Origin of the sequence: Brevibacterium sp. Mu109 (assembly GCF_900169375.1) — a bacterium.
Lineage (GTDB): Bacteria > Actinomycetota > Actinomycetes > Actinomycetales > Brevibacteriaceae > Brevibacterium > Brevibacterium yomogidense_A.
Map to the genome: position 1 here is coordinate 229,542 of NZ_FXZF01000001.1, position 57,671 is coordinate 287,212.

General features: G+C 68.9%; 47 protein-coding genes, 1 tRNA gene and 1 pseudogene (1 of these 49 only partly in view). 23 read left to right on the plus strand and 26 right to left on the minus strand.

The features are described from left to right. Positions 1-103: 103 nt before the first annotated feature. The 11 genes from BSP109_RS00975 to BSP109_RS01025 all read right to left on the minus strand — a co-directional run bounded on the left by BSP109_RS00975 (position 104) and on the right by BSP109_RS01025 (position 10,771). Entirely contained in the window at positions 104-1,924 is a 1,821-nt protein-coding gene (locus BSP109_RS00975) for a carboxyltransferase domain-containing protein (RefSeq protein WP_101599081.1), read from the minus strand. Beyond that, a complete protein-coding gene (locus tag BSP109_RS00980) occupies positions 1,921-2,673 on the minus strand; it encodes a LamB/YcsF family protein (protein ID WP_087002873.1) in 753 nt (250 codons plus the stop codon). Before BSP109_RS00980 ends, BSP109_RS00975 begins: the two co-directional genes overlap by 4 nt. A 43-nt stretch (positions 2,674-2,716) precedes the next feature. Next, the gene (locus BSP109_RS00985; RefSeq protein WP_101599082.1) at positions 2,717-3,046 is read right to left on the minus strand and encodes a transcriptional regulator; all 330 of its coding nucleotides are present in this window, start codon (positions 3,044-3,046) and stop codon (positions 2,717-2,719) included. A 169-nt stretch (positions 3,047-3,215) separates the two neighbouring features. After that, positions 3,216-3,938, minus strand: coding sequence for a glycerophosphodiester phosphodiesterase family protein (locus BSP109_RS00990; RefSeq protein WP_101599083.1), 723 nt, complete (start codon positions 3,936-3,938; stop codon positions 3,216-3,218). A gap of 996 nt (positions 3,939-4,934) precedes the next feature. Then, a complete protein-coding gene (locus BSP109_RS00995) occupies positions 4,935-5,204 on the minus strand; it encodes a hypothetical protein (protein WP_101599084.1) in 270 nt (89 codons plus the stop codon). Then, positions 5,204-5,533: a terminase gene (locus BSP109_RS01000; RefSeq protein ID WP_219618485.1), complete on the minus strand. Its 330-nt coding sequence runs from the start codon at positions 5,531-5,533 to the stop codon at positions 5,204-5,206. The genes BSP109_RS00995 and BSP109_RS01000 overlap by 1 nt, the downstream gene beginning before the upstream one ends. Positions 5,534-6,017: 484 nt before the next feature. Next, complete coding sequence (locus tag BSP109_RS01005) at positions 6,018-6,404, minus strand: hypothetical protein (RefSeq protein ID WP_146001067.1); 387 nt, start codon at positions 6,402-6,404, stop codon at positions 6,018-6,020. Between the two features lie 85 nt (positions 6,405-6,489). Further along, on the minus strand, positions 6,490-8,928 hold the full coding sequence (locus tag BSP109_RS01010) for a DUF3987 domain-containing protein (protein ID WP_101599086.1): 2,439 nt from the start codon (positions 8,926-8,928) through the stop codon (positions 6,490-6,492). Continuing rightward, positions 8,925-9,794, minus strand: a complete 870-nt coding sequence (locus tag BSP109_RS01015; RefSeq protein WP_101599087.1) for a hypothetical protein — start codon at positions 9,792-9,794, stop codon at positions 8,925-8,927. The genes BSP109_RS01010 and BSP109_RS01015 overlap by 4 nt, the downstream gene beginning before the upstream one ends. After that, positions 9,791-10,303 carry a hypothetical protein gene (locus tag BSP109_RS01020; protein ID WP_101599088.1) on the minus strand — a complete coding sequence of 171 codons (513 nt, stop codon included), beginning with the start codon at positions 10,301-10,303 and terminating at the stop codon, positions 9,791-9,793. The genes BSP109_RS01015 and BSP109_RS01020 overlap by 4 nt, the downstream gene beginning before the upstream one ends. 264 nt (positions 10,304-10,567) lie before the next feature. After that, positions 10,568-10,771, minus strand: a complete 204-nt coding sequence (locus tag BSP109_RS01025; protein ID WP_101599089.1) for a DNA-binding protein — start codon at positions 10,769-10,771, stop codon at positions 10,568-10,570. A 99-nt stretch (positions 10,772-10,870) separates the two neighbouring features. On the opposite strand from BSP109_RS01025, the gene BSP109_RS01030 reads away from it, so the two are divergent. From BSP109_RS01030 to BSP109_RS17870, 3 genes and pseudogenes are all read left to right on the plus strand, one after another. Beyond that, complete coding sequence (locus tag BSP109_RS01030) at positions 10,871-11,533, plus strand: helix-turn-helix domain-containing protein (protein ID WP_180959578.1); 663 nt, start codon at positions 10,871-10,873, stop codon at positions 11,531-11,533. Then, positions 11,520-11,663: pseudogene (locus tag BSP109_RS17865) on the plus strand (Arm DNA-binding domain-containing protein); the annotation flags it as partial. The gene BSP109_RS01030 and the pseudogene BSP109_RS17865, both read left to right, overlap by 14 nt. A gap of 246 nt (positions 11,664-11,909) precedes the next feature. After that, a complete protein-coding gene (locus tag BSP109_RS17870) occupies positions 11,910-12,599 on the plus strand; it encodes a site-specific integrase (protein WP_308297896.1) in 690 nt (229 codons plus the stop codon). Positions 12,600-12,700: 101 nt separating this feature from the next. Here the strand turns inward: BSP109_RS17870 and BSP109_RS01040 are convergent. Continuing rightward, positions 12,701-12,789, minus strand: a tRNA-Ser gene (locus tag BSP109_RS01040). A gap of 313 nt (positions 12,790-13,102) precedes the next feature. Here BSP109_RS01040 and BSP109_RS01045 point away from each other — a divergent pair. The 3 genes from BSP109_RS01045 (at position 13,103) to BSP109_RS01055 (ending at position 17,834) form a co-directional block, all read left to right on the plus strand. Further along, positions 13,103-15,112, plus strand: coding sequence for an LCP family protein (locus BSP109_RS01045; RefSeq protein WP_146001068.1), 2,010 nt, complete (start codon positions 13,103-13,105; stop codon positions 15,110-15,112). Positions 15,113-15,115: 3 nt separating this feature from the next. Continuing rightward, positions 15,116-17,023, plus strand: coding sequence for an FAD/NAD(P)-binding domain-containing protein (locus tag BSP109_RS01050; protein ID WP_101599093.1), 1,908 nt, complete (start codon positions 15,116-15,118; stop codon positions 17,021-17,023). Between the two features lie 97 nt (positions 17,024-17,120). Continuing rightward, on the plus strand, positions 17,121-17,834 hold the full coding sequence (locus BSP109_RS01055; RefSeq protein WP_219618486.1) for a nitroreductase: 714 nt from the start codon (positions 17,121-17,123) through the stop codon (positions 17,832-17,834). Positions 17,835-17,842: 8 nt separating this feature from the next. Here BSP109_RS01055 and BSP109_RS01060 read toward each other — a convergent pair whose 3' ends face one another. Together BSP109_RS01060 and BSP109_RS01065 are read right to left on the minus strand one after the other, a co-directional pair. Beyond that, positions 17,843-20,416 carry a YhgE/Pip domain-containing protein gene (locus BSP109_RS01060; protein ID WP_256970111.1) on the minus strand — a complete coding sequence of 858 codons (2,574 nt, stop codon included), beginning with the start codon at positions 20,414-20,416 and terminating at the stop codon, positions 17,843-17,845. Further along, positions 20,416-23,253: an MMPL family transporter gene (locus tag BSP109_RS01065; protein WP_101599094.1), complete on the minus strand. Its 2,838-nt coding sequence runs from the start codon at positions 23,251-23,253 to the stop codon at positions 20,416-20,418. Before BSP109_RS01065 ends, BSP109_RS01060 begins: the two co-directional genes overlap by 1 nt. 146 nt (positions 23,254-23,399) lie before the next feature. On the opposite strand from BSP109_RS01065, the gene BSP109_RS01070 reads away from it, so the two are divergent. From BSP109_RS01070 to BSP109_RS01080, 3 genes are all read left to right on the plus strand, one after another. Further along, positions 23,400-24,128: a TetR/AcrR family transcriptional regulator gene (locus BSP109_RS01070; protein WP_180959579.1), complete on the plus strand. Its 729-nt coding sequence runs from the start codon at positions 23,400-23,402 to the stop codon at positions 24,126-24,128. Positions 24,129-24,163: 35 nt separating this feature from the next. Next, complete coding sequence (locus tag BSP109_RS01075; RefSeq protein ID WP_101599096.1) at positions 24,164-24,736, plus strand: hypothetical protein; 573 nt, start codon at positions 24,164-24,166, stop codon at positions 24,734-24,736. An 84-nt stretch (positions 24,737-24,820) separates the two neighbouring features. Further along, positions 24,821-25,216, plus strand: coding sequence for a VanZ family protein (locus tag BSP109_RS01080; RefSeq protein WP_087002894.1), 396 nt, complete (start codon positions 24,821-24,823; stop codon positions 25,214-25,216). Between the two features lie 29 nt (positions 25,217-25,245). Here the strand turns inward: BSP109_RS01080 and BSP109_RS01085 are convergent, their stop codons facing one another. From BSP109_RS01085 to BSP109_RS17205, 3 genes are all read right to left on the minus strand, one after another. After that, entirely contained in the window at positions 25,246-26,424 is a 1,179-nt protein-coding gene (locus tag BSP109_RS01085) for a C45 family peptidase (protein ID WP_101599097.1), read from the minus strand. After that, a complete protein-coding gene (locus tag BSP109_RS01090) occupies positions 26,421-27,497 on the minus strand; it encodes an MBL fold metallo-hydrolase (RefSeq protein WP_101599098.1) in 1,077 nt (358 codons plus the stop codon). The genes BSP109_RS01085 and BSP109_RS01090 overlap by 4 nt, the downstream gene beginning before the upstream one ends. An 84-nt stretch (positions 27,498-27,581) precedes the next feature. Beyond that, the gene (locus BSP109_RS17205; protein WP_180959580.1) at positions 27,582-29,795 is read right to left on the minus strand and encodes a hypothetical protein; all 2,214 of its coding nucleotides are present in this window, start codon (positions 29,793-29,795) and stop codon (positions 27,582-27,584) included. A 158-nt stretch (positions 29,796-29,953) separates the two neighbouring features. Here BSP109_RS17205 and ilvA point away from each other — a divergent pair, with 158 nt between their 5' ends. Genes ilvA through BSP109_RS01110 form a run of 3 tightly spaced genes read left to right on the plus strand, consistent with a single transcriptional unit; the run spans position 29,954 to position 32,805 of the window. Then, positions 29,954-31,237: a threonine ammonia-lyase IlvA gene (ilvA, locus tag BSP109_RS01100; RefSeq protein WP_101599151.1), complete on the plus strand. Its 1,284-nt coding sequence runs from the start codon at positions 29,954-29,956 to the stop codon at positions 31,235-31,237. Positions 31,238-31,256: 19 nt separating this feature from the next. Continuing rightward, positions 31,257-32,270, plus strand: a complete 1,014-nt coding sequence (locus BSP109_RS01105; RefSeq protein WP_101599099.1) for an NAD(P)H-quinone oxidoreductase — start codon at positions 31,257-31,259, stop codon at positions 32,268-32,270. A 10-nt stretch (positions 32,271-32,280) separates the two neighbouring features. Further along, positions 32,281-32,805 (plus strand): hypothetical protein, encoded by a 525-nt coding sequence (locus tag BSP109_RS01110; RefSeq protein WP_087002909.1) that lies wholly within the window; start codon positions 32,281-32,283, stop codon positions 32,803-32,805. Between the two features lie 49 nt (positions 32,806-32,854). Here BSP109_RS01110 and BSP109_RS01115 read toward each other — a convergent pair whose 3' ends face one another. Then, the gene (locus BSP109_RS01115; protein WP_179207025.1) at positions 32,855-33,685 is read right to left on the minus strand and encodes an HAD family hydrolase; all 831 of its coding nucleotides are present in this window, start codon (positions 33,683-33,685) and stop codon (positions 32,855-32,857) included. 59 nt (positions 33,686-33,744) lie between these two features. Continuing rightward, positions 33,745-35,028 (minus strand): serine--tRNA ligase, encoded by a 1,284-nt coding sequence (gene serS / locus BSP109_RS01120; protein ID WP_087002915.1) that lies wholly within the window; start codon positions 35,026-35,028, stop codon positions 33,745-33,747. A gap of 167 nt (positions 35,029-35,195) precedes the next feature. On the opposite strand from serS, the gene BSP109_RS01125 reads away from it, so the two are divergent. The 4 genes from BSP109_RS01125 to BSP109_RS01140 all read left to right on the plus strand — a co-directional run bounded on the left by BSP109_RS01125 (position 35,196) and on the right by BSP109_RS01140 (position 41,407). Then, on the plus strand, positions 35,196-36,380 hold the full coding sequence (locus tag BSP109_RS01125) for a diacylglycerol kinase family protein (protein ID WP_087002918.1): 1,185 nt from the start codon (positions 35,196-35,198) through the stop codon (positions 36,378-36,380). Positions 36,381-36,718: 338 nt separating this feature from the next. Next, a complete protein-coding gene (locus BSP109_RS17435; RefSeq protein WP_101599100.1) occupies positions 36,719-39,232 on the plus strand; it encodes a PT domain-containing protein in 2,514 nt (837 codons plus the stop codon). 222 nt (positions 39,233-39,454) lie between these two features. Beyond that, complete coding sequence (locus BSP109_RS01135; protein ID WP_101599101.1) at positions 39,455-40,528, plus strand: hypothetical protein; 1,074 nt, start codon at positions 39,455-39,457, stop codon at positions 40,526-40,528. A gap of 114 nt (positions 40,529-40,642) precedes the next feature. Continuing rightward, on the plus strand, positions 40,643-41,407 hold the full coding sequence (locus tag BSP109_RS01140) for a maleylpyruvate isomerase N-terminal domain-containing protein (protein ID WP_087002928.1): 765 nt from the start codon (positions 40,643-40,645) through the stop codon (positions 41,405-41,407). 82 nt (positions 41,408-41,489) lie between these two features. Here the strand turns inward: BSP109_RS01140 and BSP109_RS01145 are convergent, their stop codons facing one another. The 5 genes from BSP109_RS01145 to BSP109_RS01165 all read right to left on the minus strand — a co-directional run bounded on the left by BSP109_RS01145 (position 41,490) and on the right by BSP109_RS01165 (position 47,237). Beyond that, positions 41,490-41,939, minus strand: a complete 450-nt coding sequence (locus BSP109_RS01145) for a heat shock protein transcriptional repressor HspR (RefSeq protein ID WP_087002931.1) — start codon at positions 41,937-41,939, stop codon at positions 41,490-41,492. Positions 41,940-41,945: 6 nt separating this feature from the next. Then, a complete protein-coding gene (locus tag BSP109_RS01150) occupies positions 41,946-42,980 on the minus strand; it encodes a DnaJ C-terminal domain-containing protein (protein WP_087002934.1) in 1,035 nt (344 codons plus the stop codon). A gap of 125 nt (positions 42,981-43,105) precedes the next feature. Beyond that, on the minus strand, positions 43,106-43,879 hold the full coding sequence (locus tag BSP109_RS01155) for a nucleotide exchange factor GrpE (RefSeq protein WP_101599102.1): 774 nt from the start codon (positions 43,877-43,879) through the stop codon (positions 43,106-43,108). Beyond that, on the minus strand, positions 43,876-45,732 hold the full coding sequence (gene dnaK, locus BSP109_RS01160; protein ID WP_101599103.1) for a molecular chaperone DnaK: 1,857 nt from the start codon (positions 45,730-45,732) through the stop codon (positions 43,876-43,878). Before dnaK ends, BSP109_RS01155 begins: the two co-directional genes overlap by 4 nt. A 278-nt stretch (positions 45,733-46,010) precedes the next feature. Further along, positions 46,011-47,237, minus strand: coding sequence for an MFS transporter (locus BSP109_RS01165; protein ID WP_101599104.1), 1,227 nt, complete (start codon positions 47,235-47,237; stop codon positions 46,011-46,013). A 266-nt stretch (positions 47,238-47,503) separates the two neighbouring features. On the opposite strand from BSP109_RS01165, the gene BSP109_RS01170 reads away from it, so the two are divergent. The 3 genes from BSP109_RS01170 (at position 47,504) to BSP109_RS01180 (ending at position 51,218) form a co-directional block, all read left to right on the plus strand. Continuing rightward, positions 47,504-47,845, plus strand: coding sequence for a cupin (locus tag BSP109_RS01170; protein ID WP_087002946.1), 342 nt, complete (start codon positions 47,504-47,506; stop codon positions 47,843-47,845). Between the two features lie 100 nt (positions 47,846-47,945). Then, the gene (locus tag BSP109_RS01175; RefSeq protein WP_180959581.1) at positions 47,946-50,459 is read left to right on the plus strand and encodes an alkaline phosphatase; all 2,514 of its coding nucleotides are present in this window, start codon (positions 47,946-47,948) and stop codon (positions 50,457-50,459) included. 93 nt (positions 50,460-50,552) lie between these two features. After that, entirely contained in the window at positions 50,553-51,218 is a 666-nt protein-coding gene (locus BSP109_RS01180; RefSeq protein ID WP_101599106.1) for a hypothetical protein, read from the plus strand. A gap of 12 nt (positions 51,219-51,230) precedes the next feature. Here BSP109_RS01180 and BSP109_RS01185 read toward each other — a convergent pair whose 3' ends face one another. Beyond that, positions 51,231-51,683 carry a hypothetical protein gene (locus tag BSP109_RS01185; RefSeq protein ID WP_101599107.1) on the minus strand — a complete coding sequence of 151 codons (453 nt, stop codon included), beginning with the start codon at positions 51,681-51,683 and terminating at the stop codon, positions 51,231-51,233. A 117-nt stretch (positions 51,684-51,800) separates the two neighbouring features. On the opposite strand from BSP109_RS01185, the gene BSP109_RS01190 reads away from it, so the two are divergent. Next, entirely contained in the window at positions 51,801-52,718 is a 918-nt protein-coding gene (locus BSP109_RS01190; protein WP_101599108.1) for a LysR family transcriptional regulator, read from the plus strand. A 105-nt stretch (positions 52,719-52,823) separates the two neighbouring features. Here the strand turns inward: BSP109_RS01190 and BSP109_RS01195 are convergent, their stop codons facing one another. Next, positions 52,824-53,510 (minus strand): GntR family transcriptional regulator, encoded by a 687-nt coding sequence (locus BSP109_RS01195; RefSeq protein ID WP_257944507.1) that lies wholly within the window; start codon positions 53,508-53,510, stop codon positions 52,824-52,826. Positions 53,511-53,680: 170 nt separating this feature from the next. Between BSP109_RS01195 and BSP109_RS01200 the strand changes: the two genes are divergently transcribed. The 3 genes from BSP109_RS01200 to BSP109_RS01210 form a co-directional block, all read left to right on the plus strand. Then, entirely contained in the window at positions 53,681-54,898 is a 1,218-nt protein-coding gene (locus BSP109_RS01200; RefSeq protein WP_101599110.1) for a sarcosine oxidase subunit beta family protein, read from the plus strand. Positions 54,899-54,979: 81 nt separating this feature from the next. Beyond that, entirely contained in the window at positions 54,980-55,270 is a 291-nt protein-coding gene (locus tag BSP109_RS01205; protein ID WP_101599152.1) for a sarcosine oxidase subunit delta, read from the plus strand. Further along, on the plus strand, positions 55,267-57,671 hold the 5' portion of the coding sequence (locus tag BSP109_RS01210; RefSeq protein WP_101599111.1) for a 2Fe-2S iron-sulfur cluster-binding protein. 676 nt of this gene lie beyond the right edge of the window; only the first 2,405 of its 3,081 coding nucleotides appear in the window; it begins with the start codon at positions 55,267-55,269; its stop codon lies off the right edge, out of view. The genes BSP109_RS01205 and BSP109_RS01210 overlap by 4 nt, the downstream gene beginning before the upstream one ends.

The window sequence follows — 57,671 nt, forward strand, 5'->3', positions numbered from 1 at the left end:
CACGAACCAGAGGGCCCTTCGCATCCACGAGCCGGGATGCGAAGGGCCCTCTTTCGTACCCGCTCAAAGCTGTTCAGATCCGATCAGACCCGTTCAGTTCCGGTCAGACCCGCGCGGGCCCCTCCACCACGTCGAAGCGCACGGACGAGCCGGGAGTCAGCTGCGCGAGGACGTCGAGGTCGTCCGCGAGGACCGTGGCGATGACGGGGTATCCGCCGGTCACCGGACGGTCCGGGCCGAAGACGACGGGGGTCCCGCTGGGTGGCACCTGGACCGCGCCGGTGACCGTCCCCTCGCTGGCCAGTTCGCCGTCGCGACGGCGAGTCAGCGCGGCTGCGCCGTCAGCGGGCTCCAGTCGCGTGCCCACCCGGTTGGACTGCTCCCCCACCACCCAGCGCATCGCTGCGAACCGCGCGAACTCCTCGTCGGCGAACCAGTCATCGCGCGGACCCGCGACTGCGCGGAGGACCACGGCATCCGGCCCTGCTGCATCCGACCCTGCCGCATCCAGCCCTGCCGACCCCTCTTCCTGCGTCGCGCGCTCACCAGCAGACGGCTGCGCGGCCGAGGCGGCGGCCCGCTGCTCGTCGCGCCGCACCCGCGCGGGGTTCCGCGTCCCGTACCCCGCGGAGGCGGCGGGACCGCGGACGGGGACTGCGACCTCGGCTCCGGCGAAGAGAGGGTCCGGGCCCAGCCCCGCCAGGACGTCCGCCGAGGCCGACCCCACCTCGTGCGCCGCGGACACGCCGCCGCGCACGGCCAGGTACGACCGCGCAAGGTCGGGGGCCGGGTCGAGGCCGAGGGTGTCCCCCGCTCGCAGCAGCTGCGGTGCCACGGTCGTGCCGCAGGCCGCACCGGCCACGGCGACGACCACATCGGCGACGCACGTGAGGCGCGCGGTGCCTGCGACCTCCAGGACGGGTGCTCCGGGCGGGTTGCCCACGGCCGTGTTGGCGGCCTCGGCTGACGCGAGATCCGCAGCTCCCGACGGAGACACTCCCAGAGCTCCGTGGCCAGGGCGGCCCGCGTCCTCGATGAGGGTGAGGAGACCCGGATCGTCGACGCGCAGCACCGTGCGAGTGCGCGGAGCGGAGTCGGTGTCGCCTGGGCTTGTGTCGCCATGGCCGGTGTCGCCTGGGCCGATCTCGTCCTGGCCGGTGTCGCCTGTGCCGGTGTCGCTGTCTCCGTCCGCCGCGTGGACCTCGTCAGGGGACTCGCCGGACTCCGGTCGGGGTCGATCCGGGTCGACGGTGCGGGCGAATGCACGGACTGCCCGATAGCGGACGCGGTCGCCGGGGGTCAGGAGTGCGGGGCGCTCCGACTCCCCGGCCCACAGCACCGCATCCGTGCGTCCGATGAGCCGCCAGCCTCCCGGGCTGCGGCGGGGATAGGCGGCGGAGAAGGCGCCTGCGAGTCCGACGGCGCCGGGAGGGACTGCGGTGCGCGGCTCGGCGAGCCGGGGCACATCCCACAGTGGCTCGTCGGCCGCTGGTCCGGAGATCGCGGTGCAGTAGGCGAAGCCCGGTGCGAAGCCGCCGAACGCGGCCTGCCACACCGTCGCGGTGTGCGCGTCGACGAGCGCGTCGGGACTCATGTCGAGCAGGCGGGAGGTCTCTGCGAGATCGTCTCCGTCGTAGAGGACGTCGAGCGTGTGCTCGCGGGGCGCGGCGATCCCGGCCTGCGCGGGGGTGAGGGCGAGCAGGGAGGCGACTGCGGCCTCGGCGGCGGCAGCGGAGTCGAAGCGGACGAGCACGGTCCGTGCGGCGCCGACGACCTCGAGCTGACCGTCCAGCGGGTCGCTCTGGAGTGCCGACTGCCACGCCATTGCGGTCGTAAGCGTTCCGACATCGACGAGCAGGGCCCGGTCGCCGGCAGGTCGGATGTCGGGGGCCGACGGTCGGGTGTCCGGACCCGCGGGTCTCATGCGAACCCCTCGATCCGGGCCCCCGCACCCAGGAGAGCGCTGCGGATCGATCGGGCGAGGGCGACGGCATCCGGCGAATCGCCGTGGACGCAGAGTGATTCCGCGGCGACCCGGATCTCCGATCCGTCGACCGCGATGAGGGTGCCGCGGTCGGCGAGGCGGACGACGCGCTCTGCGACCGCTGCCGGGTCAGCGACGACGGCCCCGGGTTCTGTGCGGGGGACCAGCGTTCCGTCCGGCGCGTAGCCGCGATCCGCGAACGCTTCGCGCACGGGTCGCAGTCCGGCCGTTCGTGCGCGCTGCTCGACGACGGAGTCTGGGAGCACAAGAAGCGGCAGGTCGCCGAAAGCGCGGACTCCGTCTACGACGGCGCGCGCCTGCACGTCGTCGTGGACGATCCGGTTGTAGAGGGCTCCGTGGGGCTTCACGTACGCGACGCGCGTGCCGGCTGCGCGGGCGAGGGCGTCGAGTGCCCCGATCTGATAGAGCACCTCGTCCGCCAGGACGCCGGGGTCGTACTCCATCGGGACGCGGCCGAAGCCGGGCTTGTCGTCGTAGGCGACGTGCGCGCCGACCGTCACTCCGCGCGCGGCCGCGGCCGCCAGCGTCCGTGCGATGTGCGAAGGAGTGCCCGCGTGGAACCCGCACGCGACGTTCGCGCTGGACACGACGGTGAGCACGGCGTCGTCGTCGCTCACGGCGATACCGTCGATCGTCTCGCCCAGGTCGGCGTTCACGTCGATGTGCATGCTGGCCACTCCTCGGGGCCGGGGATCCGTGCGGAGCGCCGGATCAGACGTCGTCTTCGTAGGCGGGACCGCCCTCGCCCTCCCACGTGTCGATGCGACGCGCCTTCTCCGCGCTGAACTTGAGGCGCACGCCCACGCCGGTGCCCGCACCGGCGGCCTCATCGTCTGCGATGAACACGGCACCCAGCTCCTCGAGAGCGTGCTGGAGGGCCAGACGCTGCTCCTCGGTGAGGTGGATGCGACCCCGCTCGAAGTCCCGCACCTGTCCGCGGGTGAGTCCCGCTCCCTGGCCGGTGGTCGTGGCCGAGGTCTCGACGAGTGCGCGAGCCGCCCGTGCGAGGTACGAGGTGAGGGTGAAGGACTGCTCCGTCATGATCGACTCCGATCTCCGCGATGAGTGTGCGAACTGCTCCCCACCAGTATGCGACACGGGGAGGAACGCCGCGTCAGGGGCCGCAGTGCGGACCGGAATGTCCGGCGAAGGTCAGAGAGCGGGGTCGTCGATGAGGAATCCCTCGACACCGAGCTGCGTGTACTCAGGATCATGGGCCACGAGGCCGGCCCCCCCATGTCCACAGGTGCGCGCCCGTGGCAGTGATCCTGGAAGCAGTCTCGTGGCTGATGCGGTCCAGGTGCATGCCGACCGCATAGACGCCGTCGACGACGTCAGGGTGGCTGGTGCCGGACACGAGCTGCAGAGCACTGAGACCGGCGCGGGTGAAGCTTCTCGTCACCTCATCGTCGAACGATTGGACGATGATCTGTCCTCTGAGTGGGCGCACGGCGTCGATGAACTGTTCCATGGCTTGCGGTGCCTTCAGCTCGACGAGCAGGATCTGGCCCGTTTCCTCATATTCGGCGAACAGCTCATCCACGAACAATGCCGGTTCGGACGCGCCGCCGTCGGGGTGCTCGATGCGGAGCGCCCGCCACTGGTCCGCAGTCATGTCCTGGACGCGGCCGCTCTCGCCATTGCTCGCCACTCGGTCGATCGTCTCATCGTGGTTGACGACGAGCGTTCCGTCGCTCAGGGCGTGCACGTCGCATTCGAGGATCACACCAGGTCGCTCGCGGAGTGACGTCCGGGCGGCAGCGAGTGTGTTCTCCGGCGTGCGGACCTTCCCGAGCCGATGCACTGCTGCAGCCGGGTATTCGAGTTCCGCGACCGGAGTGCGTGTCCGATCGCGGACGACCAGGGCAGTCAGCGCACCGATCGCTGCGACGCCGGCGCCGGAGAGGATGAGGCGTCGTCGAGTGATGCCCACGTTCCGTCCGCCTCTACGTCAGCCGCCCCTCGACCCGTCCGCAACGATTGTTCCGGGTTCGAGCCGAGTCGTTCTCGCCATTCGTCGCTGAATGCAGCGGAAGGCTCCTCGGTCCGCTTGTTCGTGCGGATCGAGGAGCCTTCCGAAAAACGCGGAGCCGGTGGGATTTGAAACCTCGGACGGCCCCTGATCGGGGATGTGAACCGCGAGAATCAACCACACGCGACTACCTCGAGTGACGCGGACTCATCGGCTTTCACGAACGTATGTGCTCAGAATGTGCTCACGGGCTTCGTGGACACCACGACGGGCGAGATCCACGACGAGAAGGTCTCGAGCTCCGCGACGAGACCCAGCGACGACACGGCTGAGGGCGGATGCTCTCCGACGAGGGCACGAGCACGACGCGCTTCACACCTAACCGTCACAGAACGAAAGACTTGTGACGGTTAGGCGATCCAGGCTACTATCTGTCACATGGAACTCACTTGTGACAGATGTGGGCGCGCATTCACGGCCAAACGCTCCGACGCCCGATTCTGCTCAGGCCGATGCCGGACGGATGCCTACAGGGACCGGAACGCTCCGGATCGCCCCAAGCGCCGGCGGCGCCCCCTCACGGACGACATGCGCGCAGCGGGACTCGACCTAGACCGCAGCGTCGCGCGCTGGAGTCGGATCGTCAACGATGACCGGATGCCGCGAGTCCGGAAGACGATGGGGGCAGGGCACCGCAATCGCATAATGTCGCTGATCCGCGAACTCGAGGAAGTCGCGGACCAACTAAACGTCACGGATGACTAGCATGTGACAGATGCGAGACGCAGCCACTGCGGGGCTGGCATCGGGACCGTTCATCGAGACCGCGAGGCAGCAGGTGTTCCAAATGGAACACGTGAGGAAAATTCCTCACCTGGCCCCACGCCGAGTCGGCGTCGCTAATGGACTCTTGTCCATTAGCGACGCCGGAGTTCGTGGACACCACGACAGTCAGCACTACTTCCGAACCTGCTGGCGGGCCTCCCTCGCACGGTTCATCAACCACACGAAATGCGACGGCGCATACTCCCGAACACCCCGCGACCGGCCCTCCACCGGGCGAGGCGCCGCCGGATACGACGTGGCGAACTCCGACCAGTATTCCCGGAACTCATCAACCCACAGCACATACGCCTCCGCAGGCTCCCCAGGCCACTCAGACGGCTTGAACCGCATGAACCTGCCCGGATGCTCCACCTGCTCATCGACGCGCTTCCTGCGAACCATCAGGCACCCCTCCGATACACGCCCCGCGCCTTCCGCGCCGGCGGCAAATCATCATCCTCAAGCGGCGGAATCGACAACGTCGCCAACAGCCGCGCCAACAGCAACCGCTGCTGCCGAACCTCCGCCAAAGCCGGATGCACCCGAATCCCCTGAGACGACGACGCCATCACACCATCCCGCGCGACGACCGCGTCCAGCTGAGCAATCCAATCCCTCGCCCGACACGCCTCCTCCAGCACAGCAGCCTCCGTGTCCGACAACTCATACTGCTCAAATGTCGACTTCCACAACTTCTGACCCGGAGCCTGCAAGCCCCTCGGCATCCTCATCACAATCACTCCTTTGTCTGAACTTGAAGGGCCGCATTATTCGGACCCTGTGTAGGAAAAACCCGCCTATGACGGGTGTGTCGGGGCGACGGGTGTGGGAGGGGTTGGTCCCCTCCCGCTAGCGATGGTGAACACTTGTGAACACTTGTGCCCACATAGTCTGAGAGTTTCCTGAACGTCAGTACCAGTCGGTCACTGTTCTCGGTTTCACGGCTGGAGCGGATGCTGGTCGCGCTCCACGTTTGGAGTTACAACTGCGGAGCTAATGTGCTGGGCGGAGTTCGCCCAGCATCGATCCTCCGTTCGCTATGGCATCGACGTGGTCGGCGGTGAAGGACAGTGGGTGTTTCCAGTCCGCGTCGAAGTGGATTGGTTCGCCGCATAACCAGCATGGCGTGTTGCGGCGTCGTGCGATGCGCCTGAGTCCTTCGCGTCGCTTCACGTACTCGTGGTCGTTGCGGTACGTGCGCACTGGTCGCCTCCGTCAGGTGTTGTCGGGGTCGTTCGCGGAGGCGGTGAGTGCTTGGACGAAGGCGTGTGCTTCGCGGTGTTTCTTTGCGTGCGCTTCGAGGGTGCCGATGATCTGGTCGTCTTGTTCGATGATGACGTAGACCTGGTTGCCGTTCTTGCGGGCTGCCCCTCCGATAAGTGCGCCGAGGGGCCCGAAGAGTATGCCGCCGGCGAGGACTCGTTTGGCGCTGATGTAGTTGCCGACGTGCATGCCGTCTTGGACTGTGGCGGTGAGTCCTTTGGTGGGGATGCTCTTGCGTTCGTGGTGGAGGCTGTACCCACGGATGAACCCTCCGCCGAACATTGCGTTGTGGCGCTGGCCGGGAAGGTCTTGCTTCAGCCACTGCGAGAACTTACTCATGACGCGAGCCTAGTGTTCTGATCGCGGGCGCACCAGTCGCCTGTGAGTGGCCATGCGTGGCCGTCGTCGTCCTCCCACCGGGCGGTCATGCAGAGCGCCTCCCCTCGACTTCGCATCGGACGCAGCGGCCCTTGTGGAGGGGGTTGCCGCAGTCCTGGCACTTACCGTCAGCGCGTGGGGTCGGCGGCAGCGGGTCCCCGAAAAGGTCGACGTCCTCGTCCGGATCGGAGTCGGCAACCTCGACCGCTGGGGTGATGTTTGAAACGACTGGGGTCGTCACGGAATCCACAGAATCCACAAAATGTGGCATGGGGTGCGTTTCTGTGTATTGCGTGGATTGTGTGACGGTGTCCCCGTCCTGAAACACGCGGGGGTGAACAGTGAACCGCGGCGACGGAGGCCGACCCGGCCCGCGCTTCCGCTGGATCTCCTGAGGAATGATCCACCCGTAGTCGACGAGGACATTGAGGGTCTCGGTGAGATCGTCGGCAGAGGGGAATCGACTGCGGCTGATCCTGACCATGAGGTCGCGGGTGGAGAACTCCGTGAGTCCATGACTGCGGATGAACGTCAGTAGCTCTTCGGCCTTCGCGTTCGGTGCGGTCCGGTCCATGAGGTCGAATGCAGCCACAGCGTGCCCGGCGTAGTACTCGCCTATCTGCGTCGCCGCGTCCACGCTCTCCGCCCCGATCGGATCACTGTCTGCGTGACCGTTCGCGAGATGGATGATGCCTGCAATTCTGGCGATAGCGCCGGCGAGCTTCGACCCCCACCCGATGAGTCGTGGAGACCCAAGATTCCCGTCGGGGCGCAGCGATGCCTCCACACGCTCCTGGACCACCGCGAAACGCTGTGTCGCAGCCTGATCGAGGGTGAGCGTGGCTGTGGTGTCCTCGTCAGCGTAGCGACGTGCCAGTGCGCTCACGTTCGTCTCGTACGCTCCCGCGACTGTCGGCGGTACTGGGGGTGGGTTGATCGTGCGGTAGCCGACGGACGAAGAAGGGACGGAGTACAGGAAGCGTTCGAGTTCCCCGCGAGACTTCTCCACCGGTGTTTCACCGATCTGTCTGAGCACGGACGGCTGCACGGTGAGGATGAACGTCAACGTGAGGCTCTCGATGTGTTCCGGCTCGCGTCCCTTCCGGTCGACCCGGTATGCGTCGCCGGCGTGTCCGCGCAGCAGCACGTCGAGGTTCGGGACACCACTGTTGTAGCGGCCGGCGAAGATGTCGAAGATGCCTCCCTCTGCCGCCGCGATCGCCAGTCGTCCACCCTGTGTAGCCGCCAGTGACGCGATAGCCTCCGGTGTCGCATCATCAGCCAGCAGGCGAGGCACCGCAGGCACCTCGAGAGCTTGGGCTTCGGTTGTCGCCGTGAGGTATTCGGACTCGACAGCGGAGTCACCCTTCACGGCTTGCTTGCGCAGGGCGTTGGCCTGGTCCTCTCGCAACGATTTCAGCGCGGCCTGCTGTTCGATGAGCGGGCGGGCCGATTCTGCCAGCTCCTTCTCCACTTCCCTGAGCGGACGGGTTGCTGCGGAGAACACACTCGATTTCCTGGTGCCGGGCGGCATGGCGACCGTGGTGTAGAGGTTGGTGGGCTCACTCCACTGCGGTCCCGGCTGCACTGTGACCCGCCCTGACATGCAGGTCGACAGCACTCCCAGCGTCACTGACGCAACCATGTCGGCTGGTGTCTGTGTCGCGGTCGACAGTGCGCTCACGTAGTCGGCCCACCAGTCGGGAAGCGCGTCGACGGGGAATCCGGGCACTGTCGGTGTCGGGTTCAGCGGCGTCGGCTCCGGTGCGCCCTCATCCTGGGATACCTCCGGAATGTCGACGGCGACGGGGGTGAGGGTGTCGAGGGTGCCACCTGCCATGACGTGATCGGTGACGTCTTTGCCGTGAGCAGCCTCGAGGAACTCGAGATCAGCGATCGGTCCCACCGTCGCCGCGACGAGGTCAGCCCACTTCTTGCCGGCCTCGTCCCGGTCCACCACGGCACGGACCGTCGCACCCTTGAGTGGGGACACGTCGACCTTCTTGAACGACGCCGATCCCTGGGGTGCTGTCGTCGCGACCTCCCCCAGCGCCTCGAGGGTGTGGACGTCTTTCTCACCCTCGCAAATCCACAGCCGACGTCCGTCCTGGACGGCCTGCATGACCTCTGGGAGGCGGTAGAGGACGACGCGGGTCTTGTCGTGCACCTGCTGCGTGAAACGCTTGTCAGGCGACCGCTGGACGGTCCGCAGCAGCTCCCCCGTTGTGTCGACGTACTGATACGCGGCACCGGCCGGTTCGTCGAACAGATCACGCGGCGTCATCCCCAGCTCTGCGAGGACGTCGTCTGTGTGGCACTGCGCGTGGCAGTAGATGAGCGCCTGCCCTTCGATGCCGGTCACATGCAGGCTGGGACGTCCGTCGTCGTGCGCAGGGCACTGCGCGTGCGCGTCACGGCCATGATGCTCGTCGATCCTCGAGCCGTGATCTCTGAGTGCGTCGAGCACGCGATCATACGCGGTCACAGTGCACCTCCCATGATGCTGCGCAGACGAACCTGCTCATCGGCTTCGAGGCGACGAGTCTCTTCCAATCGGTCTTGGTCGATATAGCTGACGATCGCTTCCTCGAGCAGACTGCGGAGCTGGCTGGACTCGATCGCGTCGACCTCGACGGAGCCACCGACGAATCCGGATGCGCGGGTGTCCGTCATCTTCGTGGGCCGGGTCAGCAGACCCCATTCCTGGATCTGCTCTTCGAGGACGGCAAGGCGGGTGAAGTCGGCATCGGCGTCGGGGACGAAGCCTCGGATCTTCGCCTCGAAGTCTCGCCACGCATCCGCACCGGACGGGTCGTGGTCTCCCAGGTTGAACAGCACCGTCCTCTTCCCGCGATGGGTATTGCGGCGCACGACGCCGGCGACGGTGTGCTTGAACGTCTCCGAGCTGTAGCCGCGGGTGCTGCCGAGCTGGACCTGCCACTTGTCGGTGACGGGTTCCACGACGCCGTCGATCGCGTCCTTCTCGATCAGGACGAGGATCTCGTGGTTCTGGTTGTCCCAGATGCTGCGCCGGTAGTTGTGGACGACGCTGCGCAGGCGCTCTTCGATGCTGGACCACGCGAGGATGCCCTGCAGGGATCGGGACCCGTCGACGACGTACTCGTACGGCACCCGGCCGGCGCGACGCAGCTTCAACAGCTGACGCTGGACCACGTTGTAAGCGGCGTCGGTCTTCTCGATCGCGCCGCGCGACACGACCCGGTAGTACACACCGCGGAGGCTGATGGGATGCTCGGCTTCCGCGACTTCGATGATCGCCTGGTCGATCGTCTCGAGCTCAGCATTCGTCCGACGCCTGCGCTTTGCGGGTCGTGCCACGTACGCGGTCATCGGGCCTCACCTCCGTCCTTCCCCGCTGCCTGGAACAGCCTCGTCCGCGTCGTCTCGAGGAAGCCGATCAGCTGGGTGAGGTCGTGCTCGTACAGGTTCACGTCCTCCTCGTCGTTGAACCGGACCACGACGTAGACCTGACGGGGTTCATCGTCGCCCCATTCGAGGAGGTTGAGCTGCGCTTCGGCCTTCCATTCGCCGGTCGTCCTGTCCCAGCTTCGACCCGTCGACGTGGTCGTCGATGCGTGCGAAACGTCAGTCGGGTGCTGGGGGTCAGCGTGACAGGAGCTCGGGTCGCACCAGAGGGGGTGCTGCACGTCCTGATCGTCGGGGTCGACGGCTTCCTCGGCGCGGATGCGGGCGAGCTCGTCGCCGTCGACCTCGACGTCCGCGTCCCACTGGTCGTGACCGTACTGGATCTGGGCGACCGGCATGGGCGCGTAGTCGCGGGTCTGCTCTTCGCGCCCATTGCGGACGCGGGTATCCTGGGAGCCACTACTGTTCTTCATGACGTTCCTACTTCCTTCAACGGGTGGGAATGGTCCGGGCGGCCTCGGTGCGTGACTTCTTGGCGGGAGTCGCACCGGGGTCGCTTTCTTCGTGACGACGACGGCAGACGGGGCCGGCATGAGCTGCGACGCTCTGCGAGTCCCACAGGGGCGCTCGGCAGTACTGGCAGCGAGTGGCGAGCACCCAACCTTGCTCTGCAGCCCTGGCGCGAAGTTCAGCGGCGAGTTTCTCCGTGAACTTCGGAGGCATGTTCTCTGGCAGTGTCATGCGCTTGCTCTCTCCCCGGTTCGTTCCTGGCTGATCGCGGCTTCGTGCGCGTAGATATCGGCCCAGCGGTAGAAGACCGACCGTCCGCGCTTGAAGAACTTCGGACCGTTCCCTCGGTAGCGCTCCTGCGCGGCGGCTTCGCGGGTGATTCCGTAGCGGGCGCAGTAGTCCTCCACCGTGGCGATCGCATTGGTATCCATCTGCCTCCCCCTTTCACGTGTACTCGATTACTGACACTTCAAGAGAACCACGGTGGTTTCTCGTTGTCAAGTGTGATCGAGTGAGTTAACCTGATGAGCATGAAGCAACCCCGACCACTCGCAGACGTCCTCGGTGAGAACTTGAAGACCGTGCGGAAGCAACACGCGCTCACCCTCGACGAAGTAGCGAAAGAAACCCGTTCATACGGGGCGAAGTGGACAGCCCAGCGAATCGCAGGGATGGAAGCCGGCAAAGTCTCAGTCACCGTCCCCACCGTGTGCACACTCGCGTGGGCACTGTCCGCGATCACTGACAACGATGTGCACCCTGCGGACCTACTGCGCTCCGATTCCCCCGTCGAAGTGAACGGAGACTTCGCAGTCGGCGGCAACACCATCGCGGAGACGCTCGAGGGCAACGTCGGAGAGCTGCGCATTAAGGACGCTGCGGACCCCGACCGGACGATTCGCGACGTCGTCGATGCTGCAGGAGAGACAGCATCCGCGTGGGGGCCGGGAGTGACGGTGGGGGACATCCGCTCACTGCAGTCACGGATCGGCCTCGCGGACCGGCGCGCAGCCGATCGTCTCGGCATCGACGTCCACACCCTCAGCGGCGAAGCGTTCCGACGATGGGCGATGCTGCTCAGCGAAGCTGTCGACGAGCAGGCCGGCCCCGGCGCATCGCCGCAGCGCAAGGGGCACATCACACGGAAGCTCGAGGCGGAACTCAGAGAGGCGCTCGACCGTGGCGACGATTGAGCGATACGAGACGAAGGCTGGCCCCCGGTACGCCGTCCGCTATCGCAAACCGGATCGCAAACAATCCACGAAGCGCGGCTTCACAACGAAGCGGGACGCACGACTATGGGCAGCAGACAACGAAGTCTCCCAGGCCGCCGGCACCTTCTTGGACCCGGCCCTCGCCCGCGCGACTATCGGCACCCTCGGAGCGGAGTGGCTGCAGCGTCAATCTCACTTGAAGCCGTCCTCTCTCCGACCGCTGCGATCCGCGTGGACCGTTCACGTGAAGCCCCGCTGGGGCGACTACCGAATCGGTGCCGTCAGGACAAGCGAAGTTGCCGATTGGGTATCAGGGTTTGATTCCTCCCCCACCACAGTCATTCGCGCATACGGAGTGCTCGCCGGGATCATCGACGACGCGGTGAAGGACCGCCGCATTCCCTCGAATCCGGCCCGGCTGATCGACAACCTTCCTCGCAAGCAGCGCTCCGAGCACATCTACCTCGATCACAAGCAGGTCGAGGCGCTGGCGGAAGCAGCCGACCCCCACGCGCTCATCATCCGCGTGCTCGCATACTGCGGACTCCGCTGGGGCGAGATCTCCGGCCTACGGGTCAAGGACGTTAACCCGCTGCGTCGACGGTTCACGATCGCACAGAATGCCGTCGAGGTCGGCTCCAAGGTCATCGTCGGCACCCCGAAGAATCACGAGAGGCGGCAGGTGCCCTATCCCGCGTTCCTCGCCTCCGCGATCGAGCAGCAGTGCAAGGGCAAGACTCCCGAAGCAATCCTGTTCCCCGGTCGGGACGGCGGCCACATGAAGCGACCGAACACAGGGGAGACGAAACGGTCGTGGCTCAAGACCGCGATCGCTGACTCCGGCGTCCCTCCACTGACGGTTCACGCGTTCCGTCACACAGCCGCGTCCCTCTCGGTACAGGCCGGGGCGAACGTGAAGGCACTGCAGCGGATGCTCGGGCACGCGTCCGCAGCGATGACTCTGGACGTGTACTCGGACCTCTTCGACGACGACCTCGACGTCGTGGCTGAAGCCCTCGACCGGGCACGCTCGGCGGCTGTCTGAAACAGGATGTGCTCAAAAAGTGCTCACGAGCACTGTCAGACTGAATTGACGAAGCCCCTCGATCCGCTTGTACATGCGGATCGCGGGGCTTCGATCTTCTGCGGAGCCGGTGGGATTTGAACCCACGGTCCCCCTAACGGAGGACTCCACCTTAGCAGGGTGGTGCTTTAGGCCGCTCAGCCACGACTCCACTGCTGCGCACTGAGGCACAGCGTCTTAAGAGTACACAACGGGCAAGCCGCGCGGCAAAAGACGGGTGGTGTCACCAAAAGCTCAAGTTCAGTCCCTACTATTATCCGCGAGACACCTGACTGACACAGACGCGCTCCATCCGGCCGGACGATCACCTCGACCGTGTTCCGGGATGCGTGCCGCCCCGAGGAGACCCACTAGTGGCCGATGCCGACGACCGCCGCGGAGACGAGCGCCCAGGAAGTGACCCTTCCGCCCAGAGGCGCCCGCTGCGCGCGTCAGACCGTGCCCGACTCCGAGGCGAGGACGGTGTGCGTCGCGACGACTACTACGGTCCGCGCGCCACGGAGCCGGAGGCGCCCGCCGAGGAGGAGGCGCCTCCGGCTCCTCGTACCGGCACCGCTCCGTCGCATGCCCCCGCGGGTGACCCCGCGCCCCGCCACGCAGCGCACTCTCCTGAAGCGCAGTCTCCTGCCGCTCGCTCGACCGATTCCGCGTCAGATTCCGCATCAGATTCCGACGCGCAGGGCTTCATGTCCCGGCGTGCTCGCCGTGAGGCGCTCGCTCGCGACAAGAAGACGCCGCGCGGGCAGCGGAGCACGGGCACGGGTGCCTCCGCCCCGACGGCCGCCCCCACGTTCGAAGAGGAGCCCCGCCGCACGACCGACCGCACGAAGGCTCCCGCAGCAGCCGGTGCCGCAGCCGGTGCCGGCGCAGCAGCAGTGCCCGGCGCTGCAGCCGCTGCTGCGCCGAGGAAGGGGACAGCTCCCGGCCGAGCAGCCGCCACCGCAGACACCCACGACGACGACTTCCCCCGCCACTCCCGCAGGGAGGGCGACGCGTTCCCCTCCATCGTGAAGTGGACGACCCTCGGCACCCTGCTCCCGGGGCTGGGGATGATCCGCGGACGCTCCCGCGCCGGATGGATCCTGCTGCTGGGGTTCCTCGCGATGATCGTCGTCGGGCTCGCCTGGGTCGCCTGGCGGTCCCCCATCAAGGCCATCGCCCGCGTCGCCGGCTCCCCGACGATCCTCTATGCGCTCGCTGTGATCCTCGCGGTCGGCATCATCATCTGGGGATTCACCATCCTGAGGTCCTACGCCGTGCTGCGGAAGGGCCACCGGATGACGGACGTCCAGAAGTGGCTGGGATGGGGCCTCGTGGCCTCCCTCATCCTGTGCGTCGGCATCCCCCTGGGAGTCGGGTCGGCGTACTCGAAGGTCCATGCCGACGCCGTCGTCGAAGTGTTCGGTCGCGACGGGAAGCAGGGCGTCGACATCGAGACCCTGTGGGGGGACAAGGAGCGCATCAACGTCTTCCTGATCGGTCGGGACAACGGAGACGGTCGCGAGGGCACCCGCCCGGACACGATGCTGGTCGCCTCGATCAAGCCCCACACCGGCGACGCGACCCTCATCAGCGTGCCCCGCAACTTGAACAGCGCCATGTTCCCGGAGGGCTCCCCGCTCGCAGAACGCTTCCCCGAGGGCTTCGACGCGTTCGGCCCCCAGGAGAGCATGATCAACGCCGTGTGGACCTGGGCGGAGGAGTACCCCGAAGACGTCGGCGAGGTGCCCGAAGCGCTCAACCCCGGCATGGAGGCCACGATGCAGGCGGTCGAGGGATCGCTGGACCTGGGCCTCGACTACTACGCGAGCGTCGACATGCAGGGCTTCGAGGACGTCGTCGACGCGATCGGAGGCATTAAGATCGATGTCGAGCGTCCCGTCCCGATGGGCGGAGGCACGAACCTCAACACCGGTATGAAGAATCAGATCTACGGCTGGATCGATCCGGGAGAGCAGAAGCTGACCGGACAGAAGGCCCTCTGGTACGTCAGGTCCCGCGATGGCTCGGACAACTACGACCGCATGTGCCGGCAGCAGCGGATGCTCAAGCTCACGCTCGACCAGGTGAATCCGCAGGAGCTGGCGATCGCCTACCCGAAGCTCGCGGGATCCGCCGGCCGGAACATCCTCACGGACATCCCGCAGAGCCAGGTGAGCGCCTTCGTCGAGCTGGCCGCCGCGATGCAGGGCGGAGAGATCAAGTCCGCGCAGATCAACAACGACGTCACCTCGACGTCCAGCCCCGACTATGAGGAACTCCACGAGTGGGTGGAGGAGCAGATCAACCCGGCCGAGCCCAGCCAGGCGGAGGAGCAGGCGGCCCCTGAGACCGAGGAGCCGGAGGAGACTGAGGAGCCGGAGCCTACGGAAGAGCCGAAGTCCGGCATCGAGGACGACCAGGGCAAGTGCTACCCGAAGGGCTACGAGCCGGGATCCGGCTGGCCCGGCTGGCCCGGCCCCGAGGAGGCCTGAGCGGTGACCGCCCCTCTGCGGGTCGGCATCATCGGTGCGGGCCCGCGCGGCCTCACCGTGCTCGAACGGCTCGTCGCACACACCGTCGATGCCGGCGCTCCCGTCCACATCCGCGTCGTCGATCCCTTCCCGCCCGGAGCGGGCCGCGTGTGGCGGACGGACCAGTCACCGCATCTGCTCATGAATACGGTCCTGGAGGAGCAGACGGTGTTCCCCGACGCCACCTGCGACGTCGCCCACAGCGGAACGGGCCCCACGATGGCCGAGTGGGCGGACTCCGCGCCTCCCGCGGGCCGCTTCCCGCAGCGACGCGACTACGGGCGCTACCTCGCATGGAGCTGGGAGCAGATCACGGCCTCGGCCCCGGACCACGTGGAGATCGTCCACGAGCCGGTCGAGGTGACGACGATCCTCGACGCCCCGTCCGACGCGCAGACGCTGTGGCTGTCCGACGGACGCTCCGTCGACGTCGACGCCGTCGTCCTCTGCGTGGGGCACATCCCGGCCGCCCTGAGCGATGAGCGCGGCCAGTGGCAGCGGTTCGCCCGCGACGCCGGGCTCTCGTACCTCCCTCCGGGGCTGCCCGCAGAGACGCCCGTCGACGCGCTGCCGCCGGGCGAGCCCGTCCTCATCCGCGGATTCGGACTCAACTTCTTCGACCTCCAGTCACTGCTGACCCACGGTCGCGGCGGGACGTTCCGCTCCGATCCGGAGCGCGGCCCCCTCGCACTCACGTACACGCCCAGCGGTGACGAACCGATCCTGATCCCGGGCTCGCGTCGCGGCGTCCCCTACCGCTCCAAGCCGATCAGCCCGGACCACCCGCTGCCGGCGGATCCTCACGACCCCACGCAGCGGCTGCGGTTCTTCACCCCCCAGACGATCGCGCGGCTGCCGGTCCACGGCGACGGGCTGCGCTTCGACGCGCAGCTGTGGCCGCTCATCCTCGCGGACCTGCGCTCCGCCTGGTACTCCACTCTGGCCCGCACGCGCCCCGATGCGTTCGCGGAGGACCCGTCGAAGCTGCTGGGCGCCCTCTCCACCGGTGTCGAACGGCTCGTGCAGGCAGGCGCGGCGCACGAGTCGGAGCGGTGGCACATCCGCGAGGAGCGCGTGCTGCGAGGCGAGATCATCGCCGCCGAACCCCACTTCGTCTTCGATATGCGGCGGCTCCTCCGCCCGCTGGGCGATGAGTCGTTCCCCGACCGGGAATCGCTGCGTGCCGCGCTCATGGAGTTCCTCCGCACGGATCTGGAGGAGTCACTGATCGGCCCGGCGCACTCACCGCTGAAGGCGCTGTTCCCCGTCCTGTGGCAGGCGCGGGCACTGCTCAAGGACCTCGTCGTCGACGACCGGCTCTCCCCCGCGAGCTTCACGCGGGAGGTGCGCGGCTGGTTCGAGGACTTCGTCTCCGGACTGTGCGACGGTCCCCCGCCGCAGCGCTACGCAGAGCTCATCGCGCTCGCAGACGCAGGACTCGTCGACTTCGCGGGCCCACAGGTCCGCGTCACGACGTCTGGCGCCGGGGAGCCCGCGACATTCATCGCGACGAGCCCCGCCGTGCCGGTCTCGCTCCGCGCACCCGCACTCATCGACGCGAGCTCGCCCGCGAACCGCGTCCAGCAGGCCGACGACTCGCTGATCCGGAGCATGCTCGACCGCGGCCAGCTGTGCGCCGCGACGCATGATCTGGACGACGGCACACGCGTCCCGTCCTCGGGACTCGCGGTGACGGGCACCCCGTACCGCACTGTCGACGCCCGGTCGCGCGTGCACCCCCATCGCTACTGCCTCTCGCTCCAGCTGTCGTCCGTCCAGCTGGGCCTGGCCATCGCGGCCAACCCGCGCACCGACGCACAAACGCTGCGCGACGCGGACGCCGTCGCCCGCGCCGTCCTCGGCCTCGGCTGATGCCGGAGGGGCCGGCCCCTCACCCGCAGTCCACCGCGCCCGAGGTGCCGGTCGCCCCGCGCTTGTGCCGGCACTGAACGATCGATAGATTGCCAGAATGACTGCTGACGATGATGTCGCGCTCGCTGCGCCGCCGACCATGGCCTATGACGACGCGGTGCTGGGACGCCGCTCGATCCGCGGGTTCTCCGACAGGGACGTCAGTCGCGAGGTGGTCGAGCAGATCATCGACCTGGCCAGGAGAGCACCGTCCTCCCTCAACAGCCAGCCGTGGAACTTCTATGTGGTGACCGGCGAACCGCTGGAGCGGATCCGGGCGGGCAACGTCGAGCGGAATCTGGCAGGCGTGCCGGACACCCGGGAGTTCCGGCCCAACCCCGCCTACGAGGGGCACCATCGGGAACGGCAGATCGGTGTGGCCAAGCAGCTGTTCGCCGCGATGGGGATCGAGCGCCACGACAAGCCGGCCCGCCAGGACTGGGTGCTGCGCGGCTTCCGCCAGTTCGACGCGCCGGTGTCCGTGGTCATCACCTACGACCGCGAACTGCACGGTGCGGACATCCCGGTCTTCGACTGCGGAGCGGTGACGAACGCGCTGGTGAATGCCGCATGGTCGCGCGGCCTGGGCTGCTGCATCAATTCTCAGGGCATCATGCAGTCCCCCGTGGTCCGCGAGCACGCCGGCATCGCCGACGACCAGGTCATCATGATCTGCGTGGCCATGGGCTATCCCGACGATTCATTCCCGGCCAACAGCGTGGTCTCCCAGCGCAAGGACGTGGCCGAGGCGGCTGTGTTCGTCGGCTTCTGAGAGGACCCTCAGGCGCCGCTGCGCGACAGCCGCGCCAGCCCGCTGCTGCCGGCCATGCGACCGCGCACCACCGCGATGAACGCGCCCAGGAGACCCAGCACCAGCCAGCCCAGCAGTCCGCCGTACGCAGCGCCGACCCCGGGGGCTCCCGCAGCCAGAGCGGCCACACCGTTCATCGCCGGCGTGAGCGGGAGGAACGGGGCCACTGCATCGAACCAGCCGGGCACTGCGCCCACCAGCCGTCCGGCGACCGCGAGCACGACCATCGCCACGGAGATGATCCGTCCGACGCCGCCCAGCAGCGCGGTCAGCGCGAAGGTGACGACCGCGAAGGTGACCGCCGCGAAGAGCAGCAGGACCAGCAGCGGGGCGAAGTCGAAGATCGGAAGCCCCAGGACGGCATGCGCGAGGATCGCGAGCACCACCGACTGGATGAGGCCCACGAACAGGCCCGGGCCCAGACCGGTCAGGAGCACCTTCCACGACGGGGCACGTGAGGTCAGTGCCCGGGCGGGAACTGCACGCACGATCGTGTACGTGATGAGCGCACCGATCCACATCGCCATGATGACGAGCAGCGCGATCGTCGATCCCTGCGTGAGGCCGGAGAAGCCGTCCTCGTCGCCTCCGATCGCCTGCGACACGGCTGTCGAGAGGTTGTCGCGCTCCGCGTCGGAGTAGCTGGGCACCTCCTCAGCGCCCTCCTCGATGCCGTCGGCGAACTCACCGGTCCCCTCCGACAGCTGCTCCGTCCCGTCCTGCAGCTGAGTCGTGCCGTCGGCCAGCTGCACCACGCCGTCGGTGTACTGTCCGAGGCCCACGGTGAACTCGTCCATGCCGGTGCCGAGTTCCCCGGCCCCGCTCGCAAGCTCGCCCGCGCCGTCGGCCAGCTGGCCCGCACCGTCGCCGAGCTCGCCCACGCCGTCTGCGAACGCGCCGGCTCCATCGGCCAGCTGGCCCGCACCGTCGCTCGACTGCTCCACGCCCTCGACCAGGGGTCCCATGCCGTCCGCCAGCTGCTGCACGCCGTCGGAGAGCTCTCCGGTCCCGTCGGACAGGCCGGAGGCGCCGTCCCGCAGCTGCTCCGATGCCTCGAGCAGCTGCGGCGCATTGTCAGACAGCTCCGTCATGCCGTCGGCCAGCTGCGCGACGCCGTCCTGCGCCTCGCCGATGCCGCCGGACAGTTCGTCAGCGCCGTCCGCGACACCGGACGCGCCGTCTGCGAGCGACATGCCCGTCGCCGGGTCCTGCTCGTCGAGACCGGACGCAGCACCGCCGAGTCCGCCGGCCAGGCCGGAGGTGAAGCCGCGGAGGAAGGTGTCCTCGCACACGGCGGGATCCTCGGCCTGTCCGCACATCTGGCCCATCTGGCCCTCGAGCTGGGCGGCTTCGTCCGAGCCGATCACTCCCGCGTCCACGAGCGTGTCGACGGAGAGCGGCGAGGTCGACTCCGCGAGCCCGCCGGCGCCCGCAGCGCCCTCCTCGAGACCGGACTGGTACTCACCCAGGCCGTCGGAGACGCCCTGAGCGCCGTCGGAGAGCTGGTCGGCACCGTCCTCGAGCTCGCCCATGCCGTCGGCGAGGTCCTGGATGCCGCCGTCGTCGCCGTCGCCGGCGAAACCGCTGAGGATCTCGTCGATCCCCGTCGTGTAGTCGTCGACCCCGCTGCTCAGCTCTCCCGCGCCGTCGTCCAGGTCGGACGCGCCGTCGGCCAGCTGCTGCGTCTGGTCGGGCAGGTCGTCGACACCGTCGTGCAGTTCGCCGAGGCCGTCGGAGAGGTCGCCCGCGCCGCCGGCCAGCTCCTGCGCGCCGTCATCCAGCTGTCCGATGCCGTCCGACAGCGCGCCCGCGCCCTCGGAGAGCCCCGAGGCGCCGTCGGCGATCCCCCCGACACCGTCGTTCAGTGCGCCGGCGCCCTCGGTGATCCCACCCGAGTTGTCGGACAGCTGCCCCGCACCGTCGGACAGTTCGCCGACGCCGGAGTCGAGCTCATCGGCGCCGGTCGCGAGCTCGCCCGCGGCGTCGCCCATCTCGCGCATCTGCTCGCCCATGTCGTTGAAGCCCACGAACACGCCGTCCAGATACTGCTCGGACCACATCTGGTTGAACTGCGACTTCGCGGCGGAGGTGATGGCCTCGATGATGACCGTGTCCGCCAGCGGCGAGGTCTTCGAGCTCACGACGTCGAGCGTCGCCTGCTGCGCCGCCATCGGGTCCTCCTGGGTCCCGGATGCCACGGCTTCGGAGAAGCCCTCCGGGATCGTGACGGAGGCGGCGTAGCGTCCGTCGGACAGACCGGCGGCCGCGTCGTCCTCGTCGGACAGCACCCACGTGACGTTCTGATCCTGGTCCGCGTCGACGAGACCGGCGGACAGCTGACGCCCCAGGGGCACTTGCTGCCCCTCGATCTCCGCGCCCTCGTCCTCGTTCACGATGGCGGCGGTGACCTCATCGAGTCGGTCACCGACCTTCCATGTGGCGAAGACGAAGCCCGCCGCGATGAGGAGGGGGACGAGCACGAGGCCCACCAGCGTGAGCCAGGTGACCCGCTTGTCCGTATCGGCGCGTTCGAACATCGCCATCAGTGCGTACCTCCGGTGGAAAGGGCGGCGAGGCGGTCCGCCTCGAGATCGAGCTGTGTGCAGTGGGCCCCGGACGGGATCATCCAGTCCGCTCGCTGGTCGACGAGTCCCAGGACGACGGCGGAGCCGTTCTCCACGGCTGAGTGGACGAGCGCCTCCATCGCGTCGGCGGTCTCGCGGTCTTGGGCACGGTCCGCGTGGTCCAGGACGAGGAGCGCGGGCGGGTTCTTCGCCATCTGTCGCATCGTGGCCGCGTCGACCATGAGTCCCGCGTCCGGGGAGTCGAGTGTGAGGAAGGGGACGTCGCGGCGGATCTTCCGGTTCTCCTCCGGCACCACCATCCCCGCGATCTTGAGCGTGCCGTGGTCCGGGACGATCCTGCCGGAGAGGGTGAGCAGCAGCGCTGAGGATCCGTGGCCGGAGACCGCGAGCACGTCGCCGGGAGCCACGGCGACGTCGAGGTCGGCGTAGACGGGCTCACCGTCCGCGTGCTCGATCGTGAGGCCCTCGCCGTATGCACCGTAGACGGCGCCGGCGTGCGGCCAGTCGCGCAGTTCGACCTGATGGACGAGGCCCTCACCCTCGACGTCGACCCTGGGCAGGATGCGGTCCAGCCAGCGCGGCAGCGCCCAGGCCTTGTCGCCCAGGAGTGCGAGCACGGCGGGCACCAGGGTCATGCGCACCAGGAAGGCGTCGGTGAACACGCCGACCGCCAGGCCCAGCGCGATGGATTTGATGATGGAGTCGCCGGCGGGGACGAACGCGCCGAAGACGGCGAACATGATGACGGCCGCGGCTGCCACGACCTTCGCCGAGGACGTGAAGCCTCTGATGATCGCGGTCCGGGCGTCCGCGCCGTGGACGTACGCCTCCCGCATGCCCGTCACGAGGAACACCTCGTAGTCCATCGCCAGCCCGAACAGGATGCCCATGAGGATGATCGGGAGGAAGCTGATGACGGGACCGGTCTCCGCGATCCCCAGCGGACCGGCGAACACCCCGTCGTGGAACACGAGGACGACCACGCCGAACGCTGTGACGACGGACAGGAGGAAGCCCACCGTCGCCTTGATCGGGACCACGATCGAGCGGAACACGATCATGAGCAGCAGCAGTGAGAAACCCACCACGAAGATGCCGAAGGGCAGCAGGGCCCCGCCCAGCTGGGAGCTGATGTCGATGGCGAGCGCGGTCGCACCGGTCACGGCGATCTCGGAGCCGTACTCGTCGAGGAACTGCGGTTCGAGCGCGCGAATCCGCTCCACCGTCTCCTCCGTCTCCGGATCGTCCGGCGCCGTCGTCGGGATCACCTGGATGATGCCGGTGTCCGCGTTGCGGTTGGGAGTGGCCATGACGACCTGCTCGACGCCCTCGACGCCCTCGATCTCGTCGCCCATCGCCTCGATGTCGCCCAGCGGGTCATCGGAGGAGATGATGTCGGCGGTCACCACGAGCGGACCGTTGAAGCCCTCGCCGAACTCCTCCGCGATGAGGTCATAGGAGACCTTCTGCGGAGTGCCCTCCTCTGCCCCGCCGCCGGTGGGCAGCGCGAGCTGGAGCTGGGACGCCGGGATCATGAAGAGGCCCAGGCCGACGACGATGATGAGGATGGTGACGACCGGGGCCTTGATCGCGGCCTTCACCCAGCCGGCGTAGAACCGCTCCGCCGGTGTCCGGCGAGGAGCGGCGGTGACGTCCGCCGAGGTCCCGGCCGGGGCCTCGGGCGCGGTCGCCTGCTGCTCGGCAGCCGTCTGTTCGGCTGTCTGCTGCTCGGCAGCCGTCTGCTTCGGAGCCCTTCGCTTCGAGGCCTTCGGCTTGGGCCGCAGGCGGTCGCCGGCGAAGCCCAGCATCGCGGGCAGCAGCGTCAGGGAGACGGCCACGGCGATGGCGACCGTGACGGCCGCGGCGATGCCCATGACGGCGAGGAACGGGATGCCCGCGACGGACAGTCCGGTCAGCGCGACCATGACGGTGACGCCGGCGAAGACCACAGCGGATCCGGATGTCGCGTTGGCGCGGGCCGCAGCCTCCTCCGCGGGCAGCCCATCCGTGAGGAACGATCTGTGTCGGGACACGATGAAGAGCGCGTAGTCGATGCCCACGGCCAGCCCGAGCATGAGCGCGAGCATGGGGGTCGTGGAGTTCACGGTGAAGAACGCGGTGGCCAGCACGACCAGCAGGAGGCCGATCGCCACGGACAGCAGCGCGGAGATCAGCGGCATGCCCGCCGCCCGCAGGGAGCCGAGTGTGACGAAGAGCACGACGAAGGCGACGATGACGCCGATCACCTCGACGATGGACAGGGACACGCCGGTGACGTTGAACAGCTCGCCGCCCGGGGAGCCCTGGGAGCCTTCGGGCAGATCTGCGATGAGCGCGTCGACGGCGTCCTCGAGATCCGTGAGCGTCGAATCGGGCAGGTTCGCGGCGTCATCGTCGTACTGGAGGGAGATGAGTGCCGCGGATCCCTCGTCGCTGATCGTGCCCTCGACCATCTCGTCGAAGGGGGACGTCGCCGTCTCGACGTGGTCGAGCTCGCCGAAGTCGTCGACCGCGTCCTCGATCGTGTCCCGGTAGGGGGCATCCTCGATGTCATCGCCGTCAGCGGCGACGACGATGACCTGGGCACTCGCGCCGGAGACCTCCGGGAAGGTGAGCGCGAGCGAATCGAGTGCCTCCTGCGCTTCCGCCCCGGGGAGCTCGAAGTCGTCCTCGAAGGACTGGGAGAAGAGGGCCACGGCACCGAGGACCACGGCCAGCAGGGCCACCCACACGGCGACGACGGTCTTGCGGCGGCGGAAGCACGATCGACCGAGGTCGTAGAGGAACGAAGACAAAGTCTCCCTTTCGCACAGCGGGTGGAGAATGGACCGGACGGCTTCGATACAGAACCGTATCGGATACAGTCATGTATTCTGACGCCTGTTCGGCACCGACGCAAACTCACGCAGATGATTCAGCCAGACGACCACCGAGGGGATCCGTGACCATCAGCCAGCGCCGCCAGCGCACCCGCTCCGCCCTGCAGGACGCGGCCATCACCGTGTTCGCCCGCCGCGGCGTGGCCGGCGCATCGATCGAGGAGATCTGCGAGCAGGGCGGCTTCACGCGCGGCGCCTTCTACTCGAACTACGCGACGAAGGATGAGCTGGTGCTCGGGATCATCGACGAGGAGTTCGCGCTCGCAGTCGCGGGGGCCTCGGACCTCAAGGATCGCCTGGACGGCGGCCCGATCCACCCGACGGACGGCGACGCAGACCCAGAGGCGACCGGCACAGCGGCCGCGGGCAGCACAGCGGCCGCGGGCAGCACTGCGGCGCAGCGCGACATCCTCCGCCGCGCGCTCGAGCATTTCCAGTTCCCGTTCTCCAGCACACCCGACCGCATCATCGCGATGCGCGACATCGAGGTCCACTCGCTGCGGCACCCGGAACTGCGGACGCGTCTGGACGAGGTGATGCGCACCCACAAGGAGAGCCTCTACACGACGGTCTCCGACATCCTCACCCACTACGGCGCCCGCTCGACGGTGCCTCTGCGCACGCTCGTCGACATCTGCCACAGCTGCTACGACACCGCCGCGAAGGATGCGGTCGTCGCACACCCCGGCGCCGAATCCGTGGACGTCGACCGATCCACGCTGCTGACCGTGCTCGTGAGCTTCGTCGAGTTCCCCCAGGACTGCCGCACGACGGACGGCGTCCCGTCCTGAGTCCGCAGTTCGGCAGCCGCGACTAGTCTGTGGGGATGTCTTCCGCATCGACAGACCAGACCGACGCCTTCGCCGCGTTCCTCGATTCGATGGATGAGCGGCTGAGCACCTTCATCGAGCATGGACTCCCCGAGACCGTGGAGGTCGGCGGGGAGGAGCGCACCTTCGTGAAGGACCTCTCCCCCGCATCGCTGCCATGGATCGAGGCCTATGCGGTGTCACGACTCCCCACGCCCGCGCTGGCGTCCACTCCGGCGAACCAGCGCCTGTCCGAGGACCTCATGCGCTATGTGGGAGAGACGTTCCTCCGGACGCTCGGCGGGTCGTGGCAGCACGACCCGGACGGGTCCGACCACGGGATGCCCTACGTCCAGGTGCCGGATCCGGGTGCGGACGACGCGGCTGCTCCTGCTGAGGCCGATACCGCTGCAGACGCCCCGGCTGACGCCGCCACCGCGCCCGAGGCCCATGTCACCATCGACGTGTCCGTCCTGGGACTGCTCATGGCGGCACTGCAGAACCGGACGGGTGACGTGTTCGTGTCAGCGCTCCTGGGCATCGCGGGCGCGGAGGCTGAGGCTGAGACCGGCGACCAGACGGATCCGTGAGCCGTGGGGCCCGCCGACCGTGAGGCCTGCCGACCGTGGGGCCCGCCACGACGTGAGGACCGCCGACCGTGAGGCCTACTACCCGTGAACCGTGAGCAGACGCCGCTCCGGCGCCTGTGGCTGGCCCTCGGCGTCCTCATGGTGCTGCTCCAGGCGGCGGGGTTCTACACACCGTCATCGGGCGAGGGGACCCTGCCGTTGCCCCCGCACGGGGACAAGGTGTTCCACGCCGCGTCGTTCGCTCTCGCCACGGCCTTCGCCCTGCTGGCGCGGCTGCCGTGGGTGGCCGTCATCCTGTTCATGCTGGGCCACGCGATCGCCAGCGAGCTGATCCAGGGGCTCTTCATGGAGACCCGATCCGGAGACGTCGCCGACGGGGTCGCCGATGTCATCGGCATCCTCTTCGGCGTGCTCGCGGCCCGGTGGCTCGCGCGGAATCCGCCGGAGCAGCGGGAACCCGGCGTGACACCCCCAGAGTGATCTGGCCGGTCAGAGTGACCTCGCCTGCGTCACGCGGTGAGAGTCACCCAGTCGTCGGCTTCGGCCTTCGCAGGGCTGCCGGCGACGAGCCCGACTGAGCGGCTCGCGGCGTCCATGCGGACGCTGACCAGCGTCGCCGGTCGTTCCCACCGCGGCTTCTGCAGGTCGGGAAGCAGGCTGACGGGAGCCTCGGTAGGCGAGGTGCACAGCAGTGCGGCGAGCTCGTCAGCAGAACCTGTCGCCGACATCCCGCCGATCCGCTCCTGCAGCAGCGCGAGGCGCTCGTGCGAGCGTGTGACGGCCGACAGCTCTCGCGCACCGGCCTGCAGCTCGTCCGCGACGAAGTGATTCGTATGAGCGGCGACCCCGGTGACCGGCAGCTCGACGCTTCCGTGCGGACCGATCTCCACCATGCACACGCCGTCGGGCGCCACGACCGTGATCGTCGAGGAGGCCGAGGTCGCTGCCGACCGGATGATCTCCCGCGCCTCGTCGAGACTCGTCGCCCGATTGAGGACCGCTGCCAGGACCGCGTGCACCGGCACGCCGCCCGACCGGTCACCGTCATTCGCCAGGATGTTGAGCATGACGCCCACTCCGGCCGCATTCATGCCGATCTTCCCCAGCATCCCGGCTTCGGCGAATCCGACGTGCCCCAGAGTGCCCTCGCCCGCCTCCACGTGGTGGATGTGCCAGAGATGGGCGAGCGCGACCTGCCAGTCCCACGTCTGCGCGCCGACACCGGAGCCCGTCTGCGACAGACCGGCGAGCGTCGAGCACTCGGCCTCTGCAGCACCTGCCGCCGCGAGCACCTCCGTGCGGGCGACCACGAGGCCCAGTTCCTGCGGCGTCACCTGAGCCGCCTCCGCCACGGCGAGGACCTCCGCGTGCTGGAGCGCGTCCCAGTCGTGCAGCGCCTCGAGGCTCGCCGCCGCGGATGACGCCTGCATCTGCCGCGGGATTCCCCGCGCGTCGAAGAACGCCGTGTAGCCGTCCACCGCCGCGCGGATGAGTGAGCGCAGCTCTTCACCGCGCCTGCGGCCGCGCTCCTGCGCCGTCGCCTGCAGCAGACTGAGCGAGACAGGTCGGATCAGGTCCGGTGATGTGGAGTCGGCGTCTGCTCCGCCGGCGGCACCGAGGCCACCGGCGGCGCCGAGTCCGGCTCCGGCCGATGACGTGGACGCCGACTCGCCCGGCACGGCACTCACCGTCCCGACTCTCCGCCGTCCAGCGACGGGACGGGCATGTCCAGGTAGTGCATGTGTGCGGCGGTCTCCATGAGGGCCGCGTAGAGCTGGAAGCCGGTGAGCCCCTCGAACCCGCGCGCCCATTCCATCCCCTGGCACATCGAGTAGACCGACTGGTCATCCGTGGCCGCCGCGCGTTCCCGCAGTTCGGCCAGACGCTGGTCGTGGTGGGCCACCAGCTGGTCCGCGCGGATGTGCAGGCCGTCGAAGCGGTATCCGTGAGCAGGTGCGACGGCCACGTCCTCCGGAAGTCCGCGCATGCGCTCGAGGGATCCGAGGTAATCGCCCAGGCTGTGTCCGATCGAGGTGATGTCGAGGCCGATGTTCGGCGAGATGCTCGGCAGCACGTGGTCCCCGGAGAAGAACGTCTGGTTCTCCTCGTCGTGGAGTGCGATGTGCCCGAACGTGTGCCCCGGCGTCCACAGGACGCGGATCCGGCGACCGGGGATCGGCAGGAGCTCCTTGTCCTCGACCCGCAGGAGGTTCTGAGGCCAGTCGAAGGCGAATACCGTCCGGTCCGAGCTCGCGGAGCGGGCCTTCCCCGCGAACGACGAAGCCAGCTCTTCGATCCGCTCGGCCGGCAGGCCCAGGTTCGCGCCGAGCGCCATGGCGGATTCCGGCGTCGTGCGCGATGACCGGCTGCGGAACGACTCGACCGACTCGATGTCGTGGGAGTGCAGCGCGAGCCACGCCCCGGGCTGGAGGCTCAGCAGAGCGGGGACCAGGCCCAGGTGGTCGCGGTGGTAGTGGGTCACGACGATCCCGACGATGTCCGCCGGCGTGTATCCCGCGCCGGACAGACCCTCGAGAAGTGCCTGGAGCCGCGCATCGCCGTCCCACCCCGGGTCCACGACGGCGACCCCGTCGTCGGCCTCGAGGAGGTAGCTGTACGTGTACCGGAGAGGGTTGTCCGGGATGGGGACGGGAACCGCCCATGTGCCTTCCGCGATCCGCTCGGTGGCGGGCAGCACCCGGTCCTTCCACGCCTGTGCCTGAGCGGTGCTCAGTGGACGCAGATCGGTCTGCGTTGTCATCCGAACCCCTTTCGTGCAGTGGTCTCTGTCACAGCACAGTATCGGATGACTGATCGGTCAATCAGCACCGTCTCACTCAGAGGATCAGTCTGCGACGCCCCTGCTGTCCCGCGCGCTGCGCGGAGGAACGGCGGAATCGGGCTCGTCCTCGCCGGCGCCGTCCTCATCCAGCGCCTCGTCCGCGTCCAGGTCCTCGTCCTGATCCTCGTCCTGATCCTCGTCCGAGTCGCCGGCCTTCGCCGGGCTCGAGAGGGTCATGCCCGGCGGCAGGCGATCGGGCTTCGGGGGCACTGAGAACTTCGCGGCCCACTCATCCTCCGTCGGTTCCTCGGTCACCACCGTGACGTCTGCGAGCTCGTCCGTGGCAGCGTCTTCCGCTGTCGCGTCCTCCACGGCTGTAACGTCCTCTGACAGTGGGGCTTCCTCCGCTGCTGGAGCTTCCTCCGCAGGTTCTTCCGCGAATTCGTTCGTGGATTCCTCTGTGGAGCGCTCGGTGGACCCCTCTGTGGAGCCCTCCGCAGAGCGATGCCTTCGCGTCCCGATGCGGTCGTCCTCGACAGCAGACCGACTGGGGAGGATGTCGGCGCCCTCTGCGACCTCGGCGATGGAGACGTCTCCTGCGGCACCGTCGTCGTCCGGAGCAGCGCCGGCCGGACTGCCGAACATGTCTTCGCTTGCCGAGCCCTCGCTGTCCGAGCCCTCGCTGTCCGAGCCCTCGACCGCCGGCCCCGCATCCACCGACCGTCCGCCCACCGACAGTTCAGCCTGGTGGCTGTCGCCCAGAGTCGCGGCGAGCGCGGCCAGCGGAACGATGAGCCAGGCGGGCCGGTCCCTCAACTCCGAGACGGCCTCGACCAGCAGCCGATCGATGAGTGCCGCCCGCAGCAGCGGGTCCGTGACGGACTTCGTCTCGCCGAGCGCATGCCCGTAACCGGACAGGAATGAGTTCGCGGTCTGCCGGCACCAGAGGTGCTCGGGCGCCGCGAGGTAGTCGTCGCGGAGCTCTGTGTCCTCCAGCCCCTGTATCGCCAGCGCACGGATCCGCGGCTCTCCCTCGGCCAGGGACCCCGTTCGCTGCAGCCACGCGTACCCCGCGGCGTAGTCGATGCTCCGGAGCATGGCGACGAGATCGATCTCCACGGGCCGGGGCTCGTCGGGGGTCACCGCGAAGCTGATGACGCGGGGGCCCTCCGCCGTTCCGACCGTGATGTGGTCGAGTGTCAGCTCGCCGTGGATCCGCTGGAGCGGACCGAGGCTGTCGATGTCGTCGAGCGAATCAGCGTGCTCGCGCAGTCGCTGCTCCATGGAGCCCAGAGCGCCGGGTGCACGGCTGATCGCCCAGTCGATGCGCTCGCGCCACTTGCGGATGAGGCGACGCGTGGGTTCGCCCTCGCTCCGCACACGGCCGAATTCCGTCCCGAGGTCGACGTGCAGACCGCCAACAACGGTTCCCAGCGTCGACGCCTGTCGGTTGAACGAGCCCACGGATCCGGAGTCCACCTGCAGCGCCGTCTCCACCGCCGCGCGCCACGCACGGCGGGAAGCAGGCAGCGCGTGCGACAGGAGTGCGAACGGAGCCGCGATCGTCGTGAGATCCGTGTCGTCGAACCAGCGCGTCTGCGACCACCCGACGGCAGGGTGCACAGACGCCGATTCCCCCGCGGTGAGTGCCAGGGGGTACCGCACGGCGGGAGGGTTCACGGCACCGATCTCCCGCAGGATCGTGAGGGCGAAGACGCCGGCCGGGCCGTCGATCTCGACGCGCGACTCACTGCCCAGGCCATCGGTCCGACGGAAGCGGTGTTCACTCGCCCGCTCCAGCAGGGAAGCGTCCGGCTCCGGTGCTGACCCGCGGGCCTGCTCAGGGTCGGCGTCCGGGAGCTCATCGCCCGCACGGAACGTCTGGAGCTGCTCATCGGCGGTCGCGTGTCCGTCGACGATGGCGTCCGCGAGTGCCAGCACGAAGACCGGGTCCGCTGCGCCGTCGTAGACGTAGCTCTTCCCCAGCAGCAGATCATCGACGACACCCACCAGGTGCGACCGCAGCGAGTAGTCCTCGACCGTCCGGATGGAGAGCGGGACGCACAGCCGCGTGTGACGGCGCGGGCCGCGCACCGTGAGCACCACGAGCAGGCACTGCACCGTGCCCGCATCGTCATCGGAGACCTCGGCGATCCTCGCGACTGACAGGGGCGTGATGTCGGGCTCCTCGCCCACGCTCCCGCCCAATGCCGGCATCCATCGCTGGCGCGGGAGCCAGCGGGCGAGCAGACGCTCCAGATCGCTGCTGATGGCCATGCGTGGTCCCCTCCGCTGCTCGACCGATACTCACCGTGCGACTTCTCTCCGTGCGACGGCGCGCGTTCATAGACTCTAGCCAAAGACAGGACCACGGTGTGGGACGGACTGGCCACCTGAGCGCATGGATTTCTCCGATGACGCACAATTGAGGGGTGCTGATCCATGAGAACGCCCGCCGAGCCCTGCCCACCGCCGATGATGTCGAAGCTGCGTCCGCTCGCATCGCCGATGAGGTCATCACCACTCCCCTCTATGTCTCCGACCGCCTGTCCTCTGCGACGGGCGCCACGGTCTACCTCAAACGGGAGGACCTCCAGGCGGTGCGGTCCTACAAGATCCGCGGAGCCTTCAACTTCCTCCTGCAGCTCACCGCGGCTGAGCGCAAGCGCGGGGTCGTCTGCGCGTCCGCGGGCAACCACGCCCAGGGCTTCGCCCGCGCCTGTTCGGCGCTGGGGGTGAACGGCACGATCTTCGTCCCGAAGACGACACCGCGCCAGAAGATCGAGCGCATCCGGCACTTCGGCGGTCGGCACGTGGACGTGATGATCGAGGGATCGACGTACGATGACGCCTCGGACCTCGCCAAGCGCCACGCCCAGGTGACCGACGCACTCGTCGTCTCCGCGTTCGACGACCCCCTCACGATCGCCGGGCAGGGGACCATCGCGCAGGAGATCCACACGCAGATGGAGCACGACCCGGACGTCATCGTGGTGCCGGTGGGCGGCGGCGGCCTGCTCGCCGGGATGGTCGCCTACGCGGCGGTGCGCATGCCTGATACGACGATCGTCGGCGTCGAACCGGAGGGCGCCGCGTCGATGATGGCCGCGATGGCAGCCGGGCGCCCCGTCACCCTCAGCAACATCGACTCGTTCGCGGACGGCGCGGCGGTGCGGAGAGCGGGCGACTTCACCTATGAGCTGCTCGCTCAGCACGACATCCCGCTGTTCACTGTGCCGGAGGGCCGCGCGGCAACGGAGATGCTGGACCTCTACCAGGTGGAGGGGATCATCACCGAGCCCGCCGGAGCGCTCGCGTCCGCGGCCGTGGGCCCCACGGGGTCCGGTGCGCCGGTCACCGTGGCTCCCGGGACCTCGGTCGTGTGCCTCGTCAGCGGTGGCAACAACGACATCTCCCGCTACTCGGAGATCATCGAGCGGTCCCTCGTCCACGAGGGGATCAAGCACTACTTCATCGTGAACTTCCCGCAGGAGCCCGGCGCTCTGCGCCGCTTCCTCAACGACGTCCTGGGGCCCGACGACGACATCGCGATGTTCGAGTACGTGAAGCGCTCCGACCGTGAGACCGGCCCGGCCTTCGTCGGCATCACGCTGGGAGAGCCGTCCGACCTGGGCCGGCTGCTGGAGCGGATGGACGAATCGCCGCTGCAGATCGAGCGCGTCAGCCAGGACTCCCCGCTCTTCCGCATGTTCGTCTGAGCCGCCGTAGAGTGGTCGCATGCGTGCTATCACCCTCACCGAACACGGCGGTCCCGACGTCCTCACGGTCTCGGAGATCCCCTCGCCCACCGCACGGCCCGGGAGCGTCGTCGTCGACGTCCACACGGCCGGCCTCAACCGTGCCGACCTCCTGCAGCGCCAGGGCCACTACAACCCGCCGGCCGGAGCGAACACGGAGCACGAGGTCCCCGGCCTCGAGGTGTCGGGCACCATCTCCTCGATCGGCGACGGTGTGACCGACTGGGCGGTGGGCGACCGCGTCGCCGCGCTGCTCGCGGAAGGCGGATACGCGGAGCAGGTCGAGGTCCCCGCCGGCCAGCTGCTGGCCGTCCCGGACGGGTTCTCCCTCGCCGAGGCCGCGGCACTGCCCGAGGTCCTGTGCACCGTCCACTCGAACGTCTTCACCGCCGCCGGGCTGGCGCCCGGCGAGTGGCTGCTGGTCCACGGCGGCGGATCCGGCATCGGCACGGCCGCCATCCAGATGGCGAAGTCCCACGGTGCGAAGGTCGCCGTGACGGTCGGCAGCGACCGCAAGGGCGACTTCTGCCGCGACCTGGGAGCGGACGCCGTCATCAACTACAAGGAGGAGGACTTCGTCGAGCGCATCCGGGAGATCACCGGCGACGGTGACACCCCCGGCGACGGCGCTGACGTGATCCTCGACGTCGTGGGAGCGAAGTACCTCGACCGCAACATCAAGGCGCTGGCAGTCGACGGACGCCTCACCATCATCGGGCTGCAGGGCGGCGTCAAGGCGGAGGCGAACCTCGGACGGATGCTGCCCCGTCGCCTCACAGTCATGGCGACGACCCTGCGCGCGCGTCCCGAAGCGCAGAAGGCGCGCATCGTCGCCGCTGTCGCGCAGACGTTCTGGCAGGAGGCGATGAACGGCGGGATCAAGCCGATCGTCGATTCCGAGTTCCCCCTGGCGGACGCGGCGCAGGCACACGCGCGCATGGAGGCCGGCGAGAACATCGGCAAGATCCTGCTGTCCGTCGCCGCCGACGGCTGAGGCCACGCCGGTGGGACTCCTGTCCGCGTTCCGCAGGGACCGCCGCAGCCCGCAGGAGAAGCGGTTCGGCACTGGGCTGTGGCGCCAGCACCGGGAGCGCTTCTCCCGGGCCGTCGACAGGTTCTTCGAGACGGCGAGTGCGCTGCATGAGGAGCACGGTGCGTCCGATGCGGCGGCCCAGATCGATGAGCTCGCGCAGCTGACCCTCGTGCTCAATGAGCTGGACGAGAGGGTCGCAGTCCTCGCCGAGGCCGCACAGCGCGCCGTGCCGCTGGAGGGGCTGGTCTTCCCGGCAGAGGGGCGCACACGGCTGGGCGACGTGCCGGAGCGGCTGTCGCGGGCCTCGGCGCTGGTCGCGCAGGCACTGCAGTCGGCGATGATGCTGCGCGCACGGCTCACGACGGGTCCGCATGGTCCTCACGGACAGTCGGCGAGGTCCGCCGAGTACGCGGACGCCGCCCGCACCTACGTGGAGCGGGCGGCGGGGCTGATCGCGGAGGCGGAAGCGGGCCTCCCGCCGGACCTCAGGCGGTAGAGGCCTCCAGGCGGTCGAGCTCAGGCGGCTGGGGTCCCGAGTGGAGACCTCAGGCGGTGGCGGCGGCTTCCAGTCCGAGTCGCTCGATGAGTGCGGTTGCGAGGCCGTCGTCGTCGACCGGATCCGTCACCACACTGGCGAGGGCCTTGAGCTCGTCCCCCGCCTGGCCCATGACGATGCCGTAGTCGACCCACTCGATCATCTCGATGTCGTTGCTGCCGTCGCCCGCACCGATCGTGTCCTCACGAGAGATGTCGAGCAGCTCGCTGACGATCTCCAGGCCGTGGGCCTTCGAGACGCCGTCCGGAGCGATGTCCAGCCAGTTGCTCCAGCCCACGGAGTAGGTGACGCCGTGGAGGCCCACCCGCTCCACCGCCTGGCGGAAGTCATCGGACGCGCCGTTGGGGTCGCGCATGACGATGCGGGTCGCGCGACGCTCCTTGAGCTCGTCGAACGGGACGATCGTGAAGTCCTCCATGTCCGCGAGCTCGCCGGAGGGGAACTCCGCCGACGCGTAGCGGTCGAGGTTCTCGTCCTCCACCATGTAGAGCGCCGTCGGCATGACGTCGACCATGCGCTCGAGCGCAGGGCGAGGGTCGAAGGTCTCCACGTGCTGGACGACCCACCCCTTCTCAGAACCCTGATCGAGCCGCACGACCACCGCGCCGTTCGAGGCGACGACGTAGCCGTCGGTGAGGCCCAGACGGTTGGCCGTCTCCAGCGCGCCTCCGACGGAGCGGCCGGTGGACACGACCACGTGGTGGCCGGCCTCGACGACCGCTTCCAGAGTGGTGCGCACCACCTCGGACATCCGGTTGTCGTAGTCGACGATCGTGCCGTCGACGTCGAGTGCCACGAGCTGCGGGCGGGTGACGGTCATGCTCACCGGTGATCTCTCCTGTCATCGGGGGCGTGCCACCGAGTCGTGGCGCGCGGGTGTTACGAGTAGATGGGCCCGTTCGGGCCGTAGGCGGTCATGCCGCCCATGTAGGGGCGCAGCGCCTCGGGGATCCGGACGGATCCGTCCGCCTGCTGGTGGTTCTCCAGCAGCGCGACGAGCCACCGCGTGTTCGCGACGGTGCCGTTGAGCGTGGCGACCGGACGTGTCCCGGACTCCACGCGCTCACGGACCTTGAGGCGACGGGCCTGGAAGTTCGTGCAGTTCGACGTCGAAGTGAGCTCGCGGTACGTCCCCTGCGTGGGGATCCACGCCTCCGTGTCGAACTTCCGCGCAGCGGAGTCGCCCAGGTCGCCGGCCGCGATGTCGACGATCCGGTAGGCGAGCTCGCACTTCGCGAGCATCTCCTCCTCCACGGCGAGCATGCGGGCGTGCTCGGCCTCGGCATCCTCGGTCCGGACGTAGGAGAACATCTCGACCTTCTGGAACTGGTGGACGCGGAGGATCCCGCGGGTGTCCTTGCCGTAGCTGCCGGCCTCGCGGCGGTAGCAGGGCGACCAGCCGGCGTACCGCTTGGGCCCGTCGGACAGGTCGAGGATCTCGTCCATGTGGTAGCCGGCCAGCGGCACCTCGGACGTGCCCACGAGGTAGAGGTCGTCTGCCTCCAGGCGGTAGATCTCGTCCGCATGCTCCCCGAGGAAGCCCGTTCCGGCCATGACTTCGGGCTTCACGAGCGTCGGGGTGATGGTCGGGACGAAGCCGTGGGCCTCGACCGTGTCGAGCGCCATGGTGAGCATCGCCAGCTCGAGGCGGGCGCCGAAGCCGGTGAGGTAGTAGAAGCGCGCGCCGGACACCTTGGCGCCGCGCTGCGTGTCGATCGCGCGCAGGGACTCGCCCAGCTCCACGTGGTCCTTGGGCTCGAAGCCGTCCGCCGTGAAATCGCGCGGAGTGCCCTCCCTGCGGATCTCCACCGAATCGTCCTCGCCGCCGGACGGGACCCCGTCGATGATGAGGTTGGGCAGGCGGCGCAGCAGGGCGTCGAAGCCGAACTCCGCGTCATCCGCGTCGGCCTGCAGCGCTTTGACCCTGGCGGACAGCTCCTGCGCGTCAGCCACGAGCGCGGCCTTCTCCTCGCCCTTCGCCTGGGCGACCTTCTTGCCGAAGCTCTTCTGCTCCGCGCGTGCCGCTTCGAAGGCAGTGAGTGCGGAACGGCGCGCGGCGTCCGCGGACAGCACGTCGTCGACCAGTGATTCGTCCGCGCCGCGGGCTCTCTGCGAGGCCTTGAAGACGTCCGGTTCGTCGCGCAGTCGCTGAAGGTCGATCATGCCCTCAAGCCTAGCCGACGACCTCCGCCCGGCGAGCCTCCAGGGAGTGGGCCACGAGCCGAGGCGAGCGGCCTGCGGGCTGAGGCGAGAGGTCCTTCGGCTGAGGAGTCGCCGCGAACCGCGCGGCCGCCGCCGTTTCCCCTGCGATGCCGCTGTACCGTGCTTGCATGACCTTCGAGATCCACATCGCACTGCTGATCGCGCTCGCCGCGGTCATCCTCGTCGTCGGCCTCCTCATCGGCCGAGCGCTGGTCCTCCGGAACCAGCGGGCCGCCGCGGCGCACGCGCCCGAGGCGACCGGCACCTCGGGCGCGGGGGTCACCGACCCGTCCGAGGACGGGACCGTCCACGAGCCGGAGCCGGAGCCGGAGCCCGTCCGCAGGGACCGCGCCGCACTGGTCATCAACCCCACGAAGGCGGGCGCCGACGAGGTGCGCCGGCTGCTGCTGCGGATCAGCCGAGAAGAGGACTGGGACGACCCGCTCGTCCTGGAGACCACGGAGGACGACCCCGGCGAGGGCCCCGCGCGCGAGGCGGTCGAGCAGGGCGTCACCGTCGTGATCGCCGCGGGCGGCGACGGAACGGTGCGCGCCGTGGCGGGCGTCCTCACGGGAACCGAAGTCGCGCTGGGCATCGTGCCGCTGGGGACCGGCAACCTCCTGGCGCGGAACCTCGACATCGTCCTCGACAGGCACGAGTGGGCGCTGCGCACCGCCCTGACCGGACGGTCCGCGCTCATCGACACGGGGAAGATCCGCATCGATCCGGAGGGGGATGCGCACACGTTCCTCGTCATGGCCGGCATCGGGTTCGACGCAGAGGTCATGGGCAGCGTGAACGAGGACCTCAAGGACAAGATGGGGTGGCTCGCGTACGTGGAGGCGGGCTCGCGGAGCCTGTTGGGCCACCGCGTCGACGTGACGATCTCCTCCGACGACGGCGAGGAGCGTGAGGCGAAGATCCGCTCCGTGGTCGCCGGCAACTGCGGGCGTCTGCAGGGCGGCCTGTGGCTCTTCCCCGACGCCGTGATCGACGACGGGCTCATCGACCTCCTCATCGTGTCGCCGCGCAATCTGGCGGAGTGGGTGGGGGTCGCGGCCTCGATCATGGGCAAGCGGGTGCGCCGCGGACTGCACACGGCGACCCTGCAGGCGGAGACCTTCACCATCCGCTCGAAGGAGCGCGTCGAAGTGCAGGTCGACGGGGACGCGCATGGGACGACGGACTACCTCGAGCTGACCGTCGACCCCGCGTCGCTGTACGTGCAGCGCCCGACTGCGGAGATCAAGCGGAGCATCCGCCGTGAGGCCTTCGGGCTGGGCACGTCGGGCGGCCCCTACCTGACGATCTGAGGTGGGGGCGGGAGTTGGGGTGGTGCTCCCGCCCCCTCACCTGCCGAGACGTCATTTCTGCACGCGATCCGCGCTGAATCTGTGCTCGAATGCCGGGTGGACGTGCCCGAATGACCGATGAACCGCGCCAGCATGTGCCCCGCGTCACGCGGAGACGGGTTCCGCACACTCCGCGCGCCGACTCCTTCCAAGGTTCGCTCAGCGTTCACACAAGAGACGACTTCCGGTCGTTCCCGGTCTCGAGACTCTAACTGCACATCATTCGCGTCCGCCTGCGGTGATCCTCCCTTCCCCTCACCTGTCCGCGGACGCCATCTCTGCAGCTGAAGGGCCCCGCCATGAAGAAGACGTCAATCCGCACCCGCACACTCGCCCCCGCCGTGGTCCTCGCGGTGGGTGCGCTGGTAGCCACCCCCGCGATCGCGACCACCACGACAGACGCGGAGCAGACGCCCGACACGGCAGCCACTCCTGCCCCTGCCGCTGAGGCTGAGCAGTCCACGGACACCAAGACGCAGGAAGCCGAGACACAGGAAGCTGCGGAGGCCTCCCCGGCCGAGTCATCGGAGACCGCCGACGAGGGCGGCGCGGCGACTCAGGAGCCGGAGACGACGGCGACTGAGGAAACGACTCAGGGGCCTGCAGAGACCGAGGAAGCCGCGGTGGCGCCCGCGGTGACCTTCCCGAACCAGCCGTCCGGCGAGGTCGACCGCGACTCGGGCGAGTCGATCAGCATCAAGGTCGCCTACGAAGGAGTGCAGTCCCTCGACCCGATCACGGTGTACGTGAACGGGGAGAAGGTCGAGCACGGTGAGGGCTACGAAGCCATCCAGCAGACTGATTACTTCAACGGCGGGTTCTGGCTGCGCCTGGACGGCGCCTTCATGGATGCTGCGGGCTCCGCTTCAGACACGGTGGAAGTCCGTGTGGGCGAGGCACGCGGCACCATCCAGGTGAACGAGATCACTGAGGATCCGGCGGACATCTCGCCGTCCGTGGAGATGGACTTCCCGCTGCAGGCTGCCGACGTCAGCCGCGACGGCATCGAGGTGCGCGTCAAGACCGCTCCGAACGCAGAGGTCGACGTCTCCCGGGTCAACGTCCTGTTCGATGCGGGATACACCCTCCATCCCGAAGGCGACTGGGACGGCACCGCCGACGAGAACGGCGACTACACCTTCACAATCTCCCCCGACACGGAGATCACCAGCGGCTTCAACCCCGACCGCAACACGACCGTCGGCCAGCTGCGCGAGGGCGACTCCGTCACCGTCCAGATCAGCAGCAACGGCAAGAACACGTCGTTCACCACCGCTGTTGAGGGGGAGCACCCGGCGGACATCTCGCCGTCCGTGAGGATGGACTACCCGCTCCAGGCGCAGACCGTCGCCGACGAGGGCATCGAGGTGCGTGTGAAGACCGCGCCCAACGCAGAGGTCGACGTCGCCAAGATCAGCGTCATGTTCACCGGCGGCTACACCCTCTCCCCTTCGGGCGACTGGGATGGCACCGCCGACGAGAACGGCGACTACACCTTCACGATCTCGCCGGACACGGAGATCAACACCACCTTCCGCCCCGAAGAGCGCAACACCACGGTGGGCGAGCTGACGGACGGTGACCGCGTCGTCGTCCAGGTCCGCAGCAACGGCAAGAACACCTCCTTCGCCACGACGATCGAGGGCGAGGCCGAGCAGCCCGCGGAGCCGACGGTCGAGTTCCCGGACCACCCCGACAACGCAGCCGAACGCACCATCGGTGACGACTTCTCCGCCACCGTCGCCTACACCGGCGCAACCGAAGGCGACGAAGTCCGCGTCATCGTCAACGGCAACACCCAGACACACGGCGAAGGCAACTACGAAGCCCCCGCCACCGTCACCGAAACAGACGGCGAGTTCCAGATCAGCCTGCCCGCCGAATTCCTCGACGAAGTCCACTCCGGCACCGCAGACGACCAGGACGTCCTCCAAGTCCGCGTCGGCGATACCCGCAACCACATCCGCATCACCGAGGTGGCGACGGATCCGACAGAGGACCCCACGGACAACCCGACCGAGGACCCGACCGACGACCCCACCGACGATCCCACGGATGACCCGACCGAGGACCCGACCGACGATCCGACGGACGACCCCACGGACGATCCGAGCGACGATCCGACGGATGACCCGACAGACGATCCCTCGGATGATGGTGACGATGAGCAGTCCGCACCGGCCCTGACGATCGAGCCGGACCGCATCAGCATGTCCGACTTCGTCGACCCGGAGCGTGGCGTCACGCTCACGGTCACCGGCCTGGAGCCGGGTGACGACGTCGAGTTCGACGTCGATCCCGCCTCCGGCCAGAACGTCGATCCGGCGACTCTGCCGGCGGTCGCGACGGAGGACGGCGTCGCCTCGACGATCGTCTACGGCGTCAGCTCAGCCGACGCATCCTCCTACATCGGCGACTTCGATGTCACCGTCGACGGGATCGACGACGCGGCCGCTCAGGCCGGGTCGGAGACCGCGACACAGGCTGCGGCTGCCGCAGCCGAGGACGTCGCCGGATCCTTCACCGTGCTCTCCGATGAGGACGCCGACGATGACCAGGACGACGATCAGGACGGCGGCCGCGACGACGACAGCGGTGACAACGATCGCGACGATGACGACCGTGACGGCGAAGCCGGTGAGGACGACGACTCCGACAACGGCTCAGACTCCGATGACGGATCCGACCGCGATGGTGGCAAGGAACTCCCCCGCACGGGTGGGGAGTTCGGCGGACTGGCTGCGGGCGGCGCGCTGCTCGCGGTCGGCGCTGCGGCCGTCATCGTGACGCGTCGCCGCATGCACAAGGGCTGATCTCGCAGCCGGGCCTCCGCCGAGGTCCGCGCGGCTGATCGTGTGAGGGGCTGCATCACCTGCGGGTGGTGCCGCCCCTCGCCGCTGCGCCTGAAGGATCGTGCGTCCGGAAAAGAACTTGTGACCAGAACTGATCACAAGTTCCGCGCACCTGATCATTCCCCTAACGTGTCTGAACGTACGCACAATCTTTCGCTCTCAGCCGTCTCGAAAGGCCTCTTCGTGAAGAAGCTCCTCCTCGCCCCCGCAGTAGCCGTCGCGATCACCGGATTCGGTGTCGCCCCGGCACTTGCGGCACCCGCTGGCAACTTCGCCGCGACCGCCACCGCTGAGGCAACCGCCGCCCAGCCCGACCCGGCACCGACATCGGACCCCAACGTCCTTGTGCAGCCCGAGGTCACCTCAGCCGATCTGCAGTCGACCGGCGTCGCCGTCATCGTTCAGAATGCGAAGCCCGGTTCGTTCGCCACGGATAGCCTCACAGGGGACAACACCGAGTTCGGCAAGGTGGACGAGGACGGCATCGCGTCCTGGGTCATCACCTCCACCTCCGCAGTCGAGCAGGGACCGGTCGACTTCACTGTCACTTACACGAACGCCGACGGCGAGGAGACGACCGTCTCCGCATCCTTCGAGGTCGTCGAGTCCTACTCCGGCGAGACCGAGGAGCCCACGGAGGAGCCGACCGAGACGGCCGACCCCACGGAGGATCCGACAGCCGACCCCACCGAGACGGCTGAGCCGACAGCCACCTCCGAGCCCACGGAGACTGCGGAGCCCACCGCCACCCCGACGGATGACGACGACGCGGACGTGGAGTACGCACTCGACGTCGACCCGCAGGAGATCAGCCCCGCTGACTTCGTCAAGCAGGACAAGGGCGTCACGCTCACCGCGACCGGCCTCGAGGCCGGCGAAGAGGTCGAGTTCGCCGTCAGCGCGGCAGGCAGCAACGTCGAGTCGCTCACCGAAACCGCTACGGCGGACGAGAACGGCGTCGCCGTGTGGAGCGTCTACGGCATCGACGACTCGAACCCCAGCGCCTACCTGGGCGACTACAGCGTCACCGTCACCAACGAGGCCGGCGAGACGATCGACGGCTCGTTCACGGTCACCGACTCCGCTGACAACGGCGAAGGCGGCGAGGACGACAACGGCGACGACCGTGATGACGAGGGCGGCTCCGACCTCCCCCGCACCGGTATGGAGCTGGGCGGCCTCGCAGCCGGCGCAGCCCTCCTGACGGTCGGCGCAGCCACCGTCGTGCTCAGCCGCCGTCGCTCGACGAAGGCCTGATCGCCGAGCGCTCCAGCGCTCAGCCCGGCTCTTCCGCCGGCGACAGAGGCCCCCACACGAATCGTGTGGGGGCCTCGGCTCATTCAGGACGCATTCGTTGCATAAGGTGGACTCATGACCTTCGACGCGGACACGCTCACCACAGAACTCGACCTTCGCACGCTGGGCGAGCGGTTCTACCTCAAGACGCTCGACCAGATCTCTCCCAAGGGGATGGTCGAACCGTCGCTGCTGCCCAACTGGACCCGCACGCATGTCGCGATGCACGTCGTCCACAACGCCGAGGGGTTCATGCGCCTCCTCCAGTGGGCGCGCACAGGCGTCGAGACCCCCATGTACCCCTCGCGTGCGGAACGGGACCAGGAGATCGAGGACTCGGTCGCCCACACCGGTGGCGAGGACGCCATCGCGATCGCGCACGAGGTCGTCGACGAGCTGGACGAGGCCATCGCGGCGATGGGCGAGAGCGACTGGAAGGCCCGCATCGTCTCCGGCCGTGGCGACGACATCATCGCCGCGGAGATCCCCTGGCTGCGGACCCGCGAGGTCTTCGTCCACGCGCTGGATCTGGGCATCGGTGCGACCGCACTCGATTTCCCCGCATCGATCGTCGATCGCCTATACGAGGACATCGCGCCGATCTGGGAGAAGAAGGGCGTGAGCGCCCACTACCGCCTGGAGCTCTCCGACCGGGACGAGGAGCGGATCATCCGCGCGGGTGACAGCACGGACGAGCCGATCGTCGTGGCGGGTGAATCCGCCGAGGTCCTGTCCTACCTCATGGGCCGCGGCTGGCCCCGCTCCACCGCCGATGACCGGCGCAAGGGTGTGCGCGGCGGAACCGCGAAGGACCTTCCGACCCCTCCGGCCTGGCTCTGAGCGACTGCTGAGCCTGGGCCGCCTACTGAGCCCTGGCCGGCTGCTGAGCCTGGGCTGGTCGCTGCGCCTCCTGTGCCGGCGGCTAAGCTCTGGCCGACCCGCGTCCGTGCGGGCGGTACACGACCAGTGCGGAACCGGGGGTGCGACGGCGCGGACGTTCGCCTCGGAGGATCGAGAAGACGTCCCCGCTGGTCCCTGCCGCGAACACGCGTGACGACGGATCCTGCTCCGTCTCCAGCCGCGTGACCTGATCCTCCAGATCCCGCGTCCGGGCCCGCACGCTCCTCAGCTCGTCCTGCAGGTCGAGGATCTTGCGGATGCCGGCGAGGTTGATCCCCTCCTCCTGACTCAGCCGCTGGATGAGCTGCAGGCGGGAGATGTCCTCAGCCGAATATCGCCGGCCGCGCCCCACTGTGCGCTCAGGAGTGACGAGCCCCAAGCGGTCGTACTGTCGCAGGGTCTGCGGGTGCATGTCCGCGAGCTCCGCGGCGACGGAGATCACATAGACGGCTGCGTTGGCGGGAATGCGCATCGTCCATCACGCCTTCCGTGCCCTGTCGTCGAGGCCCTCGCGCGGATCGATGCCTGCAGTGGCCTCACGGTAGGCGGCGACCGCATCCTGCGCCTCCTGGGGCAGGTCCTTCGGCACCGCGATCTCGACGGTGACGAGCAGATCGCCCGTGGCCTTCTTCGCCTCCACGCCCTTGCCGCGCACGCGCAGCACGCGGCCTGACGGAGTGCCCGCAGGGATCTTCACGCGCACGGGCTGACCGCCGAGCGTCGGCACGGAGACCTCCGCGCCCAGAGCGGCTTCCGCGAAGCTCACCGGGAGCTCCATCCGCAGGTTGTCGCCGTCGCGGGTGAAGACGGGGTGCGGCTTCACGTTCACCGTGAGGATGAGGTCACCGTCCTCGCCACCGTTCGGGCTGGACTTGCCCTTGCCCTTCAGCCGGACCTTCTGCCCGTCCTTGACGCCCACGGGCGTGCGGACGGTCAGCGGCTTGCCGCCGGGCATCGTGAGCTTGACCGATGCACCGTTCACCGCCTCGGTGAAGGAGAGGTTCGTCGACGCCTTGTAGTCGCCGCCCTTCGTGGGGCCGGTGGAGAACCCACCGCCGTAGGGCGATCCGCCGTACGGGGAACCGCCGCCACCGAAGCCACCGCCGAACCCGCCCAGCAGGTCCGACAGGTCGGGCGGCACGTCGCCGCCCGTGCGGTAGCGCGCACCGCCGCCGGGTCCGCCGCCGGTGTTGAAGAGCCCGGAGAAGACGTCCTCGAAGCCGCCTCCGCCGCCGGCACCGCCGGATCCCGCGCTGAACCGCGCCCCGCGGCCCATCTGCCGGACCTGGTCGTACTGCTCCCGGGTCTCCGGGTCCGCCAGCACCTGCTGCGCCTGGCCGACCTCCTTGAACTTCTCCTCGGCCTTCGCGTCCCCGGGGTTCTGGTCCGGGTGGTACTTCCGCGCGAGCTTCCGATACGCCTTCTTGATCTCAGCGTCCGTGGCGTCCGCGGAGACGCCGAGGGTCTTGTAGAAATCCTTCTCGAACCAGTCGTTCTGGGGTCCTGTATTCACCTGGCACCTCCTTTCGTCTGCTGGGCGGCCACCGCACCCGTCCCCACGATCGCGGGGACGGGACGGTCACCGTCCGGATGAAGCGCCCGGACCGGCTGGAGCGCCGGTCCGGGCGAGGGGCCGAATCAGTCGGCCGGCTGCTGGACGCCCACGCGGGCCGCGCGGATGATGCGCTCCCCGTAGCGGTATCCCGGCTGCATGACCATGAAGATGGTCGGGCCGTCGACCTCATCGCTCGGCTGCTGCATGAGGGCTTCGTGGTAGGCGGGGTCGAACTCCTCCCCCGCCTTGCCGTACTGGACGACGCCGGCCTTCTCCAGCGTGGCGAAGAGCTTCGTCACGTGGACCTCGAAGGGACCGGTGACGTCGCCGTTCTCCTCGGCCAACCGCGCCTCGTCGAGCACGGGGATGAGTGCTTCGGCGAGCGACACGACGCCGCTCTCCTTCGCCCTCTCCTGCTCCCGCGTCGCCCGCATCCGGTACGCCGCGTACTCCGCGTTGATGCGCTGCAGGTCCGCGAGACGCTCAGCGGCGAGCTTCGCATCCGCAGACAGCGGCTCGTCCGTCGCCGCGTCGTCGAGCGAGGAGGCGTCGTCGGGGATGTCGATCCCCAGATCCGCCGCGCTCGCGTCCGCGTCAGCGCCTGCGTCCGCACCCTCGGCCTGGGCCGGGTCGTCTGCCGGCACGGTCCCTTCGGGGGCACCCGCTGCCGAGGTCCCCGTGGGGTCCCCGGCCTGCTCACCTGAGCCGGCCGGGGCCTCGGCGGCGGTCGCATCCGTGTCAGGAGCCTGCTGGGCCTCGGGCCTCAGCTCGCCCGTCTCCGGATCGACGCGTCGCTTGTCGGTGAACGAGAAGCCCGGTTCGGTGCGCCCGTCCTGGGGATCCTCGCTGCCGGTCACTTGTTCTCCTCGTCCTCGTCCACGACCTCGGCGTCGATGACCTCGTCCTCAGCGGAGTCCGATGCGTCTTCGGCGCCCTCGGCACCGTCGGCGGCCTCATCGGCCTGCTGGGAGTAGATCGCCTCGCCGATCTTCTGCTGGTTCTCGACCAGGCGGTCGTAGGCGGTCTTGACCGCGTCCTCGTCCTCGCCCTTCAGAGCTTCCTTGAGCGCTTCGACGTCGGAGTTGATCTCCGTCTTCACGTCCTCCGGCAGCTTGTCCTCGTTGTCCGTGACGAGCTTCTCCGTCTGGTACGCGAGCGTCTCCGCGTTGTTGCGCGTGTCCTGCTCCTCGCGGCGCTTCTTGTCCTCTTCCGCGTGTTCCTCGGCCTCGCGGACCATGCGCTCGATGTCGTCCTTCTCCATCGCCGAACCGCCGGTGATGGTCATCGACTGCGCCTTGCCCGTGCCCTTGTCCGTGGCGGACACGTGCACGATGCCGTTGGCGTCGATGTCGAAGGAGACCTCGACCTGCGGGACGCCGCGCGGTGCCGGCGCGATGCCGGTGAGCTCGAACGTGCCCAGCGCCTTGTTGTCGCGGGTGAACTCGCGCTCACCCTGGAAGACCTGGATGGAGACCGACGGCTGGTTGTCCTCTGCCGTCGTGAAGGTCTCGCTGCGCTTCGTGGGGATCGGGGTATTGCGCTCGATGAGCTTCGTCATGACGCCGCCCTTGGTCTCGAGGCCCAGCGACAGCGGGGTCACATCGATGAGGAGGACGTCCTTGCGCTCACCCTTCAGCACGCCGGCCTGGACGGCCGCGCCGACCGCGACGACCTCATCCGGGTTCACGCCCTTGTTCGGCTCGCGGCTGGCGAGCTTCTCAACTGCTTCGCTGACGGCCGGCATACGGGTCGAACCGCCGACGAGCACGACGTGGTCGATCTCCGACACGGTGACGCCCGCGTCCTTGATGACCTGCTCGAAGGGCTTCTTCGTGCGGTCGAGGAGATCCTTCGTGAGGTCCTCGAACTTCGCACGGGTGAGGCCCTCGTCCAGGTGGATCGGACCGTCCTCGCTCATCGACAGGTACTGCAGCGAGATGTTGGTGCTGGACGCCGACGACAGCTCCTTCTTCGCCTGCTCCGCAGCCTCCTTGAGGCGCTGCAGGGCGGTCGTGTCGTTGGAGAGGTCGACGCCGTCCTTGTCCTTGACCGTCTTGATGAGGTGGTCGACGATCCGCTGATCCCAGTCGTCGCCGCCCAGCTTGTTGTCGCCGGAGGTCGCGCGCACCTGGATCGTGGAGAAGTCGTCCTCGTCCTTGCCGACCTCCAGGAGGGACACGTCGAACGTGCCGCCGCCGAGGTCGAACACGAGGATGAGCTCGTCCTCCTTGCCGCGCTCCAGGCCGTAGGCCAGTGCTGCGGCGGTGGGCTCGTTGATGATGCGCAGGACATTGAGGCCTGCGATCTCACCGGCGTCCTTCGTAGCCTGGCGCTCAGCGTCGCCGTAGTAGGCGGGGACCGTGATGACTGCGTCGGTGACATCCTCGTTGAGGTAGTCCTCGGCGTCGTGCTTGAGCTTCTGGAGGATGCGCGCGGAGACCTCCGGTGCGGACATCGTCTTGCCGCCCAGCTCCGTGGTCCAGTCCGTGCCCATGTGGCGCTTGACCGACGCGACGGTGTTCTTCACGTTCGTGACGGCCTGGCGCTTGGCGATGTCGCCGATCAGCGAGTCGCCGTTCTTATTGACTGCGACGACCGACGGAGTGGTGCGTGCGCCCTCCGCGTTCGCGATGACCTTGGGCTCGCCGCCTTCGAGGACCGCGACGACCGAGTTCGTGGTTCCGAGGTCGATGCCGACTGCTCGTGCCATGTTTTCACTCTCCTAGCTGATGGAAGATCATTGAGCCGGTGCGGCTCAGGTTCTGTCGCAAGTCTTGCGAGTGGTCGGGGTCGATGTCAAGCCGAACCTCACCAAACCTGCGTGCACCTGACTCAACTCTTAGGAGTGGGGTGTTATTCCCGGTAGGTTCGCCTGGGTACGGTCCGGATCTGCAGGTTCCAACTGGCGCGCAGCGCAGGATGTCGCTCTCCGGATGATTCGCCGCACTCACGGCTTGCTGCCAGACGAAGCGCTCCATACGACCAGCTCTATACGGCCAGGGCTGTCCGCCGCGGCCCAGACCTGGCGGAATGGGATCCCCGACCGGCGGCCAGAGCCAGGAGCAGTCCCAGGAAGGCCAGCGCCGCTCCGACGAAGGCGGGCGCCTGGTAGCCGAGGCCCAGGCCGACGACCGCCGCACCCAGAGCGGCGCCGAGCGCGTTCGCAACGTTCAGGGCGGCGTGGTTCAGAGAAGCCGCGAGAGACTGGGCTTCGGGCGCCGAGTCCATCAGCAGTGCCTGCAGTCCCGGAATCAGGATGGAGCCCGTCATACCGAGGACGAAGACCATGATCAGGGCCGGAACCGGGTACGGCGAGACCAGACCGAACGTGGTCATGAAGACCACCATCGCGCTCGTGGCGATGTAGATGCTGCCGCGCACCGACCAGTCGGCCAGGCGCCCGCCCAGGAGGTTGCCGATCACCATGCCCACGCCGTACAGCCCCAGGACCACCGGGACGGAGCCGAGGGGAAGACCCGTCACGTCCGTCAGCGTCGGACTGATGTACGTGTAGACGGCGAAGAATCCCCCGAAGCCCACGATGCCGGTGAGCACGGCCAACCACACCTGACCACTGCGCAGTGCGGTGAGCTCCCGCCGGATGCTGGCCTCTGCGCGGGCCGGCTCGAAGGGCACGAACAGCTTGATGCTGATCCAGGTCAGGGCACCCACGAGCCCGACGACTGCGAACATCCACCGCCACCCGAGCTGCTGCCCCATCCAGGTCACGACCGGCACCCCCAGGACGTTCGCGATGGAGAGCCCCAGCATCACCCAGGCGATCGCGCGACCGCGCATGGTGGCGGGCACCAATGAGCCGGCGAGAATGGCGGCGAGGCCGAAATAGGCGCCGTGGGGCAGCCCGGAGAGGAACCGTGTGAGAAGCATCCACTCGTAGTCGGGCGCCACCACGGAGGACACGTTCGCGATCGTGAAGAACGCCATGAGCCACAGCACCATGGTCTTGTGCGGAACACGCGCGCCGATCGCCGTGATCACCGGCGCGCCCACCACCACACCCACGGCGTAGGCGGAGATCAGCAGTCCCATGTCCGGGTTGGTCACGCCCAGGTCGACGGCGCCCTCCTGGAGCAGGCCCATGATGGCGAACTCCGTGGTGCCGATGCCGAACCCGCCCATCCCCAGGGCGACGACGGCCACCAGCAGGGCCCTGCCCTCGAGTCGCGTGCTCGTGGGTGAGGAGGTGTGACTCATGCGGGATCCTGCCTTCGTGCTGTGCGTGGAGTGCGCGGACGCGGAGTGCGGCGGCACTGACGCAGACCCACAGCAGTCTATGGAACTCCGGCGCAGCGCTGGAATGCGGCAGGAGCGAGACACGCCCATGACGAAGATCCGCTGGCGCGCGTCGCGCTTCGGAACCTGAACGGCTCCTCTGATGACGCACCGGGGCACGGGACCGTACGCTGGGGACAGGGCAGTCACCGTGGACAGCCCGTACTCCCGAGTTCGTGAGGACAGACATGCCTGATCTGCACACCCTCGCCCGCACCCATCTGGCCAACGCGCGAGCCGACGAGCGCGGCCGCAGCGCTGAACTGGTCGTCCATGACGGCGAGCTGCGCCAGACCGTCATCGCACTCGCAGCCGACGTGCGGCTGCCGGCCCACAATTCGCCACCGGCGGCCAGCATCCTGGTGCTGACTGGCCGCATCCGCGTCGAGTTGGACGCCGATGTGCAGGGCGAGCTCGGCGAGGGCGAACTGTGGACGCTCACCCACGAGCGCCACTCCGTCCTGGCGCTCGAGGACAGCGCGTTCCTGCTGACCACGGTCACGAGCGTGGGGCGTCAGTCGTCCTCCTAGGACGTACTCCGGTGGCCCCGCAGTGACGCTTCAGTGAACTCGTCGGGGACTGCCCCGTTCTGCGTTGACCGCGCCGGCCCGGACCGGTGGAATGGCACGCGTGAACAGCGCAGACGGATTCTCAGACGGCCACGCAGACGGTGATGCAGACGGTGATGCGGTCGGCAGCTCCGACACAGCGGGGACGTCCGATCCCGTCACCGGGATCGGCCGGCGGACCGTCCTCCGGACCGGAGCATTCGGCGCGCTGGGAGCAGCGGCCCTGTGGGGCCTCGGCAGCGGTCGAGAAGTCGCCGCCGCACCCGCGCACGATGGCGCGTTCGGCTACGGGGTGGCGTCCGGGGACCCCACCGCGGACTCCGTCATCATCTGGACCCGGTTCACCCCGCGCGTGGATGGCGAGCCCGCCCTCCCGGGCTCCGGACAGGGCGCGCCGACGCCGGTGCGCTGGACCGTCTCCCCCACTGCGGACTGCACGGAGGCCGTCGCGACCGGCGTGGTGACGACGTCGCCGGACTCCGACCACGTCGTCAAGGTCGACGTCACGGGGCTGGACCCGTACACGGAGTACTTCTACGTCTTCGCAGCAGGCGACGAGACGAGCGAGGTGGGCCGCACCCGCACGGCCCCCGACGAGCCGGGAACCACCCACGCGCTGCGGTTCGCGCAGGTGTCGTGCGCGAACTACACCGGCGGCCACTTCGGCACCTACGCGGCGATCGCAGAGCGCGACGACCTCGACTTCGTCCTGCACCTGGGCGACTACTTCTACGAGTACGGCAACGGCGACGACCGGTACGGCCCGGACGAGCTGATCGGAGAGCGCGACCACCGGCCGGCCCACGAGATCGTCTCGCTCGAGGACTACCGGACGCGGCTGGCGCAGTACCGGGCGGATCCCGACCTGCGCGAGGCGCACCGGCTGCACCCGTTCATCACCGCCTTCGACGACCACGAGATCACGAACAACGCGTGGTCCGACGGAGCGGAGAACCACAACGAGGGTGAGGGCGACTACGCCGCGCGGATGTCCGCGTCGTTCCAGGCGTACACCGAATGGCTGCCGATCCGCGTGGACCCGGCGACCACGGAGGACGGCACCGTCTTCCACCGGCGCTTCACCTACGGCGACCTCGCGGATCTGTCCGTGGTGGAGACGCGCCAGCACCGGTCCGAGCAGGTCGCGTCGTTCGTCCTGATCGGCGGCCCCGGCACGAACGAGGAGCTGAACGACCCGGACCGCCAGATCATGGACGGCGCGCAGATGGAGTGGCTGCAGGACGGGCTGACCGCGCAGCGTCGCTGGCACCTCGTGGGCAATCAGGTGATGGTGTCCCCGCTGGCGTGGCCCGGGCAGTACATGGGCGACGTCCAGGGCTCGGTCATGATCAACGGCGATGCGTGGGACGGATACCGCGCGGACCAGAAGAGCCTGCTGACGCACATGGCGCGCCAGCCCGCGTCCTCCGGGGACACCGTCATCCTGACCGGGGACATCCACTCCTGCTGGGTCGAGGACCTCGTGGCGGATCCGGATGCGGTCCTCGAGACCGCGATCCAGTCCTACCCGCCGGCGGCGCAGGCGGCCGCGGAGACGGCTGCGGCGAAGGGCGCCGCGACTCCGGCGGCGAACCCGTCGCCGGCACCCGCGGCGCGTGAGGGCTCGCCGATTCCGCCGATGATCGCGGAGCCGGTCCCCGTGCCGGAGCAGCTCACGTTCGCGTCCGATCCGGCACCGGCCGGCGTCGAGTTCGTGTGCCCGTCGATCTCGAGCGACGGCTTCTACGAGATCGTCCGCAGCGTCCTTCAGTCACCGACCGTGTCCGTGGGCGCGGTGAAGCTCGCGGAGGCCGTGCTGGGTGCGATCAACCCGCATCTGCGCTGGATGGACGGGATCGGCCACGGGTTCATCCTCATCGACGTGACCGAGGAGCGGGTGCAGGCGGACTTCCACCTCACGGATGAGCCGTCCTCGTCGCAGCCGGACCCCCGCATCGACCCGTCCCATCGTCCGGAGCACCGCGCGTCGTTCCAGACCGTCGCCGGCAGCCGGGTGACGAGCGAGGCGAGCGGCCCCGTGGGGCCCCGCAGCGATGCGCCCCGCCGTGCGGAATGCGCTCCGGCTCCGTCGGACGACCCGACGTCGCCGCACCCCACCGCGACCGAGGCCCCCACGCCGACGGGTGGTCCGACGGCTTCCGGATCGCCAACGCCTTCCCGCACGCCTTCGCCGACCGGAACACCGGTGCCCTCCCGCACTCCGTCACGGACACCCGCGCCGAAACCCACGTCGGAGCCCTCGCGGTCGCAGTCACCCTCGAGGCCGCCCCGACCCGCACCCTCCGGATCACCCTCATGGCCGTCAGCGCCTCCGTCGGACGATCCTCGCCGCCACCCTCAGCCGGGCGGGTCTGCGTCGCCGCAGCTGAACGACCGACTGCCCCGCACCGGCGGGGAGATGGGCGGCGCGCTCGGCCTGGGCATCGCCGCCGTGGCAGGCGGGCTCGGCCTCACTGTCGCGGCACGGCGGCGCCGGGCTGCGGCACACGACGCGCCCGACGCGCACGTGGCGCACGAGGACCCCGCGGCCTCGGGTGAGGACCAGGCCGACTGAGCCCCGTCTTCCCGCGGGGTCCTCCCGCGGACGCGCACACCTTCCCGCCCTCACCCTGGTGCGGACTGCGAGTACACGGAAGAATGCGTGGGTATGGAACTGATCCCGTCCCTCGAGCTCCTCGCGGAGCAGACGGTGTCCGGGGTCGCATTCGTCACGGCGTACGGGTTGACGTGGCTGGTCTGCGGCCTCCTGTGGCGTCGGACATCCGCACGCACCGCGGCCTATGCCACGCTCTTCCAGGGGATGGTCGCGTTCCCGCTGGCACTCGGCGGATCCGCCCTCATCGGGGCGATCGGTCAGGGACGACCGGTGGCGGAGGAGATCACGCAGCTGTCCATCCTCATCGGCACCTCCCAGCTGTTGGGGCTGCCCCTGCTCATCCTCTTCGTCGTGAAGCGGTGGTACACGCTCGTGCCGGTCGCGTTCGCCACGCTCACGTCGATGCACTTCGTGCTCTACTCGTGGCTGTACCGGACGCCCGTCTATATCGTGCTGGCCATCGCGGTCGCGGTGGGGGCGGTGATCGTCATGGCCACGGCGTCCGCCGCGGAGCGCACGGCCCGGGACGATGTGCGGCCGATCGAGCCCGCCACCACTACTGCTGGCAGCGCTGTCGACTCCGCTGTCGGCACTCCCGCCAACACCGCTGTCGGCATCTCCGCGAGCAGCACCATCGGCGCGGCGCGGGTCTGCATCCTCACGGGCAGCCTTCTCCTAGCGTCCGCCGCGGCGCTCGGGGTTCTCCACGCCGGCTGACCGCCCACGACCTCAGCCTGCTGCGCGGCGGACGAGCTCCCGCAGCCGTGCCTCGACGTCGTCGGTGATGCCGAGCACTGCGAACGAGGTCGGCCAGAAGAATCCGTCGTCCAGGAGCGCGTCCTCGTTGAAGCCGATCGACGCGTACCGCTCCCCGAACTTCGAGGCGGGGGTGAAGAAGACGACCACCTTGCCGTCGCGCGCGTAGGAGGGGAACCCGTACCAGGTCTTCGGGTCCAGGTGCGGCGCCTCCTCCACGACGATCGTGTGGAGTCGGTTCCCGATCTCGTAGTCCGTCCCCTCGAGCTTGGCGAGCGTGTCCGCGCACGCCTTGGCCTCCCGCTTCTTCTTCGCGGTCCCGCTTCCGCCTGCGCCCTCCGCCCGCAGCTCTGCGGCGCGCTCCTTCATCGCGGCGAGCTCCGCATCGCTGAAGCCGCCGTTCTGCGTGCTCTTCTTCCCAGCCATGTCACGATCATTCCACCTGGCCGCCCTCACCGCGACCCCTCTTGCGCCGCAATCACCGCTGTGGTTGATTCGGGGCATCGGCCTCGCAGCCGGCCCCTCCGCGACGAAGGTGTCCCCGTGCTCGACCCTCGCCTCACCGTCCTCCGCACCTTCGCCGCGCGGGAAACCATCGCGGCGACTGCCGAAGCCCTGGGCTACTCGCCCTCCGCGGTCTCCGCACAGCTGCGCGAGTACCAGCGGGCGCTGGGCGTCCGCCTCCTCGTCAAGGACGGCCGCGGACTGCGGCTCACCGCCGCCGGCGCGGAGCTCGTCGAACGCACGGACGACCTCGTCGCTCAGTGGGAGGAGGTCCATGCTGCGGTCCGCGATGCGGCCGAACGCCTGACACCTGCGATCGTGCGCCTGGGCGGGTTCTCCACGGCGACGGGGTCGCTGCTGTCCCCCGTCGCCGCACGCCTCCGCGCGCGTCACGAGGGGCTCGAGGTCCACATCGTCGAGGCGGACCCCGCCCGCTGCGTGGACCTGCTCACGGCCGACCGGCTGGACATCGCGGTGATCGTCGCGATGCAGATGACGCACGAGCTCGATGAGCGGAGGATCGAGCAGATCCCGCTGCTCGACGATCCGCTGGACGTGCTCGTGCCCGCCGATCATCCGCTGTCGGGACGGGAGTCCGCGGGTCTCGACGAACTGGGCGGGGATCCGTGGATCACGGATCGACCGGGCACCCCGTACCGGGCACTGTTCGTCACGGCGTTCGCGGCCGCCGGCGCCACCCCTCGAGTCGTCCACCAGGTCTCCGACTGGGGCTCGCAGGAATCGCTGGTGAGCGATGGGCTGGGCGTCGCGTTCATCCCCCGTCTGATGCGGCTGAGCGGAGATGCGCGAGCCGTCCGCGTCCCCCTGCACGGCCCGTCGGCTCCCAGCCGCCGGATCCTCGCGATCATGCGCCGCGGTGCGAGCTCGCACTCGCTCTTCGCCGAGGCGCTGACCGAGCTGCGCTCCGCCGCCGAGGCCACCCGCGCCCCCGACTGAGCCCGCACCTCCCAGCATCCGGCCCGCCCACCAGGGCGGCCACGCCCGCGGAACGGGCGGCGTCAGAGTCCGCAGCCACGCCCGCGCAGGGGCGACGTCGGATTCTCAGAGGACAGCCCGGACTGCGGTCTCGAAGTGCTGGACGTGCTGCCGTGCGAGAGCCTCAGCCGTCTGCTCGTCTCCCGCCAGGATCGCCTCCATGAGTGGGATGTGCTCGCGGATGTGGTCACTCATCGCCGGCAGCCGGTCGATGAGGAGGCACCACAGTCGAGTGACGAGTCCGTCCAAGCGCACCAGCGTCTCCTCGAGGTATGGGCCGGACGCTGCCCGGTCCATGATCCGATGCACGGCCAGATCCAGCTCCATGAGGTCGCGGCGCGACTCCCGGCCCGTCACGGCACGCACTGAGTCGAGCACGTCCGCGAGTGCCGCGGACGATTCACCCCCGCGCACGGAGGCCGCCCGGCGGGCCGCGAGTGGGACCAGCACCCCGCGGATCTCGGAGATCTCCGCGAGGTCCGTGAGATCCACGGCGGAGGCGAAGGTCCCGCGTCGCGGGTAGGTCACGACCAGATGATCCGCCTCGAGTCGCTTCAGCGCTTCCCGCAGCGGGGTGCGGCCCACCCCGATCTCGTCGGCGAGTGTGGACTCGGACAGAGGATCGCCGGGGCTGATGTCGAGGAGGACGAGGCGCTCGCGCAGCACGCGGTACGCCCGGTCCGCCAACGTCTCGCCGGCGGTTGCCACGTCGGCCGTCATATCTGTCGTCTCCCTGTTTTCGGTCGCCGTCATCCCGGCAATCGTCATCCCGACCGTGTCCTCCGAGCCTCCGGCTCCCGGTTCGCGTCGCCTCGCATCCTGCGGCACCTCTTGCGCGTCACGAGGTCCTCCCCCTATCATAAACACACAACTGATATATCAGTTCCGGTTCACAATGACCGACGGCGCGAAGGAGCGCATCCGTGGCCGATCAGCTGCCGGAGCACCCGGCATTCCTCTGGCGGAATCCTGACCCGAAGCCCTCGTACGACGCCGTCATCGTGGGCGGCGGCGGGCACGGACTCGCGACCGCCTACTACCTCGCGAAGAACCACGGGATGACGAACATCGCCATCCTGGAGCGCGGCTGGCTGGCCGGCGGGAACATGGCCCGGAACACCACGATCATCCGGTCGAACTATCTGTGGGATGAATCCGCTGCGATCTACGAGCACTCGATCCGACTGTGGGAGCAGCTGCCGGAGGAGCTGGACTACGACTTCCTCTTCTCTCAGCGCGGCGTGCTCAACCTCGCCCACACCCTGCAGGACGTGCGGGAATCGCGCCGACGTGTGAACGCGAATCAGCTCAACGGCGTCGATGCGGAGTTCCTGGATCCCGACCAGGTGAAGGAGGCGTGCCCCATCATCAACGTCTCCGACGACATCCGGTATCCGGTCATGGGCGCCACCTATCAGCCGCGCGCCGGCATCGCGAAGCACGACCACGTCGCGTGGGCCTTCGCCCGGGCCATCGACGCGATGGGCGTCGACATCATCCAGAACTGCGAGGTCACGGGCTTCCTCAAGGACGGGAATCGGGTCGTCGGAGTCGAGACGACTCGTGGGCGGATCGGTGCGGGGACGGTGGGTCTCGCGGCCGCGGGGCATTCGAGCGTGCTCGCGGAGAGGGCCGGGTTCCGCCTGCCCATCCAGTCCCGCCCCCTCCAGGCACTCGTGTCCGAGCTCTTCGAACCCGTGCATCCCACCGTCGTCATGTCGAACCACGTGCACGTGTACGTGTCGCAGGCGCACAAGGGCGAGCTGGTCATGGGTGCGGGAGTCGACGCGTACAACGGCTACGGGCAGCGGGGCGGCTTCCACATCATCGAGGATCAGATGGCCGCGGCGGTGGAGCTCTTCCCGATCTTCTCCCGCGCCCACCTGCTGCGGACGTGGGGCGGCGTCGTCGACACGACGTTCGACGCGTCCCCGATCGTCTCCCCCACGCCGATCGACGGGCTGTACGTGAACTGCGGCTGGGGCACGGGCGGGTTCAAGGGGACGCCGGGAGCGGGATACACGTTTGCGCACACGATGGCGACGGGGTCTCCGCACCCGCTGAACGAACCGTTCCTGCTGGACCGTTTCGAGACCGGCCACCTCATCGACGAGCACGGCGCCGCCGGCGTCGCGCACTGAAGGATTCTCAGAAGCACCATGCCGGCGAACCATCCCGACGCCCCTCACTATCCGACACCCCCGACGAAAGGCCTGACGGTCATGCTCCTCATCGACTGCCCCCATTGCGGGCCCCGGGACGAGGTCGAGTTCCACTACGGAGGCCAGGCGCACGTGCCGTATCCGGAGGATCCCTACGCGCTCACGGACCGCGAATGGGCCGAGTTCCTCTTCTACCGCGACAACCCGCGCGGGCCGTTCGCGGAGCGCTGGCAGCACAGCGTCGGCTGCCGCAAGTGGTTCAACGCGATCCGCGACACCGCGACCTACGAGTTCCTCGCGGTCTACCCGATGGGGGCGCCGGCGCCCTCCGCTGGAGGTGGCTCGGCATGACTGCACGACGCGTCGGACCCGACCGCTCCCCCGGCCACGGCATCGACCGGTCCGCACCGATCACCCTCACAGTCGACGGCAGGCCGGTGTCCGCGTTCGCCGGTGACACGGTGGCGAGCGCTCATATCGCCTCGGGCCGGGCTGCGTGCGGCGCTTCGCTGTACCTCTCCCGTCCCCGCGGCATCGTCGCAGCCGGCGTCGAGGAGCCGAACGCCCTCCTCGCGGTCGACTCGAGGGCCCCGGGCGGTCCGTCCGAATCGATGCTGCCGGCGACCACCGTCGAGGCCGTGGACGGGTTGAGCGTCCGCTGGCTGCAGGGCATGGGCGTGCTCGATCCACGCGGCGATGACGCCTACTACGACAGGAAGTACGTCCACACCGACGTGCTCGTCGTGGGGGCCGGCCCCGCGGGGATCGCCGCCGCGCGTGAGTCGGCCAAGACCGGAGCGCGCACAGTCCTCCTGGACGACCAGTCGATGCCCGGCGGGTCCCTTCTGTCAGGCCGTGGTTCACCAGCCGGCAGGGACGAGTCGATCGATGGCGGGGACGCCGCGGAGTGGGCCCGCGCCACCCTGAAGCGCCTCGCCGCTCAGCCTGACTTCACGTACATGCGTCGCACCACCGCGATCGGCTCGTACGATGCGAACTACATCGTCGCCGTCGAGCGACGGGCGAACGACGTCGACTCCCCTGCCGCGCCGGGCGTTCCCCGGGAGAGGGTCTGGCACATCCGCGCGAAGCGCGTCGTCCTGGCGACCGGTGCCCACGAGCGCCCCCTCGTCTTCGCGGACAACGATCGCCCCGGCGTCATGCTCGCCGGTGCCGTGCGCACGTATCTGAACCGCTACGCCGTCGCGGCCGGGCAGAGCATCGTTCTCGCGACGACCAACGACAGCGTCTACGAACTGCTCGAAAATCTCCACTCCGCGGGCATCGCCGTTCCGGTCGTCGTCGATTCCCGGCCGGAACCGTCCGCCCGAGCGCGTGCAGCACTCGAAACGACCGGAACCAGGGGTGTGTTCGGCGCGGCAGTCGTAGGAACCTCGGCGGATGGGAAGAGTGGCGCATCCGACGACGGCGCCACGGTCGCAGGCACCCATGTGGTCCCGGACGGTGCTGCCACTGCAGTCGAGGACGGCAGAGTCACGGCGGTCTCGTTCGCGTCCGTCGACGAGGCCGGACGGCCCGTGGGCGCCGTCGAGACGATCTCGGCCGACACGCTCGCGGTCTCCGGCGGCCACTCCCCCGTCCTCCACCTCCACGTCCAGCGACAGGGCCGCACCCGATGGGACGACGGGCTCGCGGCCTTCGTGCCCGAGGCTCCGGTGGCCGGGCAGGCCATAGTCGGCTCCGCGAACGGTGCGGGGAGCCTCGGGGCGGCAGTCGAGCAGGGTGCGAATGCCGGCCATGCTGCGGCCGCGGAGACCGGGGCGCGGGGGCCGCTCGTGGTGCCGACCGCCTCGGCGGCGGAGCCCGCGCCCGCGCGCCCACTCTGGCTGATCGCCCCGCCCGAGGCGCTGGTCGCTTCCGAGGCGCCGGCCGCTCAGGAATCCCGCACCGACGACGATTCATCCGCGGCCGGCGACGCCTCATTCGCACCCGAGCACTGGACGACCCACTTCGTCGACCTCCAGCGGGACCAGACCGTCGCGGACGTCCTCCGCGCGATCGGCGCGGGGATGCGGTCGGTCGAGCACATCAAGAGATACACGTCGATCTCGACCGCCGGCGACCAGGGCAAGACGAGCAGCGTGAACGCCATGGGCGTCATCGCCTCACTCCTGGAGGACGCGGACCCCGCGTCGGTGGGGACGTCGACGAACCGGCCGCCGTATACGCCCGTGGCCTTCGCAGCTCTGGCAGGCAGGCGCCGCGGCGAACTGTACGAGCCCGCGCGGGTGACGAACATCCACCCGTGGCACGTGGCCCACGGCGCGGAGTTCGAGGATGTGGGCCAGTGGAAGCGCCCCCGGTACTTCCCTCGGGGGGATGAGGACATGGACGCCGCGGTGCTGCGCGAATGCGCGGCGGTGAGGACCGCAGTCGGCATCCAGGACGTGTCCACCCTGGGGAAGATCGAGATCCGCGGGGCGGACGCCCCGGAGTTCCTCAACCGGATCTACACCAACGGGTTCGCGAAACTCCCGGTGGGCAAGGGGCGCTACGGGCTCATGTGCGGGGCCGACGGGATGCTGTTCGACGACGGCGTGACCATGCGGCTGGCTGAGGACCGCTTCCTCATGACGACGACCACCGGCGGCGCAGCGGGAGTGCTCGACTGGCTCGAGGAGTGGCACCAGACGGAGTGGCCGCACATGGACGTGTTCTTCACCTCCGTGACGGAGCAGTGGAACACGATCGCCGTCGCAGGACCTCGAGCGCGGGAGGTCATCGCGGCGAT

Coding starts and splice junctions, on each gene's coding strand:
- BSP109_RS00975 (WP_101599081.1), bottom strand. CDS start 1,924: ATGAGACCCGCGGGTCCGGACACCCGACCGTCGGCCCCCGACATCCGA.
- BSP109_RS00980 (WP_087002873.1), bottom strand. CDS start 2,673: ATGCACATCGACGTGAACGCCGACCTGGGCGAGACGATCGACGGTATC.
- BSP109_RS00985 (WP_101599082.1), bottom strand. CDS start 3,046: ATGACGGAGCAGTCCTTCACCCTCACCTCGTACCTCGCACGGGCGGCT.
- BSP109_RS00995 (WP_101599084.1), bottom strand. CDS start 5,204: ATGGTTCGCAGGAAGCGCGTCGATGAGCAGGTGGAGCATCCGGGCAGG.
- BSP109_RS01000 (WP_219618485.1), bottom strand. CDS start 5,533: ATGAGGATGCCGAGGGGCTTGCAGGCTCCGGGTCAGAAGTTGTGGAAG.
- BSP109_RS01005 (WP_146001067.1), bottom strand. CDS start 6,404: ATGAGTAAGTTCTCGCAGTGGCTGAAGCAAGACCTTCCCGGCCAGCGC.
- BSP109_RS01015 (WP_101599087.1), bottom strand. CDS start 9,794: ATGACCGCGTACGTGGCACGACCCGCAAAGCGCAGGCGTCGGACGAAT.
- BSP109_RS01020 (WP_101599088.1), bottom strand. CDS start 10,303: ATGAAGAACAGTAGTGGCTCCCAGGATACCCGCGTCCGCAATGGGCGC.
- BSP109_RS01025 (WP_101599089.1), bottom strand. CDS start 10,771: ATGGATACCAATGCGATCGCCACGGTGGAGGACTACTGCGCCCGCTAC.
- BSP109_RS01030 (WP_180959578.1), top strand. CDS start 10,871: ATGAAGCAACCCCGACCACTCGCAGACGTCCTCGGTGAGAACTTGAAG.
- BSP109_RS01055 (WP_219618486.1), top strand. CDS start 17,121: ATGACTGCTGACGATGATGTCGCGCTCGCTGCGCCGCCGACCATGGCC.
- BSP109_RS01060 (WP_256970111.1), bottom strand. CDS start 20,416: ATGGCGATGTTCGAACGCGCCGATACGGACAAGCGGGTCACCTGGCTC.
- BSP109_RS01075 (WP_101599096.1), top strand. CDS start 24,164: ATGTCTTCCGCATCGACAGACCAGACCGACGCCTTCGCCGCGTTCCTC.
- BSP109_RS01090 (WP_101599098.1), bottom strand. CDS start 27,497: ATGACAACGCAGACCGATCTGCGTCCACTGAGCACCGCTCAGGCACAG.
- BSP109_RS17205 (WP_180959580.1), bottom strand. CDS start 29,795: ATGGCCATCAGCAGCGATCTGGAGCGTCTGCTCGCCCGCTGGCTCCCG.
- BSP109_RS01105 (WP_101599099.1), top strand. CDS start 31,257: ATGCGTGCTATCACCCTCACCGAACACGGCGGTCCCGACGTCCTCACG.
- BSP109_RS01115 (WP_179207025.1), bottom strand. CDS start 33,685: ATGACCGTCACCCGCCCGCAGCTCGTGGCACTCGACGTCGACGGCACG.
- serS (WP_087002915.1), bottom strand. CDS start 35,028: ATGATCGACCTTCAGCGACTGCGCGACGAACCGGACGTCTTCAAGGCC.
- BSP109_RS01125 (WP_087002918.1), top strand. CDS start 35,196: ATGACCTTCGAGATCCACATCGCACTGCTGATCGCGCTCGCCGCGGTC.
- BSP109_RS17435 (WP_101599100.1), top strand. CDS start 36,719: ATGAAGAAGACGTCAATCCGCACCCGCACACTCGCCCCCGCCGTGGTC.
- BSP109_RS01140 (WP_087002928.1), top strand. CDS start 40,643: ATGACCTTCGACGCGGACACGCTCACCACAGAACTCGACCTTCGCACG.
- BSP109_RS01145 (WP_087002931.1), bottom strand. CDS start 41,939: ATGCGCATTCCCGCCAACGCAGCCGTCTATGTGATCTCCGTCGCCGCG.
- dnaK (WP_101599103.1), bottom strand. CDS start 45,732: ATGGCACGAGCAGTCGGCATCGACCTCGGAACCACGAACTCGGTCGTC.
- BSP109_RS01165 (WP_101599104.1), bottom strand. CDS start 47,237: ATGAGTCACACCTCCTCACCCACGAGCACGCGACTCGAGGGCAGGGCC.
- BSP109_RS01170 (WP_087002946.1), top strand. CDS start 47,504: ATGCCTGATCTGCACACCCTCGCCCGCACCCATCTGGCCAACGCGCGA.
- BSP109_RS01180 (WP_101599106.1), top strand. CDS start 50,553: ATGGAACTGATCCCGTCCCTCGAGCTCCTCGCGGAGCAGACGGTGTCC.
- BSP109_RS01185 (WP_101599107.1), bottom strand. CDS start 51,683: ATGGCTGGGAAGAAGAGCACGCAGAACGGCGGCTTCAGCGATGCGGAG.
- BSP109_RS01195 (WP_257944507.1), bottom strand. CDS start 53,510: ATGACGGCGACCGAAAACAGGGAGACGACAGATATGACGGCCGACGTG.
- BSP109_RS01205 (WP_101599152.1), top strand. CDS start 54,980: ATGCTCCTCATCGACTGCCCCCATTGCGGGCCCCGGGACGAGGTCGAG.